Origin of the sequence: Sphingobacterium sp. MYb388 (genome assembly GCF_037479535.1) — a bacterium.
Taxonomy (GTDB): domain Bacteria; phylum Bacteroidota; class Bacteroidia; order Sphingobacteriales; family Sphingobacteriaceae; genus Sphingobacterium; species Sphingobacterium anhuiense.
The window spans coordinates 230,686-288,356 of the sequence record NZ_JBBGYV010000008.1; the positions used below are offsets into that span (position 1 = coordinate 230,686).

At 36.0% G+C, this 57,671-nt stretch carries 48 protein-coding genes, 1 tRNA gene and 1 riboswitch (2 of these 50 only partly in view); of the genes, 22 read left to right on the top strand and 27 right to left on the bottom strand.

What is annotated here, in order from left to right; translation table 11 throughout:
- Positions 1–4,204, top strand: the 3' portion of a protein-coding gene (locus WH188_RS21460; protein ID WP_206368696.1) for a translocation/assembly module TamB domain-containing protein. 179 nt of this gene lie to the left of the window's left edge; the window shows 4,204 of its 4,383 coding nt (coding positions 180–4,383); the start codon falls outside the window, past its left edge; it ends in the stop codon at positions 4,202–4,204.
- Positions 4,205–4,426: 222 nt separating this feature from the next.
- Here the strand turns inward: WH188_RS21460 and WH188_RS21465 are convergent, their stop codons facing one another.
- Both WH188_RS21465 and WH188_RS21470 read right to left on the bottom strand, forming a co-directional pair.
- Complete coding sequence (locus tag WH188_RS21465) at positions 4,427–5,752, bottom strand: trigger factor (RefSeq protein ID WP_132772126.1); 1,326 nt, start codon at positions 5,750–5,752, stop codon at positions 4,427–4,429.
- A gap of 77 nt (positions 5,753–5,829) precedes the next feature.
- Positions 5,830–5,911: transfer RNA gene (locus tag WH188_RS21470), tRNA-Leu, on the bottom strand.
- A gap of 158 nt (positions 5,912–6,069) precedes the next feature.
- Between WH188_RS21470 and WH188_RS21475 the strand changes: the two genes are divergently transcribed.
- The 4 genes from WH188_RS21475 to creD are packed head-to-tail and all read left to right on the top strand — an operon-like array spanning position 6,070 to position 8,996.
- Positions 6,070–6,687 carry a hypothetical protein gene (locus tag WH188_RS21475; RefSeq protein ID WP_339424637.1) on the top strand — a complete coding sequence of 206 codons (618 nt, stop codon included), beginning with the start codon at positions 6,070–6,072 and terminating at the stop codon, positions 6,685–6,687.
- The gene (locus tag WH188_RS21480) at positions 6,687–6,989 is read left to right on the top strand and encodes a winged helix-turn-helix domain-containing protein (protein WP_021189616.1); all 303 of its coding nucleotides are present in this window, start codon (positions 6,687–6,689) and stop codon (positions 6,987–6,989) included. Before WH188_RS21475 ends, WH188_RS21480 begins: the two co-directional genes overlap by 1 nt.
- Before the next feature lie 50 nt (positions 6,990–7,039).
- Positions 7,040–7,543, top strand: coding sequence for a Coq4 family protein (locus WH188_RS21485; RefSeq protein ID WP_132772124.1), 504 nt, complete (start codon positions 7,040–7,042; stop codon positions 7,541–7,543).
- A gap of 10 nt (positions 7,544–7,553) precedes the next feature.
- A complete protein-coding gene (gene creD / locus WH188_RS21490; RefSeq protein ID WP_168128347.1) occupies positions 7,554–8,996 on the top strand; it encodes a cell envelope integrity protein CreD in 1,443 nt (480 codons plus the stop codon).
- Positions 8,997–9,804: 808 nt separating this feature from the next.
- Here the strand turns inward: creD and WH188_RS21495 are convergent.
- On the bottom strand, positions 9,805–10,437 hold the full coding sequence (locus WH188_RS21495; protein WP_168128346.1) for a DUF6266 family protein: 633 nt from the start codon (positions 10,435–10,437) through the stop codon (positions 9,805–9,807).
- Positions 10,438–10,841: 404 nt separating this feature from the next.
- Positions 10,842–11,687 carry a hypothetical protein gene (locus tag WH188_RS21500; protein WP_168128345.1) on the bottom strand — a complete coding sequence of 282 codons (846 nt, stop codon included), beginning with the start codon at positions 11,685–11,687 and terminating at the stop codon, positions 10,842–10,844.
- A 470-nt stretch (positions 11,688–12,157) separates the two neighbouring features.
- Between WH188_RS21500 and WH188_RS21505 the strand changes: the two genes are divergently transcribed.
- The 3 genes from WH188_RS21505 (at position 12,158) to WH188_RS21515 (ending at position 15,669) form a co-directional block, all read left to right on the top strand.
- Positions 12,158–12,784 carry a class I SAM-dependent methyltransferase gene (locus tag WH188_RS21505; RefSeq protein ID WP_237682884.1) on the top strand — a complete coding sequence of 209 codons (627 nt, stop codon included), beginning with the start codon at positions 12,158–12,160 and terminating at the stop codon, positions 12,782–12,784.
- 88 nt (positions 12,785–12,872) lie between these two features.
- Positions 12,873–12,966: riboswitch (SAM-I-IV-variant riboswitch) on the top strand.
- 35 nt (positions 12,967–13,001) lie between these two features.
- Entirely contained in the window at positions 13,002–13,265 is a 264-nt protein-coding gene (locus tag WH188_RS21510; RefSeq protein WP_021189623.1) for a hypothetical protein, read from the top strand.
- 319 nt (positions 13,266–13,584) lie between these two features.
- Positions 13,585–15,669, top strand: a complete 2,085-nt coding sequence (locus WH188_RS21515) for a S9 family peptidase (RefSeq protein WP_168128344.1) — start codon at positions 13,585–13,587, stop codon at positions 15,667–15,669.
- A gap of 40 nt (positions 15,670–15,709) precedes the next feature.
- Here the strand turns inward: WH188_RS21515 and WH188_RS21520 are convergent, their stop codons facing one another.
- Positions 15,710–16,663, bottom strand: coding sequence for an MlaD family protein (locus WH188_RS21520; protein ID WP_021189627.1), 954 nt, complete (start codon positions 16,661–16,663; stop codon positions 15,710–15,712).
- 69 nt (positions 16,664–16,732) lie between these two features.
- Entirely contained in the window at positions 16,733–17,563 is an 831-nt protein-coding gene (locus tag WH188_RS21525) for an N-acetylmuramoyl-L-alanine amidase family protein (protein WP_232789198.1), read from the bottom strand.
- Positions 17,564–17,734: 171 nt separating this feature from the next.
- Here WH188_RS21525 and WH188_RS21530 point away from each other — a divergent pair, with 171 nt between their 5' ends.
- The 3 genes from WH188_RS21530 to WH188_RS21540 all read left to right on the top strand — a co-directional run bounded on the left by WH188_RS21530 (position 17,735) and on the right by WH188_RS21540 (position 23,241).
- Positions 17,735–20,377, top strand: a complete 2,643-nt coding sequence (locus WH188_RS21530; protein WP_206368694.1) for a putative LPS assembly protein LptD — start codon at positions 17,735–17,737, stop codon at positions 20,375–20,377.
- Between the two features lie 102 nt (positions 20,378–20,479).
- Complete coding sequence (locus WH188_RS21535; protein WP_168128343.1) at positions 20,480–21,742, top strand: competence/damage-inducible protein A; 1,263 nt, start codon at positions 20,480–20,482, stop codon at positions 21,740–21,742.
- Between the two features lie 107 nt (positions 21,743–21,849).
- Positions 21,850–23,241, top strand: a complete 1,392-nt coding sequence (locus WH188_RS21540) for a dihydrolipoamide acetyltransferase family protein (RefSeq protein ID WP_168128342.1) — start codon at positions 21,850–21,852, stop codon at positions 23,239–23,241.
- Between the two features lie 55 nt (positions 23,242–23,296).
- On the opposite strand, the gene WH188_RS21545 is transcribed toward WH188_RS21540, so the two are convergent.
- On the bottom strand, positions 23,297–24,652 hold the full coding sequence (locus tag WH188_RS21545; RefSeq protein ID WP_168128341.1) for an MATE family efflux transporter: 1,356 nt from the start codon (positions 24,650–24,652) through the stop codon (positions 23,297–23,299).
- 208 nt (positions 24,653–24,860) lie between these two features.
- On the opposite strand from WH188_RS21545, the gene WH188_RS21550 reads away from it, so the two are divergent.
- The 3 genes from WH188_RS21550 to WH188_RS21560 all read left to right on the top strand — a co-directional run bounded on the left by WH188_RS21550 (position 24,861) and on the right by WH188_RS21560 (position 28,073).
- Positions 24,861–25,376, top strand: coding sequence for a Sec-independent protein translocase subunit TatA/TatB (locus WH188_RS21550; RefSeq protein ID WP_168128340.1), 516 nt, complete (start codon positions 24,861–24,863; stop codon positions 25,374–25,376).
- A 96-nt stretch (positions 25,377–25,472) separates the two neighbouring features.
- Positions 25,473–27,719 carry a Tex family protein gene (locus WH188_RS21555; RefSeq protein ID WP_168128339.1) on the top strand — a complete coding sequence of 749 codons (2,247 nt, stop codon included), beginning with the start codon at positions 25,473–25,475 and terminating at the stop codon, positions 27,717–27,719.
- Between the two features lie 63 nt (positions 27,720–27,782).
- A complete protein-coding gene (locus WH188_RS21560; RefSeq protein ID WP_021189637.1) occupies positions 27,783–28,073 on the top strand; it encodes a hypothetical protein in 291 nt (96 codons plus the stop codon).
- Positions 28,074–28,170: 97 nt separating this feature from the next.
- Here the strand turns inward: WH188_RS21560 and WH188_RS21565 are convergent, their stop codons facing one another.
- The 6 genes from WH188_RS21565 to WH188_RS21590 form a co-directional block, all read right to left on the bottom strand.
- The gene (locus WH188_RS21565; RefSeq protein WP_168128338.1) at positions 28,171–30,057 is read right to left on the bottom strand and encodes a RagB/SusD family nutrient uptake outer membrane protein; all 1,887 of its coding nucleotides are present in this window, start codon (positions 30,055–30,057) and stop codon (positions 28,171–28,173) included.
- Between the two features lie 12 nt (positions 30,058–30,069).
- Complete coding sequence (locus WH188_RS21570) at positions 30,070–33,291, bottom strand: SusC/RagA family TonB-linked outer membrane protein (protein ID WP_206368692.1); 3,222 nt, start codon at positions 33,289–33,291, stop codon at positions 30,070–30,072.
- 749 nt (positions 33,292–34,040) lie between these two features.
- On the bottom strand, positions 34,041–34,913 hold the full coding sequence (gene cysM / locus WH188_RS21575) for a cysteine synthase CysM (RefSeq protein WP_132772112.1): 873 nt from the start codon (positions 34,911–34,913) through the stop codon (positions 34,041–34,043).
- 1 nt (position 34,914) lies between these two features.
- On the bottom strand, positions 34,915–35,724 hold the full coding sequence (locus tag WH188_RS21580; RefSeq protein WP_021189639.1) for a serine O-acetyltransferase: 810 nt from the start codon (positions 35,722–35,724) through the stop codon (positions 34,915–34,917).
- Positions 35,725–35,789: 65 nt separating this feature from the next.
- Complete coding sequence (locus tag WH188_RS21585) at positions 35,790–36,173, bottom strand: DUF3037 domain-containing protein (RefSeq protein WP_021189640.1); 384 nt, start codon at positions 36,171–36,173, stop codon at positions 35,790–35,792.
- Positions 36,151–36,948 carry a HipA family kinase gene (locus WH188_RS21590; protein ID WP_021189641.1) on the bottom strand — a complete coding sequence of 266 codons (798 nt, stop codon included), beginning with the start codon at positions 36,946–36,948 and terminating at the stop codon, positions 36,151–36,153. Before WH188_RS21590 ends, WH188_RS21585 begins: the two co-directional genes overlap by 23 nt.
- A 187-nt stretch (positions 36,949–37,135) precedes the next feature.
- Here WH188_RS21590 and WH188_RS21595 point away from each other — a divergent pair, with 187 nt between their 5' ends.
- The 4 genes from WH188_RS21595 to WH188_RS21610 are packed head-to-tail and all read left to right on the top strand — an operon-like array spanning position 37,136 to position 40,343.
- On the top strand, positions 37,136–37,681 hold the full coding sequence (locus tag WH188_RS21595) for a DUF1599 domain-containing protein (RefSeq protein WP_132844649.1): 546 nt from the start codon (positions 37,136–37,138) through the stop codon (positions 37,679–37,681).
- A gap of 1 nt (position 37,682) precedes the next feature.
- Complete coding sequence (locus WH188_RS21600) at positions 37,683–38,873, top strand: BT_3928 family protein (protein WP_410528508.1); 1,191 nt, start codon at positions 37,683–37,685, stop codon at positions 38,871–38,873.
- A gap of 4 nt (positions 38,874–38,877) precedes the next feature.
- Positions 38,878–39,390: a shikimate kinase gene (locus tag WH188_RS21605; protein WP_132772109.1), complete on the top strand. Its 513-nt coding sequence runs from the start codon at positions 38,878–38,880 to the stop codon at positions 39,388–39,390.
- Between the two features lie 11 nt (positions 39,391–39,401).
- Positions 39,402–40,343, top strand: a complete 942-nt coding sequence (locus WH188_RS21610) for a glycerophosphodiester phosphodiesterase family protein (RefSeq protein ID WP_132772108.1) — start codon at positions 39,402–39,404, stop codon at positions 40,341–40,343.
- Positions 40,344–40,514: 171 nt separating this feature from the next.
- Here the strand turns inward: WH188_RS21610 and WH188_RS21615 are convergent, their stop codons facing one another.
- The gene (locus WH188_RS21615) at positions 40,515–42,005 is read right to left on the bottom strand and encodes a succinate CoA transferase (protein ID WP_021187814.1); all 1,491 of its coding nucleotides are present in this window, start codon (positions 42,003–42,005) and stop codon (positions 40,515–40,517) included.
- A gap of 397 nt (positions 42,006–42,402) precedes the next feature.
- On the opposite strand from WH188_RS21615, the gene WH188_RS21620 reads away from it, so the two are divergent.
- Positions 42,403–43,236 (top strand): helix-turn-helix transcriptional regulator, encoded by an 834-nt coding sequence (locus WH188_RS21620; RefSeq protein WP_021187813.1) that lies wholly within the window; start codon positions 42,403–42,405, stop codon positions 43,234–43,236.
- Between the two features lie 43 nt (positions 43,237–43,279).
- Entirely contained in the window at positions 43,280–44,122 is an 843-nt protein-coding gene (locus tag WH188_RS21625) for a 3-keto-disaccharide hydrolase (RefSeq protein ID WP_132772107.1), read from the top strand.
- A 139-nt stretch (positions 44,123–44,261) separates the two neighbouring features.
- Here WH188_RS21625 and rpsT read toward each other — a convergent pair whose 3' ends face one another.
- A complete protein-coding gene (rpsT, locus tag WH188_RS21630) occupies positions 44,262–44,516 on the bottom strand; it encodes a 30S ribosomal protein S20 (protein WP_132844653.1) in 255 nt (84 codons plus the stop codon).
- Between the two features lie 111 nt (positions 44,517–44,627).
- Between rpsT and WH188_RS21635 the strand changes: the two genes are divergently transcribed.
- Together WH188_RS21635 and sucD are read left to right on the top strand one after the other, a co-directional pair.
- The gene (locus WH188_RS21635; RefSeq protein ID WP_021187810.1) at positions 44,628–45,161 is read left to right on the top strand and encodes an RNA methyltransferase; all 534 of its coding nucleotides are present in this window, start codon (positions 44,628–44,630) and stop codon (positions 45,159–45,161) included.
- A gap of 91 nt (positions 45,162–45,252) precedes the next feature.
- Positions 45,253–46,131: a succinate--CoA ligase subunit alpha gene (gene sucD / locus WH188_RS21640; RefSeq protein ID WP_132772105.1), complete on the top strand. Its 879-nt coding sequence runs from the start codon at positions 45,253–45,255 to the stop codon at positions 46,129–46,131.
- 66 nt (positions 46,132–46,197) lie between these two features.
- Here sucD and WH188_RS21645 read toward each other — a convergent pair whose 3' ends face one another.
- From WH188_RS21645 to WH188_RS21700, 12 genes are all read right to left on the bottom strand, one after another.
- Positions 46,198–46,680, bottom strand: coding sequence for a DUF4252 domain-containing protein (locus WH188_RS21645; protein WP_168128336.1), 483 nt, complete (start codon positions 46,678–46,680; stop codon positions 46,198–46,200).
- Between the two features lie 2 nt (positions 46,681–46,682).
- Complete coding sequence (locus tag WH188_RS21650; protein ID WP_021187808.1) at positions 46,683–47,129, bottom strand: DUF4252 domain-containing protein; 447 nt, start codon at positions 47,127–47,129, stop codon at positions 46,683–46,685.
- 85 nt (positions 47,130–47,214) lie between these two features.
- Positions 47,215–47,688 (bottom strand): DUF4252 domain-containing protein, encoded by a 474-nt coding sequence (locus WH188_RS21655; protein WP_021187807.1) that lies wholly within the window; start codon positions 47,686–47,688, stop codon positions 47,215–47,217.
- A 5-nt stretch (positions 47,689–47,693) separates the two neighbouring features.
- A complete protein-coding gene (locus WH188_RS21660) occupies positions 47,694–48,344 on the bottom strand; it encodes a hypothetical protein (protein WP_168128335.1) in 651 nt (216 codons plus the stop codon).
- The gene (locus WH188_RS21665; protein WP_132772101.1) at positions 48,310–48,825 is read right to left on the bottom strand and encodes an RNA polymerase sigma factor; all 516 of its coding nucleotides are present in this window, start codon (positions 48,823–48,825) and stop codon (positions 48,310–48,312) included. The genes WH188_RS21660 and WH188_RS21665 overlap by 35 nt, the downstream gene beginning before the upstream one ends.
- Before the next feature lie 160 nt (positions 48,826–48,985).
- Positions 48,986–49,474 (bottom strand): DinB family protein, encoded by a 489-nt coding sequence (locus WH188_RS21670; RefSeq protein WP_132844667.1) that lies wholly within the window; start codon positions 49,472–49,474, stop codon positions 48,986–48,988.
- 53 nt (positions 49,475–49,527) lie between these two features.
- Positions 49,528–50,517, bottom strand: a complete 990-nt coding sequence (locus WH188_RS21675) for a polysaccharide deacetylase family protein (RefSeq protein WP_168128334.1) — start codon at positions 50,515–50,517, stop codon at positions 49,528–49,530.
- Between the two features lie 10 nt (positions 50,518–50,527).
- On the bottom strand, positions 50,528–51,418 hold the full coding sequence (locus WH188_RS21680; protein WP_168128333.1) for a DUF4886 domain-containing protein: 891 nt from the start codon (positions 51,416–51,418) through the stop codon (positions 50,528–50,530).
- Between the two features lie 103 nt (positions 51,419–51,521).
- A complete protein-coding gene (locus tag WH188_RS21685) occupies positions 51,522–52,859 on the bottom strand; it encodes an MFS transporter (RefSeq protein WP_168128332.1) in 1,338 nt (445 codons plus the stop codon).
- Positions 52,860–52,878: 19 nt separating this feature from the next.
- On the bottom strand, positions 52,879–55,161 hold the full coding sequence (locus WH188_RS21690) for a family 65 glycosyl hydrolase domain-containing protein (RefSeq protein ID WP_132772096.1): 2,283 nt from the start codon (positions 55,159–55,161) through the stop codon (positions 52,879–52,881).
- 15 nt (positions 55,162–55,176) lie between these two features.
- Positions 55,177–55,824 (bottom strand): beta-phosphoglucomutase, encoded by a 648-nt coding sequence (gene pgmB, locus WH188_RS21695; RefSeq protein ID WP_021187800.1) that lies wholly within the window; start codon positions 55,822–55,824, stop codon positions 55,177–55,179.
- A gap of 3 nt (positions 55,825–55,827) precedes the next feature.
- Positions 55,828–57,671, bottom strand: partial view of a glycoside hydrolase family 13 protein gene (locus WH188_RS21700; RefSeq protein WP_168128331.1) — the 3' portion only. 4 nt of this gene lie beyond the right edge of the window; only the last 1,844 of its 1,848 coding nucleotides appear in the window; its start codon lies off the right edge, out of view — the gene reads right to left on this strand; its stop codon occupies positions 55,828–55,830.

Here is a 57,671-nt window from a genome sequence, read left to right on the forward strand (position 1 = left end):
ATATTTTAAACCCTTTCGTTCTTTGGTTCTAGAAGGGTTTGAATTATACAGTCCAAATGGTGATACGATTTTGATAGCTGAAAAGCTAAATGCATCGGTAGATCTAAATCAATACTGGGATGACAAAAAAATTGTTATCAATAAACTTACACTAGAAAATACCACAGCTTATTATCAGGCTTATAAAGACAGCTCAAACATTCAGTTTTTATTGCAGTACTTTACTCCACCAAAGAAAAAGGAAAAGAAAGTCAGTAAAAATTTAAATTTCGATTTAAAACAACTGAAATTAATAAATAATCAGTTTCGCTATCTTGATCATACCAAGAAACATTATGCGAAAGTTGTGGATTTTGGCGACCTAGACATTAAACAATTAAATGCCGACTTTCGAAATATAAAACTTACGGACAAATCCATACAAGTTGACATTAAGCAATTAAATCTTCGGGAAAAAAAAGGATTGGAGGTTAAAGGATTAGTTGCAAAAGCATTTGTGAGCAACAAGAGAATTCAATTGGATAAGCTTTTATTGATCACGAATAAATCAACGATAAAAGACTTTGTCAAATTAGAGTTTAATAGTTTTGATGACTTTTCTGATTTTAACAATCGGGTGAATGTAAGCCTAAGAATCAAAAATTCTATTTTAAATTCAGAAGATATTGCCTTCTTTTCTTCATCAATGCACCGGGTCAAATTTGATTTAAAAATAAAGCAGGCCACAGCGCAAGGTAGCGTAAATCATATTGATGCAAAAAATATACAGATTGAAGCGGAAAAAGCAACTAAATTAAAAGGCAACGTTAAAATAATTGGCTTACCAGATATTGATCAAACAGATTTTAAATTAACAGACCTATCATTACAATCAACCTACGCTGACCTGCAGGTTATTCTTCCAAAACTGAGCAATAACAAGAATTTTAAACTTCCAGAAATCGTAAAAATATTAAATACAGTTTCGTACCAGGGAGATTTGCATGGGCTTTATAATAATTTTCATATTGATGGAGAATTAAAAACAGAGTTAGGAGCGCTTCGCACCAAGTCATCTTTAAACTTTCAAAATGAAACACAATTTTCTGGTCTTTACGAATCGAAATCTTTTAATATAGGAAGATTTTTGAACAATAGCCTTTTAAAAACAACAGGGTTTAACTTCAATTTAAAAGGTAAAGGAAGTTCATCAAAAACACTTTCAATAGATCTAAATGGTAATTTAGAAAATTTTAATTTCAGAAATTATACCTATCAACAGATTCCAATATCGGGAATTATAGCTGAAGAAAAATTTAAAGGATCTGGTTCCATTAAAGACCCAAATGCAAGTATAGACTTTCAAACAGATGTGGACTGGTCAGATGCCCCCGTTCTATACAATCTAGTAGCAGGTATTCATGAAACCAATTTATATGCACTTCATCTTTCACAGCAAGATAGTATAATTGTTCACAACACAACGATAGAAACTAATTTAAAAGGATCAAACATCAATAATCTTGTCGGCGATCTGAAAGCAAACAACATCAATTTCAGTACAAAAAAAGGTACATTTGATATCAAAGAAGTTGTATTCCAAGCGTCCGGAGATGAAATCAACCGATTACTGACGGTATCTTCCGATGTTGTTGTTGCGTCGCTTATTGGACAGATTGATCTAAAAACAATTGTTCCTTATTTTAAAATGCTTGCCATGCGCTATGCACCTGCAATTGGTTTTGAAACAGAGCTGTACAATAATCAAAACTTTGAACTGGATCTTCAAATCAAATCATTTGAACCCATCGCGACCTTCTTTAAAAAGGAAATCAGCCTCGATAGCGGAGCAACTATGCACGCTAAATTTTCAAGCGAGGAAAACGCTGCACAATTCAATTTATATAGTCCCATTTTCAAATATAGTGGCATAAAGATTTCTAACCTTATTGTAGATCAGATCTCCAATACAGAATCCATGTCTGTATCAGCTTCAGCAGACCGTATAAATCTCACGGATAGCACCTATATTAAAAATGTAAATATTGCTAACATTCTTTCCAATGATAGTTTACGTTTCAATATAAAACTATCCGAACTAGATGCTAGTAATAACCTTGATCTTAATGGTGTTATTCGTTTTGCTCACCAGAAGCCTGCATTTATCAGTTTTGATCCATCAACTATTATTATTAATAAAAACCAATGGTCACTTACCCAGGGTTCAGAACTTAAAGTTTCCAAAGGGAAATGGTTCTTGCAAGATTTGACATTACAGCATGATGAACAAAAAGTACTGCTCAATGGGATATTGTCTAATGCTGAAAGCGACCAATTGAATATCTTATTCAAAGATTTTAACCTAAGTTCTTTAAATGGTATTACAAAGCCACTTGGCATTACTATGTCAGGCGCAATGAATGGTAATCTTGAAATCAATTCCCTTTTTAAGTCCCCATATTTTATTGCTAACCTACAGACAAATCCGATCCTTTATAATCAACTTCCAATCGGTCAGCTTAGCTTAAAGGCAAATTACGACCAAAATGCCAATATTGTCCATTTAGACAGTAAAATCGATGATGGGAACAAAAGCATTACACTTGCCGGCACCTATAATATCAAAGAGGAGGAGGATAAAATAAATCTCAAGGCTTCCCTAAAGAATACTGATCTTATCCTTTTCCAACCTTTTTTGAAATCATTAGTTTCAAATCTCCAAGGAAGAGTCCATGGTGAGCTTGATATCAAAGGAAATATCGACAAGCCAAAAATAAGTGGAAATGCTAATTTCACCGATGCATCATTTATCATCAATTATTTAAGGACTCCCTACCATCTTACTGATAAAGCCATTATAGTATCAAATGGTATTTTCCTCAACAATTTTAAAATTCTTGATCCTAAAAACAGTGAAGCCCTTGTCAATGGTATGGTCGATCTAAATAAGCTTTCCGATCCGACTATTGATGTTAAGGTAAGAGCGAATAATTTTTTAACGCTCAACACTACGCTTAAGGACAACAATCTTTATTATGGAACAGCATATGCCAGTGGTGATTTCAACTTCAAAGGTCTAACCTCAGCTATCAATATCGATATCAAAGCTAAGTCGGAAGACAATACAGTTATTAACATTCCCTTCAATAGTTCGATGACAATCAGTGATAACGATTTTATCTATTTCGTTTCTCCAGATAGCGCAATTACCTCCGAACAGATAAAAAGAAAAAGTTTCAATGGTATCACGATGAATATGGATCTTTCTTTAAGTCCAAATGCAGAAATGAATTTATATACTACTTTAGGTGGTGTATCTGGACGTGGAACAGGAAATATCACAATGAATATCAGCTCTCTAGGTGACTTTGGAATGTTCGGCGATTATATCATCAGTTCTGGTAAATTCAATTTTAAAGCACAGGATTATCTGAATAAGATCTTCGATCTTAAAGAAGGAGGAACTATTCGCTGGGCTGGTAAACCCGCCGAAGCCAACATTAATTTGACTGCGATCTACCAACAAAGAACTTCCCTGTCCCCTCTTTATAATGCGGCAGGACAAACAGACAATCCGCAACGAATTCTTGCCCAAGCGGATATGAATCTAAAAGGTTTATTGAGTCAGCCCGAAATAAATTTTGATCTCAACTTTCCTCAGGATCCATATGTCAAAGATGAACTTCAAGGTTATCTTTCAGATGTTAACAACATCAATCAGCAAGCCCTCAGTTTAATCGTTCGCAGAAGCTTTACGCCAGGATCGCAGACTGATTTCGGTAAAGAAGTCAACAATACCTTATTATCTGCCGGAACTGAAATTGCTTTCAATCAATTAAATAATATCATTGCAGAATCTCTAAATATCAATTTTTTCGACATCAATATTAAAAGTTTAAATGATGCTTCAGCATCATTGAGACTTTTTAATGATCGTTTAATCTTGACGGGTGGAATCACAGATAACAGGAGCAACCAGCTGACGGATTTAAATGTATTTTCGGACCGTGTAACTACGGATGCAGAAGCCCTGTTTTATCTTCGTAAAGATGGTCGTTTACTTCTAAGAGGGTCTAACCGTCTAAATACACGGAATTTCCTTATCAATCCTAATGGTGAGGAATATGTGAGTGCCGTGGGTTTAGTATACCGTCAGGAGTTCAATTCCTTTTCAGAATTTCTATCGCGGATGTTTCCATTTGGAAAAAAGAAAAAAGCGAAATAGCAATAGCCCTTCAACAGCTTAATAATTTATTCAATTAAAAACAAATAGACCATCTTGGTGCAAACAACATGAAGGTCATATAAAAGCTCGTGTAATCATACTAAAACTTTCTTATCTAAGGCTCACTTCATATTATATCAAGCTTAGAAACCAGTAATTGCACCTAAAAAAAGCCTTTCCAAAATATGGAAAGGCTTTTTCTATGATTAGAAGTTGAATAGCTTACGCTAATTTTTCGAATGCACTATATTCGATCTCTTCTTTATTGATTTTAATTTGCTCTTTTAAGAATTCGAACACTTTAAGTGCTTTTGCTTCTTCGAACAAACGGTTTCCTTGCTCTCTATCTTGCAACATTTGAATTGCATATTGCGATAATTGCTCATCACTTGGCTCCTCATTGATGTTGTACATTTTGATCTGCGCATAAATACGCTCTTTTGCCAAATTGATTACTTCATCATATTTAACTTCAAGACCATTTTCAGTAACAACACGGTTCTCAATGATCGTCCATTTCAAGTTATTCAAGAAATCAGCAAAACCTTCGTTCAACTCTTCTTCAGAGATACTTGGGTTCGTTGCTTTTAACCATCTTTTCAAAAACTCTTCTGGAAAAGCTACATCAACTTTTTCCATACCGAAAGTATACATATCATTACGTAAACGTTGGTCAGAATTTTGTTTGAATAAGTTTTCAACTTCTTCTTTTACTTTTGTTCTGAATTCAGCTTCTTCAGTAACTTCGCCTTCAGCAAACAATTTATTGAAGAACTCCTGATTTAAATCAGACTCTTCTAAACGGTTGATATTTTTTACCGTTAACTCAAATTTAGTAACGTCCAAAGCTTCAACCTCCTCAGGAGTGATTCCTAAAATACGGGAGATATCTTCAGCATTGAATGCTTTTTTAATATCAATCTTAACCGTATCATCTTGTTTAAGACCTACTAAAGATTTTTTAATTTTTGCATCTTCGATAATATCAGTACGTACCGAAGTTGTTTTCTCAATACCGTCTTCTTTATCTTGTTTCAACGTAGCGTATAAAACATCACCTTCTTCAGAAACTTCAGGGTTAGTCATTTTACCATAGCTACGACGTAAATTTTTAATACGTGATTCTAAAGTTTCATCATCAGCCTTAATGTCATATTCTGTAAATTCAGCTTCTTTAGTGAAAGGATTTACAAATTCTGGAGCTAAACCAATTTCATACTTAAATTGGAAGTTATCTTTATAGTCCCAGTTATATGTAGCCGTTTCTTCAATAGGAAGAGGTTGACCTAAAACTTCTAATTTATTCTCGCCGATGTACGCTGTAATTTTATCATTAACAATTTTGTTTACTGTATCCAACAAAATTGATTTACCATAAGTACGTCTAATATGTGCTGCAGGCACTAAACCAGGGCGGAATCCAGGTAATTTAGCTTTTTTAGCTTGATCCTTGATTTCTTTGTCTACTTGTGGGTTATAATCTTCTGGCGCTAAATCAACTGTAATTACTGCGTTGATCGCGTCAACTTTTTCGTGTGAAATGTTCATACTCTTTCTAAACCGTTACGCATTATTTTGATAAAAAAAAATCCTCCCGATGATTTAATTTCGGGAGGACATTCAAGTGCGGAAGAAGGGACTCGAACCCCCACGTCTTGCGACGCCAGATCCTAAGTCTGGTGCGGCTACCAATTACGCCACTTCCGCATTAGGATTTCTTGTTGGCACAAAGATAGAAACGAAACGTATATGATGCAAGTCTTTTCTCAATAAATTTTCATTATTTTCTAATTTATATTTTATGGTAAAAAATAAATTTGCATAATTCATTCTTATTCATTTACTTTGAAAAACAAAGTACTTTTATGAAACAAGAAGATTTAGTAAAAGAAATAGCAAGTATTCGGAATTTAATGGAAAAATCTAGCAAATTTATTTCCATTAGCGGGATTTCCAGTGTTCTTATTGGTACATATGCACTACTAGGAGCAGCATATGCCTACTATGAAGTTTATGGCTTTGATAGTCAAATGGGTTATCGGGATCATTATGTCAATGAACCATTGATTATCATGAAACTTCTAACGACAGCTATTCTCGTTTTAATAGCCTCTATCTTTACGGGAGTCTTTATGGCCATAAAAAAAGCTAAAGCTAATCGCCAAAATATTTGGAATACCACAAGCCGGGCTTTATTGTTTGCAATGGCAGTTCCGCTTTGTACTGGAGGCCTATTTGCCATCATAGCTATCTTTAAAGAAAACTATGCGGTGGTATCCTCTATCCTATTGATTTTTTACGGTCTGGCACTTACAGCCGGTAGTCATTATACATTTAGTGAAATAAAAGGTCTTGGAATTTTAGAAATTGTACTAGGACTATTAGCTTTGCTTTTTCCAGGTAATGGAATTATTTTTTTGGCATTGGGATTTGGAGTTCTACATATCATATATGGAGTAATCGTTCATAAAAAATACGAATAGTGAATTTAGACTTAACACAGTATAATAAAGTATTTGAAAATAAAGTCCGCTTACAGATCATGAGCGTATTGATGGCTAATGACGAATATGATTTTAATTCATTAAAATCCATACTGGATGTCACTGATGGAAATCTGGCTTCTAATTTGAAAACATTGGAAAAGGAAAAATACATCGAAGTTTTTAAAACCTTTGTCGACAGAAAGCCAAATACACGATATAGAAGAACAACCGAAGGTGAAAGGGCTTTCGAAGAACATTTAAAGGCTCTTGAAAAATTGATCAAACAACAATACAAATAATTTTTTTATCCATTTACTTTGAATTTCAAAGTACTTTTAAAATAAAAAACATGAAAATACGATTAACCATAATGCTCGCTTTGTACAACTCCAGTCAAAAGATTTACACAGAGTTATTTAAGCAAAATAAATCAGCTTGGAAAATCAGTAAAGAAGATTTCCTAAAATTCCCGAAAGACTCTTTGGGATATCATATAGGTATATTCTATCAAGAGAAAGGTTTTGATGTTATCCCAAAACTAGAGAATCACGATGTGTTTCATGTCATCACAGAGTGCGGCACAGAAATACAGGACGAAGTTGCTATGCAGTATCTATTACTTGGCAATGGAAAGATAAGTTTATACCAATTTGCCATGATTGGAATAGGGACCTGTATATATCCCGAATATCTAAAAACGTACTTCAGAGCATTAGCAAAAGGAAATTCTATGCAAAAATTCTATGATCTGGATTTTAAGGCATTATTGAAAATTCCTTTAGCTGAAATCAAAAACAGCTTATCTTTTAATTTAAAAACACACCTTAACCATCATAATTTAACAGCATTATAAATTTAAAATCATGGAAACAAATAAAACACCCCTCTTAGAACGTATTGGTTCATCTATTTTCGCCAAACTGAGTACCATTGTTGTACTGGTTCTATTACTGCTAATCCCATTATTCTGGGTGAAGGATCTTATTGAAGAAAGAAAAAATAGACAGTCAGAAGTAAGCAGTGAAATTGCATTTAAATGGGCTGGTCAACAGGTGATATCAGGCCCTATTATTGCCATCCCCTATCAGGTTGTAAAAGAAATTGTAACTACGGATAAGAACATCATCTCCACTAAGAATACCTACATAACACAATACGTTTACCTAATGCCAAAATCATTGGACATTAATAGTGTGATTTCACCAGAATCGCTTAAAAGAGGTATTTATAAAAGCGTCGTCTACAATGCCCAACTTGATTTAAAAGGTTCCTTTGATGCGATCGATTTTAACAAAATAGACTTGAGCGGTCAGGAACTAGAATGGAAAAATGCCAAAATACTGATTGGTTTAAGTGATCTTAAAGGGCTTGGAGCATCTCCAAGTTTGGTTTTCAATCAAACGAAAATTGACTTCGAACCTAATATGTCTGCTCTAAATCCTTTTGAGAATAACATGATTGCAGCCATCGATCTTTCTCAAACAAAAACAACCTTAGGTAATTTTCAGATTAAATTTAATGTAAGAGGTTCGCAATCCATTAACTTCCTTCCATTGGCAAAACAGACTAAGATCCATACCCAGGGAAATTGGGCTAATCCAAGTTTTAACGGTGCCGTTTTAGCCGATGACCGAAATATAACAGGGAACAATTTTGAGGCAACCTGGAATATTCCAAGTTTCAACCGTAAATTTTCGCAACAATGGGTTGGTGAAGCAGAGAAACTGTATGAAATTAAAAACAATTATGAAATCAGTAATGCCGTCAGTGAAGGATATAGCAGTACTGTCGAACCTACCGCTACCACTGAGAGTAGTATAGCGACAGAAAAAGATATGATTCAAATCAACTTCTTAGAGGAAGTCAATAATTATCAAAAAACTACCCGTGTAGCCAAATATGGAATTTTGATTATTATTCTAACATTTGCGGCACTGTTCTTCACAGAAATTATAAAAAAACAACGCATACATCTTATACAGTATATGCTGATTGGTTTTGCTATGGTACTCTTTTACTCCCTGCTTCTTTCCATTAGTGAGCATCTGGGTTTCAACCTCGCTTACCTACTAGCCGCATTAGCTACTATTATTCTTATCGCTTCATTCATTAAATCTATTACCAATGATAGCAGGTCTGCACTTATCTTTTCTGGAATACTTTCCATTTTCTATAGTTTCATATTTATCTTAATGCAATTACGTGATTATTCACTCATAGTGGGTACAATAGGTATATTTATCATATTGGCAATTTTAATGCGCGTATCCACAAAGATCAATTGGTATCAATACGATAAACGATGAGATTGGCAACAGAAGGTATCAAGATATATTTAACATATATCTTGATACTCCTTAAAAGAAAAGCAATATAATGAAATGGATTATTGTTTCTATTTCCATCTATAGCGGTCGGATAAGCCTAATTGCTCATTTGCTGTCTATAACATGTGCATAGCGAGGCCATAGGAAGGCGCATCATTGTGCACATGCAGCATGGAAGTATACTCCACCTTGTGTGATTCTAGGCTCATCCTAGTGTCGTTCTTGTGTGCATGCAGGCTATTTGTTGTGTGCCACTAGGGCGATTGTATAGTCAATGTTATTCGTTTATTGGCTCGTCCTTCACTCCATAATAGGTGCTTACAAAATCTGTTTTGGCTTGCTAATATATTGATGCTTGTTATCGAAGAGTTGGTTGCTTCATTTTTGAAATAGATCTCTCTATATATAAAGTGGTTAATGGTCTATTACCTTGACCGTTTCTATGACATAACTTATACTATAAAATGGCTTACAAGATCTAGAATGAGAAAAACCTCGTATTTGGGTAAAACACAATAATGAGCTATTGTATTTTTTGCAAATGAATTTAACCACGATACAAAAATAAAAATAGGTGTTATGACTCCCGTGAATTGGAGACAACAATAGATGTTTATAAAACCACCATCACATTCAAAGAAAACTATTGGGCCAGATGAGGCAATACGACAGAAGCATGTAGTAATAACTTTATTAACACTTTCTGTCCATGATATGCTATTGTAGCTAAAAAGTATTGGACAGAAAATGTTAGTTATACTTTGATCAGGCAGCATAAAAAAACTTCTTATACGCATCCTCCATATACAGAATCTGAGAATTTATCATGTAGCATATCGTAGAAACCGACATAGATGTGGACCTGATCTTCTTTAATAGAAAATTGTGTGTGTTCCCACAACATTTTTCCATCCGTAGAGATTGCTGCTCCTTCATTCCAAACGCAGGACTTTTCAATTACATAAGCGAGTACAACGACTGCAGTAGGATAACCCTTACAGGCATCTGTATTCCATTCGACATACAGCTTATTGTCCCTACGTTCCACATTAATAAGCTGTGGCGGGACCATATCACCTCGAAATACCAACACTTTCTCCGGATTAACATAGGGCACATTTTCGGTGTCATAATCAATTGCATTGTGGAATAAATAAGATTGGGCCGATTGAAAAGTTCCGATACGACTGCCTTTGGGGGCAACGTTTTTATAGCCAAATGCGATCGGAGCTTTAAGGTGTCTCAGAAACTGGGATACTACCTTCATACGCATCCGATTAATAAGCGTCAATTCGCTAGGAGCTCTTTTCACAACTTGCGGAAGAGACCGAATAATAGCCTGACCGTTTAATTCATAACCTACAATGCTTCCGACTTTACCCGAAAAAGGTCCATTTATCCCACCTTTTAAAATTGCCATAATGGTTTATTTATTTGAAAATTGGCTACAACAAAATATGCGTTTATATAAGTAACTATCTCGCAATTATAACTTGGTAAAAGAGAGATTGTATTACCGCGGCTTAAACTCTAAAATACCTCTATAAACTCTTAAATATCATTTATACATTTCTTAAATATCATTTATACATTAATATAAGTTATTAACCTACAGAAGTTTTACTACGGTATATTTTACCTTCAGCTTCACTCCATATTAAGGTAAAGCATTTCCACTACATGCCCATATATTAAATGAAAAACTAGTACACTTTAAACTTTGATCCAAAGGACCTCACAAATGCACTTGATTAATATCAGACGCATTGTAATTATAAAAGACACATTTATTCAGGTGGCCTATGCTACATTTCATTGAGCTACTCAGTCCATTGACGACATATAAAAAGGTAATTCGACACTTTCTTTAACTAAACGGCCTTCATCAAGTATATCCATAACGATTATACCTTTGTAATACGGTTTATTGTATCTTTCATCCGATACTTTTTGGATACTGGTAAATTTACCCCTCGTTTGAAAACGCTTCCAGTTTTGATCAAGGGATCCATAAGATTCCTCCAACATAAACAGTCCGGTATATTCCCAGTACTTAACACTGTATAATGGATTAGTGTCATCAAAGTCAATCTCCTGGCCTACCAATTTTGAAATATCGCTTTCCAGCTTCAAATTTATAAATTGACCAGAATTGGAGTGAGCAACATATGTATAGTAGTTGTACTGGTCCGATCTACCTGGATTAACAGTTGATTTAGTAGAAGATGAGTACATAGAGAAAAAATTAAAAGCAGATTTCACTGTCATTACATTAAGGATCAATGCTTCGCACGGTGCATATTCAATGGCGTGCAGATCTACTTTACCAGTCAGTACTCGTTCTTGCTCATTGTTTTTATAAACTTTTCCACTAAAAGAAAAAGATAATCGACCACCTGCTTTTTCATATTTAAAATCCGCGATTTGAAAAGATTTCTCTGGCTGAAGATGTGGAGCAAAATAGTTACCATCAGCTGAAGAATTTTGTTTGAAATACTGAACCTTGGCTAATGCTCCATTAGAAAGTAAAGTTAATTTCAATTGTGAATAAGTACCATCAGATTCCTTTACGCTCGTAATAAGATTGATCTGTCCACAATTGTCCAAATTATAGTCGTACTTCACTTTTCCTTTGACAGGATGATTATTGTCAGAGAAGACGATACTCATGTTTGATAGGGGATCAATTTCTTCTGATTTCTTGCAACTAACAATAAGCAGTGTGCAAAAAAATAGCAATAAAAGCAGATATTTCTTCATTAAATCAATATTAGTTTCATTAAAATATTAAAACATTTATGTACAATATATTTTACAATTTAAAAATAACCAAAAATTAATTCAATATCAAATTTAATTTTCCTAACGAAGAGATAATATGTTAATAACAGTGTAACTTACTAAAGGTTTATCCACCCTTGTTGATGGGTGGATCGTCAAGTATGCTTTTATGTCTCGTTCAGCCAACTAAGTTTTGATAAAAATAATATTGGCAGTAAATTTGAAATTATCTTGAAACGGCGAATAATAAAATGAAACAAAACAAATATGATGATCCTAGCTTCTTTGAAAGCTATGGAAAGATGCAACGTTCTATAGATGGTTTAAATGCTGCTGGAGAATAGCATGTTTTACAGAAAATGTTACCCGATTTCCAAAATAAGAAAGTGCTTGATCTAGGTTGCGGATATGGATGGCACTGCATTTATGCTAAGCAAAAAGGGGCTAAAAATGTAATTGGAATTGACTTATCTCAAAAAATGATTGATAAAGCAAAAGAGCATTCCAAAAACTTTGAAATTGAATATAAAAAAATGGCCATCGAGGATATTAATTTTGACCATGAAGAATTTGATGTCGTTATTAGTTCACTTGCATTCCATTACCTAAAAGATTTAAGCAGTGTTTTTATGAAAATAAATCAAATTCTTAAAAAAGGAGGAAGTTTTGTCTTTTCAATGGAGCACCCTGCTTTTACTTCAAGAGCTGAACAGGATTGGTTTAAGGATGAAAATGGAAATCGTCTGCATTGGCCGATGGACAATTATCAGGAAGAAGGTCAAAGAAACACTCGATTTCTTGGACACGAGGTAACTAAATACCATCGAAATTTAGAAACTATCATCAACACAGTTATTAAATCTAATTTTGATATTCAACAAATATCGGAATCCAAACCTTCAGAGGAAGTTTTAAAAATTTATCCGGAAATGAAAGACGAGATGAGAAGGCCAATATTTATTATAATTGCTGCCATAAAGAAATAATAATCGGATCGACATCATTCATAAAATTCTCATCATGAATTAATTATTTTAAAATAAATTTTGAAACAAAATAAAATCTACTAACTTTGTAGAGTATTCAGAATTGCACGTTGCAATACCAACCGAGTTACATAACCGCGGTGGTAAATTAATATGGGTTTCGACCAAAAATATCTGGATACAGTTTATGGTTTAATCCTTTAAATTTTTAAATTGTATGTCAACACCAAATCTTTATCAACATTTACTGGAAAAATTCAGTTATTATTCAATCAACGAACTGATACAGCTCAACAATGATACGGTATCGGAAAAAGGTTGGGGTTCTTCCAAATCTACATTCCGCACTGCGCTCATAAGTACTTTTTCTAAAAGAGGGCTAGATCTTTCCAACATCATTTCTAGAGAAGATGGTTTTACTTCCGTAAAGTATGTCGCAGTAAGATTAGAGGAAAATACGCTTATCCCGATTCTCCAATAAGAGCAAAGACAGCTTTAAAATTGCGTATTCACTCAGCGCTAAAAAGGTTAAATAGCCCTTCCTTTTTGAGCACTGAGTGAAGCTTTTTTTATCCAACTAATTCTATATAATTTTCAGTCACTAATATCAATGGTATGCTTTTTTTAATGCGTTAAGATAGTATTTTATAATTTCTCCAATTCCCTTCAATAGTTTAACACAAAGTGATATCGCGTCATTCTGAACAATTCCTTCACCTTGTTTTCTTTCTCCAATACTTTATTTAATATGTTAAATGATCTTAGATTTTGTATCTTGCCTGTTCATATTCGTATTCTTTATGAAAAAAAAATCTTTAATAACGCTTTCCATTTTATTATGCGCTTCGGCATCAATAGCTCAGGAAAACAAAGAAACCAAAATGGTTCTTAATATGGAAAACACCACAAAAGCACCATTAGATCCGCAGACACTTTGGAAATTAGGCCGAGTTTCTGGAGAAGGAATTTCAACAGATGGAAAAACTTTAATATATGGTGTCTCTAATTATGCTATAGAAACAAACAGTTCGGAAAAAAACCTTTACACATTATCCCTAGAAACAGGTAACACAGCTCCTCTAACAAGTGAAAAGGGCGGCGAGTCTGTTGTACAGATTACAGAAAATGGCGATATCATTTACTTGTTCAAAGGGCAACTTTGGAAAAAGAATAGATATAAAGGTGAAGCTATACAATTGACACACAGCGAAACTGATCTAGAAAATGTAAAACTCTCTCCAAATGGTCAATATATTTTATTTAGCAAAGCAGTTTTAATCAAAAAATATCACAGTACCGACAAATATCCTGATTTACCAAAATCTGACGCTTATGTTTTTGACAATCTTGACTACCGTCATTGGGACACGTTCAATAATGGAAAATTCAATCATCCATTTGTAGCCAGCTATAACAACGGTAAGATTGGCGAAGCAATTGATTTATTGCAGGATGAGCCTTTCTATAGCCCTCAAATGCCATTTGGCGGTTCTGAAGATTTTGAATGGACACCAGATAGTAAAGCTGTGCTATATGTCAGTAAAAAAAGGTTTGGAACAGCGTATGCCGTGAGTACAAATACGGATATCTACCGCTATGATCTTACTTCTAAGCAAACAACAAATCTGACTGAGGGTATGAATGGCTATGATACCAACCCGACTTACAGTCCAGATGGAACTAAGTTAACTTGGCTAAGTATGAAAAAAGATGGTTACGAAGCCGATAAAAATGATATCATTATTTTCGATAAAGCATCATCTCAGCGTTTAAATCTTACTGCACATTGGGACGGCACAGTAAACTCTTTCATATGGAGCAAGGACAATCGTAAGATTTATTTTGTGGCACCATCCAAAGGTACCGTACAACTTTTCGAACTGACTGTTCCTACTAATTTAAAAAACAAATCTTTAGCATCGATTAAACAAATCTCTGAAGGAAATTTTGATATCACAGGAATTGTGGGACAGGTAGCCAATCAGTTGATCGTAACATCAACAAAATTCACAAGAGCTACAGAGATTTACAAATATGACTTAGCGAATAAAACGTTAACGGCATTGACGACTGTCAATGATAAAATGTATGCTCATATCAGTGATAATAAAATTGAATCCAGAATTACAAAAGCTTCTGATGGCCAAGATCTTTTTTCTTGGGTAATTTATCCGCCAGATTTTGACCCAACAAAAAAATACCCAACGATTTTATATTGCGAAGGTGGCCCTCAGTCTGCACTGACCCAGTTTTACTCATTCCGTTGGAATCTACAGCTTATCGCTTCTCAAGGTTATATTGTGATCGCTCCAAATCGTCGCGGGATGCCTGGCTGGGGAGTCAAATGGAATGAAGCAATATCCAAAGATTGGGGCGGACAGCCTATACGGGATTATTTATCTGCCATTGATGATATTTCTAAAGAGAAATATGTAGATACAACACGTCGTGCTGCTATCGGTGCTAGTTATGGTGGTTATTCAGTATATATGCTAGCTGGAGTACATGAAAATAGATTTAAAACATTAATTGCACATAACGGCTTATTCGATATGAGAAGTTGGTATGGTACGACAGAAGAATTGTTTTTCGCGAACCACGAACTAGGCGGTCCTTATTGGGATAAAGCAAATGTAAAATCATATACCGAATTCAACCCTTCTGAATATGTTGACAAGTGGAATACACCAATATTAATCTTTCAAGGAGGTCATGACTACCGCGTGCCGATTGGCCAGGGACTAGGTGCTTTTCAGGCTGCACAATTGAAGAAAATCAAAAGTAGATTAGTTTATTTACCCGACGAAAATCACTGGGTGCTATCAGGGCATAATGCTCAGGTATGGCAAAGAGAATTTTTCGGATGGCTGAAAGAAACCTTATAAATTAAAAAGGCTTGAAGTTTACCTTCAAGCCTTTTTAATTTTATTTCTCCTGCTCTCCCTTTTTACCAAAGATGGAAAGCTTAATGTATTTTCCCGGCTTCTCTTTAATATCTTTCATCAGGTGATCAAGGCTTTCTGAAGCATTATTCAAATTATCATAGAGCTTATTATCATTGATCAATAATCCAATTGAACCCTGCCCTTTGTTGATCTTATCTACGATTGTTTGGAAGTCTGTCATAGCCATATTAGCTTTATCCATAGTTTGTTGGAAATCTAATTTAGCTGCTTTATCTGTTACAGTATTCAAATTGGACATGATAGCTGTGATCTGACCGCTATTATTTTTAAATGTATTGGTAATAACTTCAAGATTAGAGATAATCGTGGTTAATCTTTTACGTTCCGAACCAACCAGACCTTCTACATCTTTCGTAATTAGCTCCACATTTTTTAAAGATGTTGAAATACTATGAACACTTTGCTTAAAGTCTTCTTGAAATTGATCGTCCAAAACAGAATTGACAACTGTTAGTACAGAATCTAATTTTATGGTGATGGTTTCAACTCTTTTCTGAATAGGCTCTACTTTGTCCATTATATTTGCCTGAATACCTGAAGCTAATGTTTCACCATCTTTAGCCATTTCTGTACTATTGCCCATATCAAATACAATTGCTTTTCCACCCAGGAGATCTGTACTTGCTATACGTGCAACGGTATTTTTCGGAACTTTGTATTCGGCTTTAATTTTAAATTCTGTGAGAATGCTTCCATCTGGTTGCAATGTCATCTTAGAAACACGGCCAATCTGATATCCGTTCACTAATACAGGCTTAGAGGCTGTAAGACCATCCACTGCCTGATAAGATGTATAATAGGTATTATCACTGCTAAATACATCATTACCTTTTAAAAAGCTATATCCTATAAATAATAATGTTACTGCTATTACAGCTAAAATTCCGACTTTAGTCTCGTTTGATATTTTCAAAATAATATTTCCTTAAGGTGTTTTTATTGAACTCAATTTATCATTTAAACAAGACAATGGCAAATAAGTTTATCTTTCTACGCTTTTTTTGAATGCGCTGATTGCTGAGACTAAGTTTTGTACGATCTCACTTTGTCCTTCATCCGATAGCATATAGTCTTCTTCTGCACGATTATTTACAAAACCAATTTCGGTCAAAACCGCTGGCATTCCTGCTTCTGCTAATACTGCCAATCCCTGTTCAAGAATCCCTCGGCTTACTCTTCCTGATTTAACATATTCTTGTTGCATCAGATTTGCTAATTTGACACTTTTCTCGCGGTATTGATTTTTCATCAAAGAGAAGATGATATAACTCTCTGGATCTTTTGGGTCAAATCCCTGATAATTTTCTTTATAATTCTCCTCTAATAATAGGGACGCATTTTCACGAATGGCAGCAGTCTGCTCACCTAAGCGATGTGAACCTGATACAATTGTTTCTGTACCTCTTGAGGATCTTCCTGGTGCAGAATTACAGTGAATCGATATAAAAATATCAGCCTTCGCAGCATTAGCCATTCGGATACGCTTATATAAATCAATAAACTCATCTGTTCTACGGGTAAACATTACGCGTACTCCAGGCAACTGTCTTTCGATTTCTTTACCTAATTTCAAAGCCACCTCTAAAGCTATATTTTTTTCCAAAGAACGTGATCCTTTGGCTCCGGAATCCCTCCCACCGTGGCCGGCATCAATTACAATTGTTTTAATTTGATAATCCTGGGGTGGAGTAACATGCGCTTTAGAAATAGTATTGCTTGGAGGAGTAGCACTCGTCAAAACCATAAATAGAAAAATCGCTGGAGCTAAAAAAAATATAAGTTTCCGCTTTCTAATATTCAAATCTAATTTCATGTATATTTTTTTTGATTTCTGTAATTTAATAACAAAATGTTATGAGTAATATTGTGGTACAAAAATAGGAAATGTTAATCTCGTTAAAAAACATCACTTTCTATTTGTTTTTGACTAATTTTGTCAAGCTTAGTTTAAATATTTTTACAAAAATAACATTTGTCTTTAATTTTGAAGTCGTTAACACACATTTTAACAATATTTCTTATTCTTTCGCTAAGTGTTTCTGCAACATTTTCGCAAGAAAAAACCCCCGTAAAGACAACGTCAAAGAGTCTAAAAGACTCTGTTTCGGTCAAAGGAACAACTGATTCCGTTCGTGTTAAACGAGATTCTACAATTATCGGCAAAGACAGTACCAAAAATAAGGGTGGATTGCAGGCGGAGGTCAGTATCATCGCCAGAGATTCACAACGTACGGAAGTCGATAAAAATATAAGTCACTTATATAGAGGTGCTAAAGTTAAGTATCAAGATTTTGAACTATCTGCCGATTATATTCGATTAGACCGAAATAAAAAACAAATATTTGCATCAGGTATTATCGACCATAATGGCAAGTATGTAGGGCGTCCTATTGTAATGACTGGAGCTGAAAGTCCTAAAACGGTCGACTCCCTCCTATATGATTACGAAAAACAAGAGGGTAATACCTACGGAATCATGACTGATGTAGAAGGAGGTTATATCCAGGCAAAGGTAGTTCGTAAGAATATTTACGATGAAATGTCGCTGTATCATGGACTGTATAGTACCTGTAATCTTCCAGAACCACACACACACTTCGGGATTTTTCTCAGCAAAGGTATTGTGACTAAAAACCAAATTATCGCAGGTCCATCCTATCTCGTATTACAGAACATCCCTTTAAAATTTATCGGTTTCCCGTTTGCCTTTTTCCCTAAACCGGACAAAAGATCTTCAGGTTTTTTATTTCCGTCATTTGGAGAAGACTATACCCGTGGATTTGCCATGCGTGACATCGGTTGGTATCTAGCTTTCAATGATTATTGGGATAGTGAAGTTCGAGGAAGCTTATATTCGAAAGGATCATGGGAAGCATCGATCAATACAAGATATACGGTCAACTATAAATATAATGGTGGATTCAATATCCGTTATGCCTCAACCAAAGCCGGAGTTGAAGGAACAGATAATTATGGGACTAACAAAGATTTCAATGTTACTTGGAACCATACACAGCGTCAGGAAGCAAATCCGGGAACCTCTTTTTCAGCAAATGTGAATTTTGGAACGGGATCATATTTTAGAAATACAGGTGCAAACGGAACCAATACGTATAACGATATCACCAAAAATAACATGTCTTCCTCCATTAGTTATGGTCGTGTATTTGCTGACGGAAAAGTTAACTTTACCTCGAGTCTGAGCCATCGCCAGGACATGAGTACAGGCAATGTCTATTTGCAACTTCCTAATTTCAGTTTAAACGTTTCTTCTTTCAATCCTTTTGATTCTAAAGACCGTGTAAATGAACAAAAGTGGTACCAACGTATCAACGTAGGATATAGTCTACAGGGAACTAATACCTTAAATACTGGCGACTCAACCTTATTTTCAAAACAGACCTTAAAACAATTTACAAACGGTTTTCAACATAATATCCCGATCAGTTTATCCCTAAATGTTAGTCATTTCCAATTCAACACAAGTGTGAATTACACGGAAAGATGGTATTTACAGAGTACCCGTCAGCGAATGGAGAATACCAAAGAAGGTTATGTTGCGGCCAAAGATACAGTACAAGGATTTAAAAGGGCTTATGATTATTCTGTATCAACCGGAGTATCTACCAAAATCTATGGTATGTATCCAAAAATCGGTAAAATACAGGCTATAAGGCATGTCATCACCCCATCTGTCAATTTAAACTACAGACCTGATTTTTCTGATTCGAAATATGGCTTCTATAAAAATTATGTTGATCAATATGGTATGTTAAACCAGTACTCTATTTTTCAGGATAATGTGTACGGCTCACCTTCGGCAGGTAAATCTATGGGAATCGGTTTCTCTGTTGATAATAATATCGAAGCAAAAGTAAAGAGTAAATCGGATACCACAGATGGTGGGTTTAAAAAGATTCCGATCCTACAGGGTTTATCATTTAGTGGAAACTACAATTTTGTGGCCGATTCCATGAAATTATCACCCATCTCTTTCTCTGGAAGAACTGCCGTATTTGGTGAAAAAATTAACATTAACTTCAACGGAACATTAGATCCCTATGCAATTGATCAAGCAGGACAACGCTATAACAAATATATGTTCAGTGATGGTAAACTTGCACGTTTGACCAATTTCGGTCTTTCATTTGATTATAGTTTCAATCCAAAGGCCTCAAAAAACAGAAATAATAACATCGATTCTTTACGTAACCAAATGGGAGCCAATATGACTCCGGAACAGGCACAGGCTCTATCCCGCATCAGTGCCGACCCGAATGCGTTTGTGAATTTCAATATACCTTGGAACTTAGCCGGATCATTTAGTTTCCAATATTCTAAGCCAGGTCATGTTTCGACCATCACGAGCACGGTAAATATTCATGGTGATTTTAGTTTAACGCCGAAATGGAAAGTAACCTTTAACTCGGGCTACGATCTAAAAGCAAAAGAGATATCGTTGACACAGTTTAATATCTATAGAGACCTTCACTGTTGGGATATGGCAATTGGATGGACACCTTTTGGAAGATACCAAAGTTATAACATTACGATAAGAGCTAAATCTTCAATCCTGCAAGATTTAAAACTTTCGAAAAGGAATAGTTCAGGTGGCAGTTATTTTTAATAACTGCTTTTTTTTAACATTTTTAATTGACCTAAAAGATTCAACGTTGAAATTCGGTAGCTTTTGCTCGCAACACCAGTACGTTTCTTTTATTATATATCCATGAAAGCACAAATTATAACCATAGGAGATGAAATCCTGATCGGTCAAATTATTGATACCAATTCAGCCTGGATAGCGACTCAGCTTCAAAACAATAATATCTCCGTAACACAGATCCTTTCGATCTCGGACAAAGAGGAAGCCATCTTCAATGCATTATCCAATAGTCAGGATCAGACGGATGTTGTACTTATTACAGGGGGATTAGGTCCTACGAAAGATGATATAACCAAGCAAACTGCGGCGAAGTATTTTAATACTTTCCTGCAACGCGATGAAAAAGTCTTACAGCATGTAACGCAATTTTTTGAAGCTCGTGGAAAAGAAATGCTGGAAATCAACAGACAGCAAGCGGATGTGTTAAAAGGATGTACTATCCTGTTCAATCAATACGGTACTGCTCCGGGTATGCTCATAAAAAAAGGTGCTACCACCTATATCTTTATGCCTGGTGTTCCTTTTGAAATGAAACATCTCATGAACACACAAGTATTACCCATACTTTGTAAACAAGATAACACAACTTATCTGGCACAGGAAAATATTATCGTTGGAGGAATTGGTGAATCTTATCTCGCTGAAAAAATAGCGGATCTAGAATCTGAATTACCTGCACATATTAAACTCGCATACTTGCCCACCCTTGCCTTTGTTAGGTTACGGCTATCGGGAACTGGATCTCATAAAGACGACATTACAAAAGAAACAAAAGAATTCGCAAGTAAGCTGATCGACAGACTTGCTGATCATGTCATTGCAAATCATGACACCTCAATAGAAAAGTTTTTAATTCACAAATTTATTCGTCTCCAGTTAACGTTAACAACAGCAGAAAGCTGTACGGGAGGCAGTCTTGCCGCTATGATAACGGCAGTGCCTGGCTGTAGTACGATGTATGTGGGTGGTACCGTTCCTTATTCGAATAAGCTAAAGCAACAGCTTTTGGATGTTAAAGAAGAAACACTGAGTCAATACGGAGCAGTAAGTGAACAGACTGTTATTGAAATGGCTCAAGGTGCTAAACATAAATTTGATACAAACTACGCGGTTGCAACCAGTGGAATTGCAGGGCCAACAGGAGGTACTCCAGAAAAGCCGGTAGGTACAGTTTGGATCGCAATTGCCGGTGAAAAAGAAACCATTGCCAGAAAGTTCCAATTTCAAAATGACAGAACAATAAATATCGAACGAACCAGACAATTAGCGCTTTTCATGCTTTGGCAATTACTTGTCAAAGAACATCAGATAGGCATTGATTTGTAAAATATTATTCCGCAAAAATTGATTTATCAAAAATTATATTTTACTTTGTAAAATATAAACCTTAAAATAACTAACTTAGTATTTAAAAGGATTGCAGTTGAATTATTATGGCATTATATAAATTATTACTTCCTAAAATGGGGGAAAGTGTATCTGAAGCTACTGTAACAAAATGGTTAAAACAACCAGGTGATACCATTAGTGAAGATGAAGCAATTTTAGAAATAGCAACTGATAAAGTCGATTCGGATGTACCTTCTCCAGTAAAAGGAATATTAAAAGAACAACTTTTTTCAATTGATCAAGTTGCACAAGTAGGTGATATAATTGCCATTATTGAGATCGAAGGTGACCAAGATGGAATAGAATCTCCAACAGTAGATACACAATCAGCATTAGAGAAAAATCAAGACAAAATAGAAGTTACTCCGACTACGATTCAGATTGAAGATAAAAAAATAGAAATACCAGGATTAAATCAGATTCAACCTGCTATTGAAAATCATCAGTCCAGCATTCATAATGGAATTAGATTCTATTCTCCTTTAGTCAAAAATATAGCTTCTCATGAAGGCTTAAGTCAACAAGAGTTAGATCAGGTTGTTGGAACAGGTTCTGAGGGACGTGTAACCAAAGAAGATATTTTAAAATATGTAACACGCAAAAGAGAGCAGACTGGCACTGATTATACTAGCACACGTGCAACTCAACCAGTAGCAACTGTTGTTCCCGAGAAAAAAGAACAGTATGCTGCAACTCCAGTTGAAACTGCTCATACTATAAATTCAGGCGGGGATGAAATCATCGAGATGGACCGTATGCGCAAGATCATCGCAGATCATATGGTGAAAAGTGTACAGACTTCACCACATGTATGTTCTTTTGTGGAAGCAGATGTTACTAATTTGGTCAACTGGCGCAATAAGGCGAAAGAGGTGTATAAAAAGAGAGATGGCGAAAATATCACCTTCACTCCTATTTTTATTGAAGCAATCGCTAAAGCGCTAAAAGACTTCCCTATGGTTAATATTTCTGTTGATGGGAATCATATTATCAAAAAGAAAAATATCAATATTGGAATGGCCGCCGCACTTCCAAATGGTAATCTAATTGTTCCTGTAATCAAAAATGCTGATCAATTAAGCTTAGTGGGACTTAGCAAATCTGTCAATGATCTGGCTAATCGCTCACGTGCTAACAAGTTAAAACCTGATGATACCCAAGGTGGAACATTTACCTTTACTAATATTGGTGCTTTTGGAAATATCATGGGTACACCTATTATCAATCAGCCTCAAGCAGCTATTCTGGCAGTAGGTACGATTAAAAAGAAACCTGCTGTTATTGAAACAGAACATGGTGATCTAATTGGCATTAGACAGATGATGTATCTTTCGCTATCTTATGATCATCGTGTCATAGATGGAGCATTGGGAGGAACATTTTTGAAGAGAGTGGCCGATTATTTAGAGAACTGGGATATTAACCGTGAAATCTAACGTTTTATAGCATAAAAAAAGGCTTCTGTTAAATTAAAAGAAGCCTTTTTTTATGCTAAGCATTCAAATGTTTATGAATTACAATACGGTAACGCCAGTACAATAAAACAGACGATGTGAGCAAGCCCAAAGTCAAACCATACCAGATTCCTTCGACGCCCATGCCTAAATGAACTCCCATAAAATATCCACTTGGCAATCCGATGATCCAATAGGCAATAAAAGTGATTAATGTCGGTATATTGACATCGCCCATACCTCTTAGTATGCCCAAACCTACAACCTGAGTTCCATCAAAAAGCTGAAATAATCCCGCTATAATTAACAAGTGAGCTGCAATAGTAACGACTGCCATGTCCTGTGTGAAAATAAAAGGAAGGTAGTTATTAAAGATAGCAAAAAGTGATGCCGTCAATGTCATAAATACTAAAACCAATTGATAAGAGGAAACTGCAAAACGCTGTAAACGAAAGAAGTTTTTGTTACCAAAGCTATTCCCTGTTTTAATAGTTGCAGCCGCCGCAATGCCACTTGCCATCATATAAGTCATAGCAGCTAATTGAATAGCAACCTGATGTGAAGCTTGCTCAACAGCACCGATAGTTCCTGCAATCAATGAGGCTCCTGCAAATGCACCGATTTCAAAGACATATTGCATGGCTACAGGTGCTCCTATTTTCAAAATTTTTCGAATCCGGATAAGATCAACAGCCCATAGCTTAAATTTGCTGATGTAGGGCTGAAAATAAGAAGATCTCATAACATAGAACAACATGACGACCATCATCATAATACGGTCGATCAACGTACTGTATCCTACCCCACTGACGCCCATAGGTTTGATACCAAACATTCCTTTAACAAAAATAACGGCCAAGATAATGTTCAGAACATTGCCCCATATGGTAATATTCATGGCTTGTTTAGTAAAACCTAAACCTTCAGCAAATTGCTTAAATGCACTGAAAATCATCAAAGGAAAGATAGATAAACTCAGAATAAGTAAATAAGGTTTCGCCTCTTTTACCACCGCAGGATCTTGGTCTAGATGATCAATAGCCAACATAGAACCAAAATATACGAGGCAAAATAAGAGTATCCCTGCTATGGCATTCATCCAAATACTATTCGAAAGCAACTTGGCACATTCTTCTTTATTACCACGTCCATTTTCCTGAGCAATTAATGGGGTAATTCCGTAAGCAATACCCAAACCGATAACCATAACGACCATAAAGACCGCATTGACCAGGGATACCGCAGCCAAAGGAACTGTACCTGCAAAATGCCCTACAATGACACTGTCTGCCATATGTACCATGGTATGACCAAGTTGAGAGATCACGACTGGTCCCGCCAGTATAAAAGTGCTCCAATAATAAGGCTTGTAAGATTTTAATCGCTTCAACATATTTTCCCGCTACTTAATTTGAAAAGATTCCAAAAGTACGAGATTTTTCCCAATCCTACATTTCTTATCTATCAATAAATCATAATGAAAATGTCAAATTAGCACACTAAATTTTTACAATTGAAATGTTAATATTTCCTTAAACACTATTTCATTTTTAAAATATTGCTGTAACTTAGCATTTATAATTTATTAAAACGATAGTAAAATGTACAGTCAAATATTTGCATTTCTTAACATAGGAACATCAGAAATGATGTTGATTCTGGTTATCGCTCTTTTATTATTTGGGGGTAAAAAACTTCCTGAATTGGCAAGAGGTCTAGGGCGTGGGATCAGAGAGTTTAAAGATGCTTCAGAAGGTATCAAAAGAGAAATTTCCGATCAAATTAATAATTTCGAAAAAGACATTGATTTAAAAATAGAGGAAAATCCTTTGGCAGAAGCCCAAGCAGCAGAACAAAAAGTAAAAGAAGAGGCTGAAGCGGAGAACAAAGAAGAGTCCGAAAAGAAAACGCCTCAGTTTACAGCACCTGAAGGAACTATGCAGTATAGTCGTCAGCCTGAATATGGTGAAGAACCAAACCATTTTCAATATGGTTACAACGATCATTTTGCAGATAACGGACAAACAGCGGCAACTGAGGATAATACAACTGAATCTGTTGAAAAAACAGCAGTTGATCCAGCTAAAAAAGCAGAAGAGCCTTCCAAAGAAGCATAAGTTTAAGCCTATTATTTTCAATAAGATATCGTCAAATAAAGCTGTTGGATTATTTCCAGCAGCTTTCTATTTTAATAAATATTACATTCCCTATTTATGACACACGAAATTATAGTTTCGAAGGAATTAGCGATTAGCGAAAAACAAGTACAAACAACAATCGGATTATTAGATGAAGGTGCTACAGTACCTTTCATCTCACGTTATAGAAAAGAGATGACGGGCAGTCTAGATGAAGTACAAATTACGACCATCCGTGACCGTATTCAACAATTACGTGACTTAGATAAAAGAAGGGACGCCATCTTAAAATCAATCTCAGATCAAGGAAAATTAACTCCAGAACTAGCGTTAAAAATCCAGCATGTAGAGACGATGGCAAATCTAGAAGACATTTACCTTCCCTACAAGCCTAAACGTAAAACACGTGCAAGTATGGCCCGAGAAAAGGGACTGCAACCGCTTGCTGACCTGCTATTAGCGCAGGAACGTACAGATTTCACCGATTTAGCGACATCACTTATCGATGAAGAAAAAGGTGTCAACTCGATCGAAGAGGCACTTTCTGGTGCACGCGATATTATTGCCGAGACAATTGCTGAAAATGCAGAAGTAAGAGATAAAGCGCGTAAAATATTTGTGGACAAAGGCCAGTTTGTATCTCGGGTAGTTCCAGGAAAAGAAGAAGCCGCTTTAAAATATAAAGATTACTACGAATGGTCAGAATCATTAAAAAATGCACCTTCACATCGTGTCTTGGCCATGCGTCGTGGTGAGAAAGAGGAACTTCTCTATTTGGACATCGAAGTTGCTGAAGAGGAAGTTCTTCCTGCAATTGACCACCTTTATATCAAAACTAATAATGAAGCGGCGGCGCAAGTTCGCTTAGCTTTGACAGACAGCTTTAAAAGACTATTAAAACCTTCTATGGAAACTGAAATTCGGGTTTTAACACGTCAGAAAGCGGATGAAGAAGCAATCAAGGTATTTGCAGATAATGTACGTCAACTACTTTTGGCGGCCCCATTGGGACAGAAAAGAATTTTAGCAATCGATCCTGGATTTAGAACGGGTTGTAAAACTGTAGTTTTAGATCAGCAAGGAGCTTTATTAGAAAATACGGCTATATTTCCACATAGTGGTGCTGGTGGTCTAGCTGAAGCAACACGTACTATACCTTATTTAGTAAAAAAATATGATATCGAAGCCATTGCTATCGGTAATGGAACAGCAGGAAGGGAAACAGAAGATTTCATCCGTAAACTGAATCTAGATCAAGTTACTATTGTGATGGTTAATGAAAGTGGCGCTTCTATTTACTCTGCTTCAGAAACTGCACGAGATGAATTTCCGGATCAGGATATCACGGTACGTGGCGCTGTCTCTATTGGTCGCAGGTTGATGGATCCGCTAGCAGAGTTGGTGAAAATCGATCCAAAATCGATCGGTGTAGGACAATATCAACATGACGTTGATCAAAACAAATTACAGAGCTCACTTGACGATACAGTTATGAGCTGTGTGAACAATGTAGGTGTTGAATTAAATACTGCATCAAAACAAATTCTAGCTTACGTATCTGGTTTAGGTCCTGCTTTGGCACAATCGATCATCAATTATAGAAAAGAAAACGGACCTTTCAAATCACGTCGTGAATTGAAGAAAGTACCGAGGTTGGGAGATAAAGCTTTTGAACAGGCCGCCGGATTTTTACGCATCCGCAATGCTGAAAATCCTTTAGATGCATCAGCAGTACATCCTGAACGCTATAAATTAGTCGAGCAAATGGCTAAAGATCTTAAAACAAGTGTTCATGAGCTGTTGAGTAATGCCGAACTAAGGAAAACAATACCATTGAAAAATTATATCTCTGATGAAGTTGGTCTACCGACACTGAATGATATCATCGCCGAATTGGCAAAACCAGGACTGGATCCACGTGAAAAATTCGAAGCTTTCGCTTTTACTGATGGTGTAAATGCAGTATCGGATTTAAGGGTAGGAATGAAATTACCAGGTATCATAACGAATATTACTAATTTTGGTGCTTTCGTTGATATTGGCGTTCACCAAGATGGACTGGTACATTTGAGCCAACTGTCGAACCGTTTTATTTCTGATCCGCACGAAGTAGTAAAAGTACAACAACATGTAGAGGTTACAGTAACCGAAATTGATGAGAAAAGAAATCGTATCGGCCTTTCTATGAAAACAAATGACGCAACCTCATCACCAAAACAGAAGCGTGAGCCAAAAAGTTTTCACAACAAAGAGCGAAAAGAAAAAGAACCTGAGACTGATATGGCTTCAAAATTAGCCGCATTAGCAAGCAGATTTAAATAACATAAAAGGGTGATTTTAATAAAATCACCCTTTTATGTTGACATTATTCGCTATTTTAGAAGCATGTTAACATTTGAAAAATTTTCATCTTCCACCGTATTGGCAGTTCCACCGTCTGAACTTTCTATATGGCTCGAATCACTTTGGTGGGATAAAAAAGGTGATTGGCAAAAAGCCCATGATTTAATCGATCATCTACAAGATTCAAAATCGGCACATGTGCATGCTTACCTACACCGCAAAGAAAAAGATCTTTGGAATGCACGCTACTGGTATAACCGAGCTAAGAAATCTGAATTTATAGGCTCACTTGACGACGAATGGGAACAATTGGTTCGCATTCATTTATTTTAACAAAAAAAAGGTTATCTCAAATAAGCACGATGAAACTTTTATAATTAAAGTCATGACTTACTAAAGATAACCCATTTTATTAATTAGCTAATTAAAACTAGTAACCCGGGTTTTGAATCAACTTGGTATTTCTATTCATTTCATCTCGGTGAATGGATATGAAATACATTTTATCCAACCAATTTCTATTTTCTATCCCAGGTGCAATTGTATTCACTTTATAAGAGTAGCTATAATTGTCTGTATTATATTGGTAAAGACTCACAAGCTTACCCGCTTTTAAAGTCCCAAAAATATTAATTAAAGTAACTTGTCTCCCGATCGTTTCCTTGGCATTCATCCAACGGCGTGTATCAAAGAAGCGGTGTTCCTCATAAGCCAATTCAACACGTCTTTCATTACGGTACCGATCTTTTAATTTTTGTCCAGATTCATCGTTATCAATTGCAGGCATTCCGGATCTGAACCGAATTTTATTGAGCCATGTACGTGCTTCAGCATCCTCTCCCAATTCAAGACAAGCTTCTGCATAATTCAGTACGGCCTCAGTATAACGAAGTACTGGCCACGGCACACGTTGTCTGGTATTTTGATCAACAATCGCAGGATCCGCATCAACAAACTTACGCATATAATATCCCGTATAACTACCATTCCAATCTTCAACCGGAGAATTACGCGTATCTAACCCATACTGGATGACTTTCGCTCCCTTATCATTGATTACCTCATATTGACCTGTTTGGATTTGATTCGCAGGATCTCTCTTCTTAACATCATCTGTTCTTGGTTTCCAAGTAGCACCGTCATATAATATAGAAGCTCCAAGGCGAGGATCACGATTGGTATATATGTTTGCTGCGTGAACAGAATTATTCCAATTAAATTTTTCACCGGACAAAGTTTCATAATCATCAACCAGCAATTGCGTAGGACTATTCCCTGCCCAGTTATGATAGCCATTAGGTCCATTGTTACGCCCTACATAAGCACCACCTTCATCTTTCAAGTCATTAAAGAATCTTCCTAAAATTAAATCCCGTTTTGCATCAGCATCGGCAATTTTTGAATTCCCTCCCATCGCTAACGCGATATAATTTGCTCTCCCTTCTAAAGGAGAAACCGGTTCTGATAAGTTTAGTTTATATGCCAGTTCAGATTTATCCAGCACCGCCTTTGCTGCTGCTTTAGCTTTTTGCCATCTCTCTGTACGATTTCCAGATACATAACCTAGCAGTTCTGGGTTAGCATATGCTGATATAGTTGAAGATTTGGTCTTTGCCGTTGGTACATCATGCAAATCGGAAGCCGCATAAAGTAACACACGAGCTTTTAGAGCTAAAGCTGCAGCCTCATTGGTACGACCATCTACTTTTGCCACCCCACTCAATAAAGTAACTGCCTGTTCGCAATCTTTAACAATGAAATTGACGCACTCTTCATACGTATTTCGAGCAGCAGTATAATCCGTATCTTCAAGCGTATAAATCTTGGTAATCAATGGAATTGCACCATAGAAACGCAAAAGTTGCTGATAGTAATAGGCTCTTAAGAAATAAGCCTCTCCCAACATCTGTTTCGCTAGCGCTTCATTATTGAATTTTGGCGTAATAAGATTTTCGATCGCAATATTAGTCGCGCGGATACGCTTATACATATTCCCATACTCATATGAATCAACAATCCAGCCCTGATCCGCTGGATTGGACCTACTCTCCGTAATGGTATTGATTCCTCTACCCGGATGGGTAAACATGGACTCGTCTGTCAACGAGGCTAACATCTGTTCGTTAAAACCTCCCTGTCCAAATCCATTATATAGATCATTTACAAATGCCTGAGCGAGTCCTGCATCTGTCCATACAAGCTCTTTTGGAACCTCTGCCAATGGTTTGGTATTGACAAAATCATCATTACAGCTGGCAAATAATCCTGTAAATAATAATGCAGAAATCGGTATATAAAATAATTTTATTGTTTTCATAATGATAGCGAATTAAAAAGATAAAAGTATCCCTGTGTTGATTAATCGAGCTTGAGGATAGTAATGCCCTAAAGTATTAGTCGATTCAGGATCATACATTTTCAATTTGGACCAAGTAACTAAGTTCATACCGCTCGCATAAACTCTAAAACTTGAAATACCTAAGCGTTCCACAAGTTTCGCACTTAGATTATATCCTATTTCCACATTTTTTAGACGCAGGTAATTGTTTGAATGCAACCAATAGGTATTGTCTTTGGAATAGTACTGATCCGAACGATCGGTGATACGCGGATGTTCAGAACTAGGATTATCGATCGTCCATCTATTTTCATAAAATTCATGTAAGTAATTACCAATTGCACCAGATTCATCTGTCGCTATCCGAACTTCTCCACCCATAGCCCCTTGAAATAAGATGGATAGATCAAAATTCTTATACCGTAATCCCAGATTCAAACCACCTTGAAAAGTTGGATTCGTATTCTTATTTGTCCGCACACGATCATCCGGCGTAATCTTTCCGTCTCCATCATAATCTTTATACTTCATATCACCAGGTCTTAGATTATTCGTAATTGCCGAATAATCCAAGGTATTAGAGTTGATCTCTTCCTGACTTTTAAATACACCATCATATTGATAATACAACCCGGAATTGATCACTCTACCAGTTGTCTGCTGCCAAGATGGTGCTCCAGCAGCTTCATCCCAGAATACAATTTTATTTTTAGCATACCCACCATTGATGGAAGCACTATATCCCCAATCGCCTTTCTGATCGCGATAACCTAAATTAAACTCCCATCCTTTGTTATCAACTTTGCCGATGTTCTCAGCAGGTAACGTCATACCCGTACTTTGAGGAATAGATGCATTACGTCTCCATAGGATTGAGTTTCTTCTATTTTTAAAAACATCAAACTCAAAGTTAATCTTACCCCCTAAAAGCTGCGCATCAATACCTAAATTATAATTATTAGCAACCTCCCAAGTAATGAAATTATTTGGGACACGGCTTTCGTATAGGGTTTTAATCATTTCATCGCCAAGAATATAAGATCCAAATTTATAAGTGGAGAAGAATTGATATTCTTGTAGGAGATCATCATAAAAGACATTATCATTTCCCATCTGACCATAAGATGCTCGTATCTTAAAATAATTAATGGCTTTTATATTATCCTTCCAAAATCCTTCTTCTGAAGCGACCCAACCTAACATCGCCCCTGGAAAAAATCCATAACGCGTTTTCTCCGGGAACATATAAGAACCATCATAACGCCATAGCAACTCAGCAATGTACTTCGATTTATAATTGTAATTGATCCTTCCAAAATAATTCAATCTTGCACGCTCCCATGCACTACCGTCATTATTCTTCTCGGCATCACCACCAGCAAACAGATAATCGACCTTATCCGATAAGAAATAGCGTCGATAAGCTGAAAAGTTATCATTTTGGATTGTTTCTCTGTTTACCCCAGCTAGTATATTGAACGTGTGATCACCAATGACCTTATCATAAGTCAGCACACCGCCCAGCAATATATTCAACTGATCTTCATCAGATTGGTTTAACCGTGGATCTGCCGGACCTCTTTTGCCCGCTACCAATTGTGGAGTTACTCCATCAGCTTCATAAGCTCCCTGCCAAGTATACAGGTACCACGGCGTCTCCCAACGTTTAATTTTCTTAATGTATTTATCGACAGCTGCATTACCAGAAAACTTCAAGCCTTCTATCCAAGGAATTGTGATATCAATCTGTCCATTGGTTTGAAAATAATATCTTTTATCGCGTTCATAACCTGTTTCGTTAGTCGTGATCACAACAGGATTTTCACCATTTTCAATGTCAGGTCCAGGCATTCCATTTGGCCAATAAGCTGGTTGTGTAGGATTACCCCGCATCAACATTCTAAAGATGGTACCCGCTCCTTTGGTTGGGAAATTTCTATTTTCTTGACGCCCTAAAACTCCAAATTTGGTTGTGATGTATTTACTTATCTTGGCATCCAAGTTAATTCTTAAGTCATATTGTTTATATCCGGTTGCAGATTTTTTATAGTAGGCATCTTGATTCTGATATCCAATTGAGGTTAGATATTTCACCGCATCATTTCCTCCGGTAATCTGTACATTATGCTTCTCTTGAGGAGACCAATTCTTTAAGGTTTCCCCATACCAATCTGTATTAGGATGTCCCCAGGGATCACTGCCATCTTTAAATAATTGAACATCTTCTGGTGTAAAAGGAGCGGAAACAGCTGTATTGTTTGGACGGATAAAAGTACCGGTCGTTTTGAAGGCATTTTGTGCCGCAGCCCACTCTGCTACCGGTAATTTATAAATCTCGAGTTCATTTCGCAATTCGGAGTATTCAACGGCATCTGTCAATTTTGGAATGACCGTCGGTTGTGAAAATCCCTTATTAAAATTATACGATAATTTAGGTTTTCCGTTTGTTCCCCTTTTTGTCGTTACCAAAATAACTCCATTTGCCGCTCTGGCACCATAAATGGCTGCAGAGGCATCTTTTAAAACTGAAATATTATCAATATCTGCCGGATTTAATCTTTCAAAACCACCTTGGCGTGCCGGAATTCCATCAATAACAATTAGTGGACTCGAATTTCCTAAGGTATTGGTTCCGCGGATACTTATAGTTGACCCATCATAGCCGGGTTCTGCAGATCCATTCGTCGCAATTACCCCCGGCACCCGGCCTGCTAAGGCATTGGAAACATTGAGAGCTGGTGATTTTGATAGTTCAGAACCTTTTACAGCGACTACAGATCCTGTAACAGTTTCCTTCTTTTGCACCCCATAACCAACCACAACCACTTCTTCTAGGTTGGCGCTGGAACTAATGAGACTCACCATAATGCTGGTTCTTCCTTTAACTTCTTCATCTGTAGAAGTCATTCCGATCATTCGAAAATTCAACTTTCCGTCACTTGGAACATTTGTCAAAACGTACTCCCCTTTTTGATTTGTCTTGGTAGCGATATTTGTCCCTACAACAGATACAGTGACACCCTCAATTGGTGAACCATCATCTGTATTAGTGACAATGCCACTAACTGAAATCTTTTCTTGAGTCGAACTCATAAAAGTTAAACTCTTTGGATTTGCAAGCACTGGTGATTGGCAGATTGTAGATAAAGAGACGATAGCTCCCATCCAAAAGGCTTTCTTCCATTGCTGTTGACCTAAATTAAGATTGCTCATAATTTTTTAGTTTGGTTTAAAATAGTTGATGTTAATTAAATTAGGTAAACAGACTGTTTCTATTGGAAGTATACCAATAGTCTATTAAACAAGACCGTTATTTAATTTAATCGGTTTAAATTGGTAATGTATACAAAACACTAAGGCTGTATTATGTACACCAACTAAGTTATATCAAATTAAAGTTGTCTAAAAAGAAAAATATATCCTTTTATAAAAAAAATAGTTAAATTTCTCATTACCAGGAAAGTAAAAGTTGAAGAGTTTTTTTACCGTGTAACAGATGTTTGGCCGCAATAAGTTATTAACAATTTAATGTTAATAACTAACATAACGTGTTAATAATTGTAGTAATCTTAACTTATTAACACTTGGCTATTCACATATATTCTAGTTATTTATGGACAGTATAAATGAGTTTAAAAAGATTATCAAAAGAAGTATAAATGTTTAATACTTTTTTTTGTAAAACTTAAATTTAAAAAATAAAGCATTAAATACCATTTAATCAGCCACAAAGCAATAAATCCGGCATAAATAACTTATTCACATTTATGTTAAAAAATGTGGATAATATAAAATACCAATCTTATAGTTATCAACAATATTAATTCACAATGTGGATAACTTCAAGTAGAGAATCATCAAATCTGATTAAAAAGTAAAGATCTAGAAAATGAAATAACAAGGTAAAAAAAAGAGTCATCCGGAAGGGATGACTCTTTTTTCTAAAATTATAATAATACTACTTAGGCAAATAAGTCTGAGCTTAAATAACGGTCACCCCGATCACATGCAATAAATACAATAGTTCCTTCTTCAATTTCATTTGCTACCTTCAATGCGGCCGCAAATGCTCCTCCAGAACTCATACCTGCAAATATACCCTCCCTTTTCACTAACTCACGAGCCATCTCAGTAGATTCTTTCTGCGAGATATCTAGGATACGGTCGACACGAGAAGCGTCAAATATCTTCGGAAGATATTCCTCAGGCCAGCGACGAATCCCCGGAATGGATGACTCCTCAGTTGGTTGACAACCGACGATCTGTATTTCAGGATTTTTCTCCTTCAGATATATAGAGTTCCCCATTATCGTACCGGTAGTACCCATTGCACTAACAAAATGTGTAATCTTTCCTGCGGTATCACGCCAGATCTCCGGACCTGTAGTTTTAATATGTGCTTTATAATTATCGGGATTTGCGAACTGGTTTAAAATAAAATAATCTCCTGTGGCAGCTTTATCTTCCGCATAATCACGACAGATCTCCATGCTCTCTAATAATGTGACCTGTGCACCAAATGCCTGCATCGTTAATGTCCGTTCGCGCGTAGAAGTAACGGGCATTACTAGTTCTAAACTTAGGCCATAAATACCTGCAATCATAGCGAGTGCAATACCCGTATTTCCACTCGTTGCTTCAATCAACTTTGTATCCTTCGTAATTTCACCTCTTTCCATAGCCGATCGAATCATATTCAATGCAGCACGGTCTTTTACACTACCTGCAGGATTATTTCCTTCCATTTTAGCGTAAATCTTCACATTTCGATTACTATGAAATTTTGTGATTTCAACTAAAGGAGTATTGCCAATGGTATCAATGATATTTCCCATATTAAATTAAAGGTTTGGAATCTATAAATTTAGAATTTGCTTGATGATAGACAGTTGTATAAGGCTCTACAGAATTTGTCAACCACACATTTCCCCCGATAACGGAGTGATGGCCTACAACAGTATCGCCACCTAATATGGTTGCTCCCGAGTAAATAATGGTATGATCTTCGATTGTAGGATGCCTTTTCACATTGCATAAAATTTTCTCAACACTCAATGCGCCTAGCGTCACCCCCTGATAAAGCTTTACATAATTTCCGATAACACAGGTTTCACCTACGACTAAACCTGTACCATGATCAATATAAAGATGATGGCCGATAGTTGCTGCCGGATGAATATCAATGCCCGTCTTCGAATGCGCGTGCTCTGTTAAAATACGGGGTATCAAAGGAACACCAAGACGGTGAAGTCTATTTGCGATCCGAAAAATACTTATTGCGAAAAAACCGGGATATGTACGAATAACTTCCCGTTGATTCTTTGCTGCCGGATCGCCTGCTATTAAAGCATCAGCGTCTGAACACATCAATTCATATAATTGTGGTAATGATTGAAAAAAATCACGTGCAACAAGCGAGTGATCACATGCTTCACAAGCCTTTGATTTACTTAACAGTTGCTCTAATTCAAGCTCAGCTTGCTGAAAAGCAAGTTGCACTTCTGCGACAGATTTTATCCCACCTGCATTTCGCTCTGGAAATAACAGATCTAAGATCCCTACTGCCCAGCCTGATATTTTTTTATTGGAAGGCATTTCAAATACCTCCAATTGTTTTTGATAAATGTGTTCGTAAAAATCATTCATGGGTGTAATCCCTTTATGTAATAGTACAAATATACTATACTTATATGGTAGATAAAATATACAATTTATAAAACCAGCTTGTTAAAAAGAAGTTGTAAAGTTTCTGCCGGATCTTCACATAAACCGGGGTGTACCGGAGAACACTGGATAATTGTGCTTCGATTGGCGGTCAGCCATCTGAAACGTTCTGTCTGATCCAACGCAGCTAATTTGCCACCATCTTTTGCTCCTGTACATATTTTCACAAAAGATTCAAGATGAGCCTTTATCATTTCTATATCCATATCCGGAAATAAAGATCTGGCGCGCACTTCATCGATATCAAACAGAACATTTGCAAATCGGTATTTCCGGCAATATAACGCCACACCAACATTAATAAACTCTTCACGCTCCACACGTGGTACTAAGCGTACCACCGCATACTCATATAATGTTTTTTCGGGCATCTTCAATTTGATTTAAAAAATGATCAGCATGTGCTAAGCGCTTCATCAAAAAGGACACGTAAACTTCTCCCGCCTCAGCTGCAGATAAATCTCTCGATTCATCAACTAACCATTCACTTGGTATGATATCCACTATATTACGGATCACTTCTTCGGTTAATAAAGAACGGTATTGTCGGTCCACCGATTCAACTTGGTTGGCGTTCTTTAATAACACATGATCTTTTATCTGCACAAAGGGTTTTATAGCTTGCTCTTCCCAATTGTCCCAACTATGGTGGAAATATAAGGAAGCTCCATGATCAATCAACCATAATTCTTTATGCCAGATCAGCATGTTTGTATTACGGACCGTACGATCAACATTCATCAACAACGCATCGAGCCAGACAATTCGAGATGCTTCTTCAGGACTTATCTGATCAACATTGGCATCAAAAGTAATGGCCCCATTTAAAAAATGAACACCTAGATTTTTGCCAACACTAAATTTTAATAAATCTTGAATTTCCTCATCAGGTTCGGTTCTGGCAAAAGATTCATCCAAATCTGCAAAAACCATTTCAGGCATTCTGAGATTAAGAACACGGGCAATCTCTCCGCCTATCAACTCTGCAATTAAAGCTTTCTTTCCCTGTCCGGCACCTCTGAACTTAATCACGTAACTAAAGCCATCATCTGCATCGGCCAATGCCGGCAAAGAACCTCCTTCACGAAAAGGCTGTATGTAGCGGGTAATTCTAACTTCTCTTATTTCAGGTTTTTTAATTATCATCTGTCATCCTTTTATAATTTACCGATACTCAAGCGATAAATCCTTAAATCAAATATCAACATTTTTATTTTTTATTAGCGATATTCAGCTAAATTGGACATAATTGTGACGCATAAAAATGGTTAATTCTAATTATATTTGTAACAATAGTTCACTCACTTTCTCGTGAAATACGCAAATAATAGTTATGAATACGACTCAGGAATACAATACAGTTATCGAGCACTGCCAAGATTTATTTATCAAGAAAACGAAAGATTATGGAACAGCCTGGCGTATTATGCGACTTCCTTCTATAACCGATCAAATTTATATTAAAGCACAACGCATTCGTACTTTAGAGATCAAAAAAGTATCTAAAGTTGGGGAAGGTATTTTGGAAGAATATGTGGGTATCATCAACTATTGTATTATGGGTATGATTCAGCTCGAATTGGGTGAAGATGGTGAAGAAAATTTAAGTCCAGAATTTGTAAATGAAAAATACACGGAAAAAGTAAATGAAACACGTGACCTTATGCTTGCTAAAAATCACGATTATGGCGAAGCATGGCGCGATATGCGAATTTCTTCGTTAACAGATCTGATACTCATGAAAATTCACCGTGTGAAACAAATTGAAGACAATAACGGCGCCACCATCGCCTCCGAAGGAATTCATGCCAATTATCAAGATATGTTAAATTATGCCGTTTTTGCACTTATAAAAATGGGGTTAGCTCAATCAAACTAAAATTATGTCAGCAGTCATCAATAATAAATCGCAAAAAACAAACTATCTACTTTGCTTTGCGCGCATCTTTACAGGTCTTCTTTTTATGTTCTCCGGTTTTATAAAGGCAAATGACCCTACTGGCTTTGGTTATAAACTCGAAGAATATTTTCATGTTTTTCATACCGACTTTTTAAATGACTATGCTACAGCGATTGCTATCGTTGTCTGTGCACTAGAAATAATATTGGGTATATGGCTTTTGTTAGGTTTTTACAAAAAGCTTGTAGCGTGGGGTTTATTACTGCTGATCATTTTCTTCACTTTCCTTACTTTTTACTCTGCTTTTTTTGAAGTTGTTACTTCATGTGGTTGTTTTGGCGACGCTATTCCGTTGACACCCTGGCAGTCCTTTGGCAAGGATCTCGTATTGCTTGCTTTGATCTTAATCATTTTTGTTTACCGCAATCAAATTACACCACTCATTAAAGATCCGACCAATCGTGGCCTCGTAGCAACATTTACAGCAGTCCTATCTTTTGGCATTGGAATCTATACGTTCATGTATTTACCGTTTATAGATTTTTTACCTTATAAAATCGGTAATAATATCCCATCCCTAATGGTTCTACCTGAAGGAAAAGAAGGCGATGTTTATGAACAGATCTACAGCATGAAAAATGTTAAAACGGGGGAAACAAAAACCATTACCGATAAAATTTACATGTCTGAAAAAGTCTGGGAAGACACAAACTGGGAGATCGTTGGCGAACCGCAAAGTAAATTGGTGAAGAAAGGCTATCAGATTCCGATTACAGATCTTCTGATTACAGATGCTGAAGGAAATGACCATACCCAAGAAATAATCAATAATCCTTATTATAATTTAATTATTGTTGCTAAAGACCTGTCCAAAGCTAATGTAGAGGCTTTAGATAAAATCAATAAAATAGCGACAAAATTAACTGAAGATTACAATCTACGAATAGTGTTATTGACGGCCAGTTCTTCTGAAGATTCAGACTACCTAAGTGATAAATTACACTTAATTTCAGAAATATTCTATGCTGATCTTATTCCGTTGAAAAGCATGATCCGTGCAAATCCTGGGGTACTTTTATTAAAATCAGGAACCGTAATCGACAAATGGCATTACAATGCTATACCCGATGCAAAAGATATAGAAGAGCGATACTTAAGTTTAGATAAATAATAATATGCCAAAACCTATTTTTTTAATTGGTTATATGGGAAGTGGAAAAACCACTTTAGCCAAAAAGTTAGCAAGTAAATTAGAGTTACCTTTTATCGATACTGATGATGAAATCGTCAAAGAGATAGGCATGTCCATCACAGAATATTTTCAGTTGCACGGGGAAGAAAAATTTAGAGAATTAGAACGCAAGCAGTTACTAAAAACTGCGCAACAAAATGCAATCGTTTCTACCGGAGGTGGCTCTCCATGTTTTTTTGATAACATGCAGTGGATGAATGAAAATGGTATTTCGGTATATTTACAGATGTCACCAAAATCGCTATTTGATAGATTGTCTCAGTCAAAACCGAATAAAAGACCTATTTTAATCGGTAAAACTGAAGAGGAACTATTTAATTTTATTACTGAAAAACTAACTGAAAGAGAACCGTTTTATCAACAAGCTCATCTAATTATTGATCATATCAATACACCAATAGATGATCTCATCATTTTATTAAAGAAAAACCAATAACAAATCACTGTATGTTTAGAAGAATAAATCTCTTCCCTTTTTTAATTTTTACAACCGCACTTTTAGCATCCTGCTTTCGGACCGGCACATCTTCGGATGTTCTGGCGGGTAGTAAAACACTCAATTTAAAAACAGCAGAGGAGCTTTATCAATTTTTAACATACGATGAAAACCGATATCCGCTCATCAGCTTACATCGAGGAGGCCCTACAACCGGTTATCCTGAAAATGCAGTAGAAACTTTTGCATTTAACGCGAGCTACAGACCTGTCATTGTGGAATGTGATGTTAGGTTGACTAAGGACTCTGCTTTAATATTGATGCATGACAGCAACTTAAACAGAACAACTAATGGCTCGGGATCAGTAGATTCTAAAACTAAAAATGAATTAAAAGGTTTAAGATTAAAAGATCCTAATGGAAAGCTAACCCCTTATCGAATTCCGAGCTTGGAAGAAGCCTTAGCATGGGGCAAAGGTAGAGTCATCTTCACCTTAGATATTAAACAAGGGGTTCCCTATGATTTGGTGATCCGTGCTATTCGCAGTCAAAAAGCTGAAAGTAATGCCATAATCATTACGTATTCCGCAAATCAGGCTGCTGTTGTGCATAATTTAGCCCCTGACCTCATGCTATCTGCACCTATAAAAAATGAAGCAGATTTAGTGCGGCTCAATGATCGAGATATTCCAGATAATCGCATTATTGCCTTTCTCGGCACCAGAGAAGCGGATAAAAACTTAATAGAGCTACTTCATGAACATGGTATCATGTGTATATTAGGTACACTAGGAAATTTAGACCGCCAGGCCAAACAAAAAGGAGATCAACTATATGCCCGCTTTATTGAAAATGGCGCAGATATTTTGAGCACCGATAGACCCCTAGAAGCGGGACGCGTTTTAGACTTTTACATAAAAAAGAGAAATATAACTTCCAAATTTATTCAATAACGATGGTAAGACAAGAAGCAAGTAAAACTAAAACATGGTTAAAAAATAGCATATTTTAGAGTAAGCGAGCTTTTATCATTGTCTATTACCAATCATTGAATTGGGGACAAAAAAGTAAAGCAGCTATTCTTAAGAATAGCTGCTTTACTTTTTTATTGTATCACTCTTTTTTTATTTCTTCATACTTCCTTGATCGCGCAAATTCACATGCCAGCTAAATGCTTCTTCCAAGATATGTGGTGTATGGCCCCCGCGCTCACAGGCGCGGTCATAGTAGTCTTGTAACTGCTCTTTATAATCTGGATGAACACAGTTATCAATAATAACTTGAGCGCGTTCACGAGGAGCTAATCCTCTTAAATCAGCTAGACCGATATCAGTTACTAATATGTCAACATCATGTTCTGTATGATCAACATGTGATACCATGGGTAACACATGCGAAATACGATCTTCTTTTGATGCTGCCTGTGTAACGAATATACTTAAGTAAGCATTTCTTGCAAAATCACCTGAACCACCTATACCATTCATAATATTGGTACCTGAAATATGTGTGGAATTTACATTGCCATAAATATCAAATTCAATAGCCGTATTAATAGCGATAACACCCAAACGACGAATTAATCCTGGAGTATTTGAGATATTTTGCGGTCTCAAGACCATCTTATCACGATACTTATCCAAGTTTCCAAATACACGATCATAGCAGGGCTTTGAAACCGTAATGGAAGAAGCCGATGCAAAATCCATTACTCCCGCATCAATTAAATCAAAGGTACTATCTTGTAAAACTTCTGAGAACATCGTTAAATTGCGGAAATTACTGTCTTTAAAACCCATTAAAACAGCGTTCGCAACTTTACCTATCCCCGCCTGAAGCGGCAATAAACTGGAAGACAGATGTCCCATTTCTACTTCTTTCTCAAAGAAATTTAAGATATGACTGGCAATAGCCGTTGTCTTGGTATCTGGTTCTGCAATATCTGCCGGACTATCTTCGATATCAGTAAATACAATTCCAACGACTTTTGAAGGGTCTAAGGCAATTGTTTTTCGCCCAATTTTATTCTCAGGAGCTACTATAGGTATAACGTTTCTTCTTGGATAATCTTCGGCTTGATAGATATCATGGATGCCACGAATCTCCATCGGAACAGCTGTATTTATTTCTAAAATCACATGCTTGGCTAAAGCAGCAAAAGTTGCTGAGTTACCCACTGAAGTGGTCGGAATAATACTACCATCGGCTTCAATCGCTGCTACTTCAAGTACGGCAATATCAACAGAGGCTAAATTCTTATTGTGCAGCAACTCTGCTGTTTCACTCAAATGCTGGTCAATAAATAGGACTTCCCCGCTATTGATCTTTCCTCTAAGTGTTCGGTCCACCTGGAACGGCATACGCTTAGCAAGAACACCAGCTTCAGCCAGCTTACCATCTGTGCCATGACCTAAAGAAGCACCTGTGATCAATGTTATCTTTAAAGGATCTGTTTTCGCCCGGTCTGCCAAAGCTGGCAATACGACTTTGCTGTCTCCGGCTTTCGTAAATCCACTTGAGCCAACGATCATACCATTTTCAAATAGTTGTGCAGCCTGCTCTGCTGTAATTACTTTATCAAGTAAACTTTTAAGTTTAATTCTATCGTATGACATATTCCTTTACTTATTTCCCAATTTACTAATATTTACAAACATATTCTTAGTAATTGTTTGAATATTAGAACAAACAATATTAAGTTATTTTTTCTATGTCAATTTATTGCAATTAGTCACAAAATTATCCAATAAAGACGATATATTTGTAATTATTTATAAATCAGCATTTAATATTTTTTATCAGAAGAAATCGTTTTAATATTAAATATTTGAAAACACATAAAACACTATCAATCAACCTCTTAATTATTTAAAAAATTTCAAAAAATTAGTACACACTTACTTACATACCCAAATTAACAATCAATAATGGTGAGTATTAACTTACATTCATAAAGTAATACAAAGCTTTTGTATAAAAACTTTAACTTTGCAACGGAAACGGAAGGAAATCATGAATATAAAAAGCGATATAAAAGATCCCAAATATGTTAATCGTTATTACGTAACAGAAGTGGATTCTTTTGAGGATAGCATCTATTGTCACCATGCTATCATTGGCGAAAATTTTATTACCGAGCATGTGCACAATAAAGATCAATTTCTTTACACAGAAGGTGGTGTTGTTTTTTTAAAAACAGCTGAGAAGTCCTATTTTCTTCCTGCAAGACATTACATCTGGATACCGGCTGGCATACGCCACAGTATTCATCCGAGCACCCCTGATGTAGTTATGCGTAATCTTTATTTTCCAAAGTATGATACTGACCAGGAGTTCTACAAGAAGATAAGCATCTACCCTGTCGACGATCTTCTTAATGAGTTGATCATGTTCACAAACAGATGGAACGGTAATATTTTCCCTGTTGAAGAGCCTAAATATTCGCTTGCAAAAGCATTTAAATTATTATTACCTGAAGTCTCCCAGCACGAGCTACCATTGGCACTCCCCTATCCGAACAATCAAAAGCTAAAAGATATCGTCACCTTTTTAGAAAGCCGCATTGAGGAAAATGTAAGCTTTAAAACACTTTCTCAAAAATTCAACATCAGCGAACGTACATTAGCGCGTCTTTTCCAGAAAGAACTCAACATGTCTTTTATACAGTATTATACAATATTAAGAATGTTAACGGCTCTTAAACTTCTTTTAGATGAAAAACTGAGTGTAAATGAAGTTGCTCTGAAGGTAGGTTATAGTAGTTTGCCGACGTTCAGTAATACCTTTAATAAAGTGATCGGTGTAAGACCAAGCGAATATGTAAAGCAAAAACAATTGTTAATTTAATATTTTTAAGTATTTTAGTTCTCTAATACCTAAAATCTTAATAATGAATTATAAAAAACTATTTTTTAGTTTAGCAGGACTTGCCCTGTGTGTTTCAGTTGGCGCCAGCTCACTGAACAAGAAACCAAAACCATTACAATTGTTCAATGGCAAAGATATAAAAAATTGGACGCCAAAAATTAGCAAGCACGAGGTTGGAGAAAACTATGCGAATACGTTTCGTGTTGAAGATGGTTTATTAAAAGTAAGATATGATGGGTATGATCAATTTGATCAACAATATGGCCATTTATTCTACAACAAAGAATTTTCTGCTTACATCCTGCGTGTTCAATATCGTTTCGTTGGCGATCAAGCTAATGGAGGTGAAGGCTGGGCGTGGCGCAACAGTGGTGCTATGTTACATGGTCAAGATCCTAAAACAATGGCAAAAGATCAAGATTTTCCAGTTTCAATTGAAGGCCAGTTATTAGGTGGCGACGGAACAAATGAACGGACAACAAGTAATCTATGTACACCGGGTACAAATGTTGTCATGAACAATAAATTATTTACACCACATTGTGTAAGCTCTACATCGAAAACTTATCATGGAGATCAATGGGTAACAGCAGATTTTCTTGTCTTAGGAGATTCAATTATCCAACACTTTGTAAATGGAGAAAAAGTTCTCGAATATCAGAAGCCGCAATATGGTGGTGGAAATGTATCGCATTCTGACCTTCCAAAAACAAAAGCGGGGCAACTACTCAGTAAAGGAACAATCTCTCTTCAAAGCGAGAGTCATCCTATAGACTTTAAAAAGGTTGAGATTTACGATTTAGAACCTTATATGAAAAACCCAGCGGCTCTGAAAAAGGCAATTGCAGCGGTAATGGAAAAATAAGAAAAATAAAAAAGTGTCGAGAATCTCGACACTTTTATTTACATTCATTCGCTTGGAAAAGAGAAAATCCAGGGTAAAGTAAAAACATAAAGAAAAGGGATACAGAGAACTGTATCCCTTTATATATTATACTGAAAGCTTAAACTAAACCGTTAACAAATTTAGTTAACTTAGATTTGTTGTTAGAAGCTTTTTTCTTGTGGATTACATTTTTCTTAGCCAAACGATCAAGCATAGAAATTACACGAGGCAATAAAGTTTTAGCTTCTTCTGCTGAAGTAGAAGTGCGTAATTTTTTAATTGCGTTACGAGTAGTTTTTGCTTGGTAACGGTTTCTTAAACGCTTTGTAGCGTTTGCTCTAATTCTTTTGATCGCTGATTTATGATTTGCCATTTTTTAGCTAATTTTTATTCGTTCTTTACTTAAAATTCGGAATGCAAAAATAACATCTTATTTCTAATATTCAAAATCTATTTTAAAGTTTTCTATACTTATCTTTGCAACATGCAAAAATTATCCATGGATCAGCTGCAACGTGCTGATGTTGAAACATTCAAAAACCAAGAGAAAACAGCTATCACACTCGTTCTAGACAATGTGAGAAGTATGCATAATGTCGGATCAGCTTTTAGAACGGCTGACGGATTTGCAATAGAAAAAATATTCTTATGTGGTATCACGGCTACACCTCCACATCGCGAAATTGAAAAAACAGCTTTAGGTGCGACACAAACGATTCCATGGGAACATGTCGAGGAAACTACGGAAGCAATTAAAACTTTAAAAGAATTGGGATATACCATTATTGCGATCGAACAAGCCGAAAACAGTGTACTATTACAAAACTTTATACCTGCAAAAGATGCTAAGTATGCTTTAATATTTGGCAATGAAGTGAATGGTGTCGATGAAGAAGTCATGACATTAGTGGATTATTGTATCGAAATTCCGCAATTTGGCACAAAACATTCCTTCAATGTATCTGTCACAATTGGTATCGTAACTTGGGATTTTATTCAAAAAAGTAAGTTCTCTTAATTTTTTATCAATTAAGGGGATATAAGTATTTATATTACTTCCTATTTCCAATGCAAAATAGTAGATTTGTGATGCAAAATTTTAAGAAGAAATGAGTGTATTAGTTAATAAAGATTCAAAAGTAGTTGTTCAAGGTTTCACTGGAACAGAAGGTACTTATCATGCTAGTCAAATGATCGAGTACGGAACAAACGTAGTTGGTGGTGTTACACCAGGAAAAGGTGGTCAAACACATTTAGACCGTCCCGTATTCAATACTGTTAAAGATGCTGTAGAAAAAGCTGGTGCTAACGTTTCTATTATTTTCGTACCTCCTGCATTTGCAGCAGATGCGATTATGGAAGCTGCTGAAGCAGGTATCGAAGTAATCGTATGTATCACTGAAGGTATTCCTACTAAAGATATGATTCAAGTAAAATCTTACTTGAGTGACAAAAATTCTCGTTTAATCGGACCAAACTGTCCAGGTATCATCACTGCTGATGAAGCTAAAATTGGTATCATGCCAGGTTTCATCTTCAAAAAAGGTAATGTTGGTATTGTTTCTAAATCAGGAACATTAACTTACGAAGCTGTTGATCAAACTGTAAAAGCTGGTCTAGGTATCACAACTGCTATCGGTATTGGTGGTGACCCAATCATTGGTACTACAACTAAAGAAGCAGTAGAATTATTAATGAATGATCCAGAAACTGAAGCGATCATCATGATCGGTGAAATCGGTGGTGGTATGGAAGCTGAAGCTGCTCTTTGGATTAAAGAAAATGGTACTAAACCAGTAGTAGGTTTCATCGCGGGTCAAACAGCGCCTCCAGGACGTCGTATGGGTCACGCTGGTGCTATTGTTGGTGGTGCTGACGATACTGCAGCTGCTAAGATGAAAATCATGGCTGAGTGTGGCATCCGTGTAGTACAATCTCCTGCTGAAATCGGAAAAGCAATCGCTGAAGAATTAGCTAAGAAAAACTAAGCGTAAGCTTTATATATAAAAAAAGCCTTGCAAAAAATTGCAAGGCTTTTTTATATATACCCCCTTCTACTTACTGTTACCAGTCAACTCCATTGGAATCTTTCCTTTTAGCATGACAGTTATTCTGGAATCATCTTCCGATTTCACATCAATTAGTAAATCCTGCGCATTATTCTGATCAAAATCTGTTGTCAACATCTGCACTGCCACACCATCTGTTTCTACAGCATACAGCGTTTTTAAATCTGCTTTTTTTATAGCATTTTCAAGAGCTTTAGATTCTTTAGCTTGCTCAGCCCCAATTTGGCAGATGACCAAATCGTGAATATCTTTCAATAAAGAATCGGGAACAAATTGTTTAATATCCATAAACAAATCTCCATCGCTAAGTTTGTTTACATCTTTTATATTAGCACCACTAAATCTAAAGATGTCTATCCCTTTTTGTTTTTTCGGCAATGAATTTACAAATTCATTAACTTTAGAAAGCTGTGCCTGAGCGGTAAACACGCTAAAAACAAGTGCAATTGCGGTTATTAACTTTTCCATAACTAGTTTATTATTTTAGTTTTATTATTTTTCTTTTCGTAATACTCGATCATTTTAGATAACTCATTTAAATCCAGATCAGCCTTAATATCAACAAAAACATAGTCCTCCTCATCTGCGATCCCCAATAGCACACGCTTCACATGATCTTTCTTCATCTCTGTATTAATCGTAATTTTTGATCCTTCACTATACAAACTCATCATTTCTTCAAAATTATTTTTAGCTAGATAAGCATTAAACTTACTCATGAGATTATCTTTTTTATTTCCAGAAATTGTCATGATCTTTAACTTCTTGATTTTCCGCAAGGCCAATGCCGCAATCGCATCCTCTTCATCTAATTCTTTTATTTTACCTTTAATAAATGCTTTTGTTAAAAACATCGGTACCCTTATTGATGCAACTTCCGTATCACTTGAGAGGTCTCTCTTACTCACAAACGACATGTTTGGACTTGTTTTAACAAAACAACTTTGCAAAGTCAGACAAAAGAGTAAAAGGGCTCCTATAATTATTGAATGCTTCATAATCCTATTGTTTAGTATTGACCAATTTATTTACATCATCGTAGCTCACCTTACCATCCAGGATCATAAAAATCGTACTTCCTTCAGATTGAATGCTGAGCAATAGATTTTTAATAACATCAGTTGCTGTATCTTCTGCTAAAAATTTAATTTTATTACCTTCCGAATTAATGGTGATCAATTCTTCGTATTTCAATTTGCCAATAGCTTTTGACACATCAGATTGTACTCCTAGATCTGCCTCTTCTAAGATCAGCATCTTAATACTGTTTATTTTAGAAAGCAATGGTTTTATACTATTCACTTCATTATCGGATAATTTCATCTTATTCAGCATGCTGAACATAGGCTTACCAATTTTAATAGAAGTCACCCCTTTTCCTTCTTTATATTGCTCGAAGATCTCATCTAATTTCGATAGTTGAGCATGTGCCAAACTTGAACACAATAGCGCTAATACTAATAATATCGTTTTCATAATTTTTATAATTCAATACTTAAACATTTTATATTTTCAACTTCCTTCATTCCTTTTTTTAAGTTCGAAGAGGCAAATAGCAGTGCATTTTCAGTAATCTTTAATGCTTCCGCTTCATCTGTAATTTTTACCCCATTGACCTCTACATAAAATTCTTCTGACGCAAGTGGCTCACTTGCCAGATCTAATTCTGGCTTTAAAACTGATCGGTCACTATTGTAAGTATCGATCCTTACAACCGTTGAATTCCGTGATAGCTTTTTTTCACTTTCTTTATTCTCAACCAATGGTTTCGTTTCAATGATATCCTTTTCATGATGCTCCTTCGAGGGAATCTTAAGAGTGGCCACCTCTTCTTCTTCCACTGCTTTTTGATTAGGCAAATACCATATACCTAAACAGATGACCAAAACAGCTGCTGCGATAGACGAAAACAATGTCCATATTTTTCTCTTTTGTGGCAGATGGACAGATTGTACCTTTTCTGTAGTTGTTAAAAAAGATTCAAAATCCAACGGCATCTCCGCTTTATCCTGCTGTGATAAGACCGAAAAATACCCCTCTTCGCTTTGCTCCTTTAGTAACCTTTCTTCGGCAAGAGTCGTTTCTCCTGCTAAATATTTAGCTTCTAATTTCTTTAATTCTTCTTTCTTCATAATCAAATACTTTTGTCAAATTGACTTTTACCACATTTCGAGCTCGCGATAAATTTACGCGCACTGCATTTTCATCTATTCCGACCAAGGCAACAATGTCTGCAATTTCATATTCCTCAATATCTCTGAGATACATCACCAGTCTTTGCTTTTCAGGGAGCTGATCTATGAATTTTAAAATAAGTTCTCTAGTTAAGGAAGGATACTTTTCTTTTTGAATATCTTGATCAAGTTGTGCCATATATTTTGTTTTGACCCCCTCTCTATTTAATCTATTCAAGGCAAAGTTTTTTGTCATTCGCATCGCATAAGCTTCGATATTCGTAATTTTTAAAAGTTCACTCCTCGATTCCCATAACTTCAATAATACTTCCTGAACCAAATCAAACGCATCATCCTGATCTAGCAAAAACCTATTTGCAAAACGAAATAACCGATCCTTATGGATGAAGACTGTCGTTTTAAAGGTTTCTTGGTTCATAAATTTTAATCGCTTTTATATAGAAGACATGCAAGGGTATCGAAATATTACATACTTTTTTAAAAAAAAATAATTGGTGCTGTTATATTCTAGGAATTGTCTTCCTTATACGAAGGAACATAAAAAAACCGAAGCTTTTTAGCTTCGGTTTAAAATTAGTCTATTCATCAGCAGAAGGACCATAAAGTCCTGGTACTGGAATATTCAATAATCTCAAGTAAACAGTCAACTGACCTCTGTGATGGATCAGGTGATTGGTAATGATATAGCGCACGGCTCCAGCCTTGGGCAATCGTGCCATTTCCCAGTCACCAGCTTTTAACACCCATTCTTTTAACCAGTCCTCTTCAGGCAATTGTTCAATAGTTTCCTTATTTGCAATTAAACCTTTGATTAGAATATCTTTTAATTCGTCAATGGAATTAATTTTTAAAGGTTGATAATCAGTTTTAAAATCGAAGACATCCTTCGGAATAGCTTTAGAAACCCAATTATGCAATTCCACAACATGTGCTGCCAATGCGCCTAAACTCATCGATTTTTCGTGTGGACGCCAATCCAGATGTTCATCTGTAATGCGATCCAAAACACGACCTGTATTACTTGTCTCTCTTTCTAATTCAATCAGAAAACTCTTTTTAATACTCATAACCTTATTTTAAATACAAAAATAATTTGCTTAATCTATTTTAAAAATAAATGTTAATACTGGAAACCTTCATGCAAGTCATGTAAAATCCAGTGTTTACTCTTAATATTACTTTGTTCACTCTTCAATAATTGAATAAAATCTTGTACACCTATCTCTTCATTTCCATTGGCATGAATTAAAACGATACTGCCGTCTTTTGCATGCTGTCCCTTCGCAAGCCACGCATCTGATCCTACTGGTATCAAACCAAAACTTAATACCTGTTCAATAATTTTATTACTCGAAACAAGACCTGGAAATCTAAAAAAGACGGACGGAACTATTCCTTTAGAAAGCATCAACTTCTCATTGGCTATTACTTCATAATTTACATCAGTGCCAGTGGCTAATAAAAAATTATGATTTAAAGGATCCTTATTCACTTTATGATTATAAGTATGATTGATCCATGTTATCGTTAATAACCCTTTATTTTGTAAATTAATGAGCCATTGTAGGTCCGTTTCATGATTCAAAATCCATTTCCCCGAAAGAGAAATAGCAACTGGAAGCGAATTTTCAACACCTTTAAAAGCAACAAATAGAGTCTCAAAAACAATTTTATCTAATGGTTTATGCGATGGGCATAAATCAATAGTCAGATTAATGCCCCGCTCCTTTGGAAAGGGAAAATCAATTCCAGCATCTTGAAGCACCTGTTCATTACTTCGAACATGTTTAAAGCTCTTCATATACAAAGATGAATCAAAATATGGTACCTTCTCAATGGAAGTAACGGCTACAATTTTACAAGCATTACGATTCAACACGTATGTCTCCAATGTTATTGGATCTACTGACAACACGTAGTTCTGACCTTGGTCCTGAAAACTTCGAATACCAACATACTGCTTTCCTTTGTAAGAAACATTGGCAAAATTTACCTGATAGTCCACAATATGTTCAAAACGTTGTGCATAAATCACATCGGATGCAAGAATCACGAATAATATGACCAAATAGATGTGTCTAAATGAAAATCTTTGCCTTTTCTGTTTCATCGATAAGATATCAATAAGTCCAAAAAGTATAATCCGTGAGAAGCGTTATATTATATGGATGTATAATAGCATGATGAGCGGCTTGCTTTGCTATTTTACTTTCAACATAACTTATTGAAAGCGGTACAAACGCATTATTCCGAACATCTTCCTTAAATAGGGCTTCATACCAAACACAGGCTGCAATAAATCTACCATAATTTAAATTAAGATGATAGCCATCCCGTGTAAAATGGTCTCCGACATAAGTCGTTCTAGCATTTTGTATTGCAGTTCCACAAGGAATCAAAATTGAAAAATTCCCCCATTTATATACCTTTTCAGATGTCGATACAATAGCTTTATACATTTGCTCTTGATTGCGTTCATATAAACTAAATCCACTATGATCACTATCATGTTGATAAGCCCATGTTTGATGTAGAATATACTTAGTTTCCGGATACTTGACATGCTCCTTTACATAAGCATATAGCAAAGGTAAATCCTTTGCATAAGTGTCATATTTTCCCGATAGAGGGCTTGCCTGTTGAAAACTGATATAATCCCATGGTTCATCTAAAAGCGCAGCCGATATTTTCATATGCTCATGTACGCTCTTCGCTCCGGATTCATCTACTTTTCGATAGCTATAGGCACTACTATCTCCCAAAGCATTTTTAACATGTAGCTCCAAGGGTGCTCCTCCTATATATAAATTACCGATCACAATTTTTTTCCCCCGAGCATTTGCCAGTTCAAATAAATTGTTTTCAATAGCATCTTCTGAAAAACTATTACCAATAGCCAGTATACGAATCACCCCATCATCTAATGTCCGGTCATCAGTTTGGGCCTTTAATTTTGATAGAAAAATAAAAGAAAAAAGAAAAAGAATATAAGTAATTCGAGTGCTAAACATATGAATGCATTTATACAGATAAGCTCTAAATTAAAAAATATCTTTCAATTTGAGCAAAAAAAGCTTCTCAATAGAGAAGCTTTTTTTTTATCCATATTATATCTTAAATTTTATCTTTAATGCGCAATACAGATAATGAACCAAGTAGCATAAAGACACCTGCTAATAATATTCCGTAAACAGAATTACTATCAAAGAATATCTTGATCATATAACCTCCAAAAAAACCACAGACAATCTGAGGAAATGTGATGAAGAAATTAAAAATTCCCATATAAACCCCCATTTTTTTTGCAGGCAAACTATCACTCAAAATAGCATATGGCATTGCTAATATACTTCCCCAAGCCAGTCCTACCCCAATCATAGGAATAATTAAGAGATTGGGATCTTTAATAATAAAAATCGACATCAATCCTAGACCTCCCATAGTGAGTGAAAAAGCATGTGTCTGCTTGCGCCCAAATTTAGTTGCTATCTTAGCTAAAAACAAAGCATAGATTGCCGAAACGGCATTATAAATACCAAAAAGCACTCCTACCCAATTGGCTGCATCCATATAAAGCTTCGATTTATCCCCCCCCTTTAAATAAAAGATATGTTCTGCAATTGCGGGAGTAGTATACACCCACATCATAAAAAGTGCGAACCATGAAAAAAACTGTACGACACCCAATTGTTTCATCGTCTTTGGCATGGATCTAAAATCTGCAGCAATAGCAAATAAACCAGAATGATGCTCAACTTCAACTTGTTGAGATGCATCTTCAAAAGAAGCTAATTCTGCTGGATTATACTCCTTTGTCGATAAAACTGTCCATAAAATGGATAACAGCAATATACCTGCCCCACAATAAAAGGAATATATTACATTGAGAGGAATTACCCCTTCTGCAGCTGTTCCTTCCACTCCAAAATAATGAGTTAACACATACGGTAACCAAGATCCTATTACTGCCCCAAATCCGATAATAAAGGTTTGAACAGAAAATCCTAAACTCCGTTGTGAACTCGGTAAATTATCTGCAACCAATGCCCTAAATGGTTCCATCGTAACATTAATTGATGCATCCATAATGGTCAACATTCCCGCCCCTACTAATAACGGAGGTAAAATAGCCGTAAACAATGCAGCATTAGGCATTAATATCAGTGCGATTGCAGTTAAAATAGCACCGATCAAAAAATAAGGTTTGCGACGTCCAATTTTATTCCATGTCCGATCACTATAATAGCCTATTATGGGCTGAACAATCATTCCGGTGATCGGAGCTGCCAACCAAAAAAGTGATAAATGCTCAACATCAGCTCCAAATGTCTGGAGAATGCGCGAGGCATTACCATTTTGAAGAGCAAACCCTGTTTGGATACCCAAAAAGCCTATGCTCATATTGATAATCTGAACAGTTGACAGTTTTGGTTTATGCAGTTTTGAAATCATAATTTTATTGCTTAGCTGGTTATGCACTTGGCTTAACAGAGATTGCCTCTCCGTTAAAAATAATATTAATTTCTTGATTAGACTTATTGATCAGTTCAAAATCATGCTGTTTTATTTTTACAAATAATTTCACTCCCCTAAACTGAACATGAAAAGCATAACTTTCCCAAGTTTTAGGAATGAAAGTTTGAAAAATCAATGTATTGTTTTTCACCCGCATCCCTGCAAAACCTTCGACGATAGACATCCAGGTTCCGGCCATCGATGTGATGTGTAATCCATCTTCGGTGTCATTGTTATAATCATCCAGATCTAAACGGGCTGTTCTAAGGTAAAATTCATATGCTTTAGCCTCATTACCCAATTTTGAAGCTAAAATAGCGTGAACACAGGGTGACAGTGAACTTTCATGAACAGTTCGCGGTTCATAAAAATCATAATTCTTTCTTATCGTATCTAAATCATATTGATCTTCAAAGAAATATAAGCCTTGAAGTACATCTGCTTGTTTTATAAAACATGATCTCAAAATACGGTCCCAACTCCACTTTTGATTGATCGGTCGCTCTGTATCAGGCAAATCAGCAACTAAGACTTGCTCTTTATCTAAATAACCATCCTGTTGTAAAAATATCCCGCTTTCAGTATCGATCGGATAATATAAATGATCCATGACATGCTGCCATGCAACGGCTTCTTCTTGCTTAAAAGCAACTTTTTCAAATAAGACCTTTAGTTTGATATGATCACTATCTTTTAACGTTTGTATGGATTCCAGCGTATACTTTAAACACCAGCTAGCAATCGTATTGGTATACCAGTTATTATTGACATTGTTTTCATATTCATTAGGACCAGTAACTCCCAGTATAACATATTTATCCTTCTCCGCACTCCAGTTGACACGTTGTGCCCAGAAACGACTGATAGCGATCAATACTTCAAGCCCATAATTTTCGACATATGACCAATCACCGGTATAGCGCTGATAATTGTAGATGGCAAAAGCAATTGCGCCATTACGGTGGATCTCTTCAAAAGTAATCTCCCATTCGTTATGACACTCTTCTCCATTCATTGTAACCATAGGATATAAAGCCGCTCCATTTGAAAAACCAAGTTTTGCGGCATTCTCAATCGCCTTATCCAGATGCTGATAGCGATACAGCAATAAATTGCGGGCAATAGCCGAGGGTTGCGTAGCAAGGTAAAAAGGAACACAATAAGCCTCTGTATCCCAATAGGTCACACCACCATACTTTTCACCCGTAAATCCTTTTGGACCAATATTAAGTCTGGAATCTTCGCCAGTATAAGTTTGGTATAATTGGAATATATTAAAACGAATAGCTTGCTGTGCGGCAACATCTGCAGTGATCTCAATATCACTTTCATTCCAGAAATTTCCCCAGGCCAATGCCTGATTATGTTGTAATTCATCAAATGTTATGGCAGAAATTTTTTCGATATTTGCTTTTCCCGTCACAACTAATTCAGTTTCAGTATAATTTTGAGAAGTAACCATCGAAACACGTTTTTCTACAGAGAATATATCGCCTGGCTCTATAGAAATTGCTACACTTTCAGAAACATATGCACCTTCTTTTGAAAGTTTGGATTCCAGAGTTTTATTATTTAAAGTAAAGTTATTAAACAAATCAGCCCGGACTATGAAATCTGTTTTCTTCGTTTTCATCGTCACATTTAACTGTGAATCTGATGTACCACTTGAAATAAAATTCCAAAAATGTTCATCATAGTTACTGTCTCTATTCACGACATCTCCTTCCAAATAAGACTCCACCTGTAAAGAAGCTTTTTGATTCAGAACTTGGATAGTATATTTTAAAGATGCTGTTTCAGACTGAAAAAGATGAAATATCCGCATGCTCTTTACACGAATCTCCACACCATTTTGAAGTCTTGCGTCAAAAGATCGAACTAATAATCCATGCTTCATATCCAGTTTTCGTTGAAAACTATGTACATCACATTTTGCGAGATCCAAAACCTCACCATTCACTTCGATATGAAGACCAATCCAATTGATAGCGTTAATAACCTTCGCAAAATATTCAGGATAACCATTTTTCCACCAACCAACGCGGGTTTTATCAGGATAATAAACTCCAGCCAAATATGATCCTGGCAATGATTTACCGCTATAGTCTTCTTCAAAATTTGCTCGTTGTCCCATTCTTCCATTTCCAATAGAAAATATACTTTCTGAGACTTCATTATATGCGGGCTGAAACCCTTCTTCTATGATATTCCACTCATCGTGGACGATGTAATTTTTCATTGCAAAATCAACTAATTAATTTAAAACTTCTTCCAAACTGCTGATTGACAAATCGGTTCCATTCAAGTTTGAACCGATACCAATCACACTCATTCCTGCAGCCCTTGCAGCATCTACCCCGGCCTGCGCATCTTCAAACACCAGACATACTTCTGGAAGTAACTTAAGATCACGGGCAGCTTTTAAAAAAACCTCTGGATTAGGTTTAGAAAGACTCACACTATTACCATCAACAAGGACATCAAAAAAAGAAATCATACCCGTTTTCTCGAGGATAAGCGGTGCATTTTTACTCGCAGACCCTAATGCAACCTGATATCCATTTTTCTTTAACCAATGCAACAGTTCAAGAGATCCAGGTAGAATTTCATCTGCTTTCATTTGCTCAACTAAATCTAAATACCAGCGATTTTTCCGTTCTGCCATTTCTATTTTTTCACTTTCAGAAGCATCAACTCCAGCCCAGTTTAAAATTTTCTCTAGTGAAGCAATTCTACTTACACCTTTTAATTGTTCATTTTCAATCTCTGTAAAATCAAATCCCAATTCCTGAGCAAGTCTTTTCCAAGCTTGAAAATGAAATACCGCAGTATCCACCAAAACACCGTCGAGATCAAAAATTACTCCCTTAATTTCCTTCAAAAGGTCCAATGCACTTTTCATTTTTTATTTTTTTAATTCAAACACCACTGTTTGATGAGGTTTTAATGTAATTTCCAATGGTATTTCTTGATCGATATCTGTTAAAATATTTTTCATTCGCGTTGCTTCTTTCATACTCTCCCTAAATCTAGCTAAGGGTAATTTAACCTCCTTGTCATTACAGTTCATAAAAACAGATACTACTTGGTTTTCGTGAGATCTGAAATATGCATACACATTATGTTCCGGTACATAATGCTGTGTTGCTCCATATTGTAGCACCGTATTATTCTTACGATAATTCGCTAACTTTTTAATATGATCGAACAGTTCATTTTCTGCATCAGATCGGCCTGAAGCATTAAATTTATTAACAGTATCACCCGCAAATCCACCTTTAAAATCTTCACGTAGTAAGCCATCAGGTCTATTAAAATTCTTCATCAATACCTCTGCACCATAATACATCTGTGGTATACCACGAGATGTCAGCAACCAAGAGAATGCCGCTTTATACTTCTCTATGTCCTCTCCAACCACAGAGAAAAAACGGTCCTTGTCATGATTATCTAAAAATATTACATTCGCTAATGGATTAGGATATTGATAATCCGATCCTAAAGTTGCATACAATCTATTTGCACCATCCTTTTCATTATTCAATGCATCTGCGATAGCATAATTTAATTGAAAATCAGTGACACCATCAAGCTTCGTATCGATCGACTGGCCAACACGTTGTCCTCCTAAGAAATAAGCTTGATTCGGTACAGACTGTACCCATGTTTCACCAAAGAATGAAAACTGAGGATATTCTTTTTGAATTGCCGCTGTCCATTTAGCCATAAAATCCAAATCGTTGTATGGATAGGTATCTATACGAAAACCATCAATACCTGCATACTCAATCCACCAAATATGACTCTGTAGAATATACTTCTGAACATATTCATTTTCTTGATTCATGTCGGGCATCGTCTCTACAAACCATCCTTTTTCCATTCGCTCGCGATCTGCAACGGAAGCATAAGGATCGAAAATAGTCTGATCTTTATAAGTAGTTTGTGTAAAACTTGGCCATTCATGCAACCAGTCTTTAAAAGGCTTGTCAATTACGGTCCAATGATACAGTCCTACGTGATTCGGAACGACATCATGTACCAATTTCATATTTCGTTTGTGTAGTTCCTCCCCAAGTTTACGGTAGGTTTCATTGGTTCCCAATCGTGGATCAATATGATAGTTTTCTGTATTTGCATAACCATGATAGGAAGCCTGGGGCATATCATTGGTCAGTACTGGTGTTAACCACACAGAAGTAACTCCTAGATCAGCTAGATAATCTAGATGTTGAATAACACCATCTATATCACCACCATGACGAGCATACATGGAATCACGGTTTACCTGAATCTCCCGTAAACCTTTTATTTGATCATTCTTTGTGTTTCCATTGGCAAAGCGATCTGGCATGATTAAGTAGATCAAATCGTCGGAATGGACACCCTGAGCTTTCACAGAAGATGTTTCTCTATTTTTTAATTCATATTTATAGCTTCCTACTAGCTTATTATTTTCATAAAATTCAATTGGATAAAAGCCAGCAGTTGCGTCGGAGTCAACCGATAGATCTAGAAATAAATAATCGGAATTTTCAACCGGATTAGTTTTGACTAAGGTTAAGCCTTGCTTCTTGATTTTAACCGTACTCTTCCCAATGCCTTTTCCATAAATAATCAACTGCAAATCAGAAGATTTCATACCAACCCACCAATGCAAAGGTTCGACTCTTTGTATAGAAAATTTACCTTGAGAGAAGGCATAAGAAAGCTGAAGTAGCATAAAAACACCACTTAACAATAAACGTA

Coding starts and splice junctions, on each gene's coding strand:
- WH188_RS21465 (WP_132772126.1), bottom strand. CDS start 5,752: ATGAACATTTCACACGAAAAAGTTGACGCGATCAACGCAGTAATTACA.
- WH188_RS21475 (WP_339424637.1), top strand. CDS start 6,070: ATGAAACAAGAAGATTTAGTAAAAGAAATAGCAAGTATTCGGAATTTA.
- WH188_RS21485 (WP_132772124.1), top strand. CDS start 7,040: ATGAAAATACGATTAACCATAATGCTCGCTTTGTACAACTCCAGTCAA.
- creD (WP_168128347.1), top strand. CDS start 7,554: ATGGAAACAAATAAAACACCCCTCTTAGAACGTATTGGTTCATCTATT.
- WH188_RS21495 (WP_168128346.1), bottom strand. CDS start 10,437: ATGGCAATTTTAAAAGGTGGGATAAATGGACCTTTTTCGGGTAAAGTC.
- WH188_RS21500 (WP_168128345.1), bottom strand. CDS start 11,687: ATGAGTATCGTCTTCTCTGACAATAATCATCCTGTCAAAGGAAAAGTG.
- WH188_RS21505 (WP_237682884.1), top strand. CDS start 12,158: ATGTTACCCGATTTCCAAAATAAGAAAGTGCTTGATCTAGGTTGCGGA.
- WH188_RS21510 (WP_021189623.1), top strand. CDS start 13,002: ATGTCAACACCAAATCTTTATCAACATTTACTGGAAAAATTCAGTTAT.
- WH188_RS21515 (WP_168128344.1), top strand. CDS start 13,585: ATGAAAAAAAAATCTTTAATAACGCTTTCCATTTTATTATGCGCTTCG.
- WH188_RS21525 (WP_232789198.1), bottom strand. CDS start 17,563: ATGAAATTAGATTTGAATATTAGAAAGCGGAAACTTATATTTTTTTTA.
- WH188_RS21535 (WP_168128343.1), top strand. CDS start 20,480: ATGAAAGCACAAATTATAACCATAGGAGATGAAATCCTGATCGGTCAA.
- WH188_RS21540 (WP_168128342.1), top strand. CDS start 21,850: ATGGCATTATATAAATTATTACTTCCTAAAATGGGGGAAAGTGTATCT.
- WH188_RS21545 (WP_168128341.1), bottom strand. CDS start 24,652: ATGTTGAAGCGATTAAAATCTTACAAGCCTTATTATTGGAGCACTTTT.
- WH188_RS21550 (WP_168128340.1), top strand. CDS start 24,861: ATGTACAGTCAAATATTTGCATTTCTTAACATAGGAACATCAGAAATG.
- WH188_RS21555 (WP_168128339.1), top strand. CDS start 25,473: ATGACACACGAAATTATAGTTTCGAAGGAATTAGCGATTAGCGAAAAA.
- WH188_RS21560 (WP_021189637.1), top strand. CDS start 27,783: ATGTTAACATTTGAAAAATTTTCATCTTCCACCGTATTGGCAGTTCCA.
- WH188_RS21565 (WP_168128338.1), bottom strand. CDS start 30,057: ATGAAAACAATAAAATTATTTTATATACCGATTTCTGCATTATTATTT.
- WH188_RS21570 (WP_206368692.1), bottom strand. CDS start 33,291: ATGAGCAATCTTAATTTAGGTCAACAGCAATGGAAGAAAGCCTTTTGG.
- cysM (WP_132772112.1), bottom strand. CDS start 34,913: ATGGGAAATATCATTGATACCATTGGCAATACTCCTTTAGTTGAAATC.
- WH188_RS21580 (WP_021189639.1), bottom strand. CDS start 35,724: ATGAATGATTTTTACGAACACATTTATCAAAAACAATTGGAGGTATTT.
- WH188_RS21585 (WP_021189640.1), bottom strand. CDS start 36,173: ATGCCCGAAAAAACATTATATGAGTATGCGGTGGTACGCTTAGTACCA.
- WH188_RS21590 (WP_021189641.1), bottom strand. CDS start 36,948: ATGATAATTAAAAAACCTGAAATAAGAGAAGTTAGAATTACCCGCTAC.
- WH188_RS21595 (WP_132844649.1), top strand. CDS start 37,136: ATGAATACGACTCAGGAATACAATACAGTTATCGAGCACTGCCAAGAT.
- WH188_RS21605 (WP_132772109.1), top strand. CDS start 38,878: ATGCCAAAACCTATTTTTTTAATTGGTTATATGGGAAGTGGAAAAACC.
- WH188_RS21610 (WP_132772108.1), top strand. CDS start 39,402: ATGTTTAGAAGAATAAATCTCTTCCCTTTTTTAATTTTTACAACCGCA.
- WH188_RS21615 (WP_021187814.1), bottom strand. CDS start 42,005: ATGTCATACGATAGAATTAAACTTAAAAGTTTACTTGATAAAGTAATT.
- WH188_RS21620 (WP_021187813.1), top strand. CDS start 42,403: ATGAATATAAAAAGCGATATAAAAGATCCCAAATATGTTAATCGTTAT.
- WH188_RS21625 (WP_132772107.1), top strand. CDS start 43,280: ATGAATTATAAAAAACTATTTTTTAGTTTAGCAGGACTTGCCCTGTGT.
- rpsT (WP_132844653.1), bottom strand. CDS start 44,516: ATGGCAAATCATAAATCAGCGATCAAAAGAATTAGAGCAAACGCTACA.
- WH188_RS21635 (WP_021187810.1), top strand. CDS start 44,628: ATGCAAAAATTATCCATGGATCAGCTGCAACGTGCTGATGTTGAAACA.
- sucD (WP_132772105.1), top strand. CDS start 45,253: ATGAGTGTATTAGTTAATAAAGATTCAAAAGTAGTTGTTCAAGGTTTC.
- WH188_RS21645 (WP_168128336.1), bottom strand. CDS start 46,680: ATGGAAAAGTTAATAACCGCAATTGCACTTGTTTTTAGCGTGTTTACC.
- WH188_RS21650 (WP_021187808.1), bottom strand. CDS start 47,129: ATGTCGTTTGTGAGTAAGAGAGACCTCTCAAGTGATACGGAAGTTGCA.
- WH188_RS21655 (WP_021187807.1), bottom strand. CDS start 47,688: ATGAAAACGATATTATTAGTATTAGCGCTATTGTGTTCAAGTTTGGCA.
- WH188_RS21660 (WP_168128335.1), bottom strand. CDS start 48,344: ATGAAGAAAGAAGAATTAAAGAAATTAGAAGCTAAATATTTAGCAGGA.
- WH188_RS21665 (WP_132772101.1), bottom strand. CDS start 48,825: ATGAACCAAGAAACCTTTAAAACGACAGTCTTCATCCATAAGGATCGG.
- WH188_RS21670 (WP_132844667.1), bottom strand. CDS start 49,474: ATGAGTATTAAAAAGAGTTTTCTGATTGAATTAGAAAGAGAGACAAGT.
- WH188_RS21675 (WP_168128334.1), bottom strand. CDS start 50,517: ATGAAACAGAAAAGGCAAAGATTTTCATTTAGACACATCTATTTGGTC.
- WH188_RS21680 (WP_168128333.1), bottom strand. CDS start 51,418: ATGTTTAGCACTCGAATTACTTATATTCTTTTTCTTTTTTCTTTTATT.
- WH188_RS21685 (WP_168128332.1), bottom strand. CDS start 52,859: ATGATTTCAAAACTGCATAAACCAAAACTGTCAACTGTTCAGATTATC.
- WH188_RS21690 (WP_132772096.1), bottom strand. CDS start 55,161: ATGAAAAATTACATCGTCCACGATGAGTGGAATATCATAGAAGAAGGG.
- pgmB (WP_021187800.1), bottom strand. CDS start 55,824: ATGAAAAGTGCATTGGACCTTTTGAAGGAAATTAAGGGAGTAATTTTT.